Below are 55,929 nucleotides of genomic sequence, written 5' to 3'. Positions count from 1 at the left end.
GTAGATCTCGTCAGCCATGATCCAGAGGTCATGCTTGCGGGCGAGCGCGAGGATGGCTGTCAGATCGTCCCTGGTTGCTGTCCAGCCGGTCGGGTTGGACGGCGTGTTGATGAACAGCCCCTTCGTCCTCGGTGTGATTGCTGCCGCGATACGGTCGAGATCGACCGCCCACCTGCCGCGCTCGAAAGTCAGCTGCACGCCGACCGAACGGGCTCCGGCAATTTCCAGGGCGGCCGCAATGTTCGGCCATGCGGGCGTGAGATAGACCAGTTCGTCACCTGGCGAAGTCAATGCCTGCACGGCGATCTGGATCGCTTGCATGCCGGAACCGGTGACGTAAAAATGCTCGGCCGACAAGGACACGTCGAAATGTCTGGCGTAGTAGTCCGAGAGCGCCTGTCGCAGCTCAGGAATGCCGCGCTGATAGGTATAGAAGGTCTCGCCGCCTGCAAGGGCCTCAATCGCTGCCTTGTTGATAAACTCCGGCGTCGGCAGATCACCCTCACCGACCCAAAGTGGCAGAAGGCCATCGCGGCCACGAGCATAGTTGACGACTTCGACGATCCCGCTTTCGGGCGCCCGGATGGCGCGCGGGCTAAGGCTGCTGACAATCGACATGCATCACTCCGGTTTTCACCTACATAATGCAAATGCGGCGGCAAATCCCATGACAATCGGTGATGCGATATCGATTTTCGTGATGATTGGTCCCGCTGCAATAGCAGGACCAAATTCCTAAACTCCCGCGGGGCGCTTTGCCAACAGGTCGCGGATTTCCGTCAGCAGCGCCACATCGGCCGGCGGCGCAGCAGGCTCTTCCTTGGCCTTGAGCTTCAGCTGCTTGTCCACCTGCTTCTGCAGCGCATTCACGCCCTTGACCATCAGGAAGATAATCCAGGCAAGGATAAGGAAGTTGATCAGGACCGTGATGAAGCTGCCATAGGCAAGAACCGCGCCCTGCTGGCGAGCGGCGCCCAGGGTCTGCGCGTTGACGTTGGAAGACAGACCGATGAAGTAGTTGGAAAAGTCGAAGCCACCAAAGACGGCACCGACAATCGGCATGATGACATCGTCCGTCAGCGACTTCACGATGCCGCCAAAGGCACCGCCGATGATAACGCCGACAGCAAGGTCCATGACATTGCCGCGGGCGATAAATGCTTTAAACTCATTAAGCATCCGATCCGTCTCCCTCTGATGCCGTCGCACTGACAGGTCATTGTTTTCATTAGCTACATCTTCGATGCGATTATTCAATCGCCAATTACAAATTATTGGATGCGGCCCGTGCGTCTTTGACTTAAGACCTATACGCCCCTGATGTTCAAGTGCCTGAAATTCCAGTAACCTCAAATGGTTCGGGAGAACCGGTGCTTGGTTGCATCGGTGGAGGTTCGATGCTGTCAGACTGGGTCATAGTTGCGTCCGCTTTCGGCTACATGCTTCTGCTTTTCGCAGTGGCGAGCCATGGCGACCGCAGGCGTCGGATGTTTGGAACGCCCGCCGGCGGTCGGCCGGCCGTCTATGCACTCAGCCTCGCAATCTACTGCACATCCTGGACGTATTTCGGCAGTGTAGGGTTGGCATCGCAGCGCGGACTGGAATTCCTCGGCATTTATATCGGCCCGATCCTCGTCTTCACGCTGGGCATGCCCGTGCTGCGACGGATTACCGAGCTTGCCAAAGCTGAGAAACTGACGTCGGTCGCCGATTTCATTTCCGCGCGGTACGGCAAGAATCCCGCGGTCGCGACCATTGTGGCGCTGATTTCTCTCGTTGGCGCCATCCCCTATATCGCGCTGCAGCTGAAATCGGTGTCGAGCACCATGACGGCGATGCTCAACCCGTCGGACTATGGCATTGGCAGCGGCAATCTCTACTTTCTTGACTTGCCGCTGCTCGTAACGCTGGTGCTCGCCTGCTTCGCCATCATGTTCGGCACGCGCCACACGGACGCGACCGAACATCAGGACGGACTGATCCTCGCCATTGCCATGGAGTCCGTCGTCAAGCTTTTCGCCTTCCTGACGGCCGGCGTCTGCGTGATCTGGTTCCTGTTCGATGGTCCCTCCGATCTTTGGGAGAAGGCGACTGAAAACCACCTCGTTCTCTCGGCGCTGCACTACCAGACACCGATCAGCCGCTGGATTACGCTGGTATTGCTGTCGGCCTTCGCCATCATCATGCTGCCGCGACAATTCCACGTCACCGTAGTCGAGAACAGAACCGCTCGGGAGCTTCGGCTCGCCGGTTTCCTATTTCCGCTCTATCTCATCGTCATCAATCTCTTCGTGCTTCCGGTGGCGATCGGCGGCCTGCTGACATTCGGCGGCAACGGCAATGCCGACCTCTATGTTCTCTCCCTGCCGCTTGCCGGAAAAATGCCCGTCGTCTCGCTGATCACCTTCATCGGCGGCTTTTCGGCGGCGACCGCCATGGTCATCGTCGCTTCGGTCGCCCTGTCGATCATGGTATCGAACGACATCATCATGCCGATCTTCCTGCACCGGAAGCTGACTGACCGCACCGGACAGCGCAGCGACTTCTCAAAGACGCTGCTCAACGTAAGGCGTAGCGCGATATTCGTAGTCCTGCTGCTCGGCTATCTCTATTACCGCTCGACCGACAGCACGACGGGGCTGGCCTCAATCGGCTTGCTGTCCTTCGCGGCAATCGCGCAGATGGCTCCTGCCCTGTTCGGCGGCCTGATTTGGCGGCGGGCTAACGCGCGGGGCGCCATCCTTGGGCTGACGTCGGGCTTTGTGATCTGGGTTTACCTGTTGTTCCTGCCCTCGCTTGGGGGTCCGGACTATTCAGGCGTTGCAAGTGTGGTTCTCGGCTTCATCTTTCCCGGCACGACGATCTTCACGGGAAACGCTGCCGATCCGCTGGTCAACGCGACGGTGATGAGTCTGCTTGTCAACACGGTCTTCTTCGTCATCGGTTCGGCAACCCGCAATGCCCGGCCGCTCGAACGCGTTCAGGCTGGCATCTTCGTCAAACGGCAATCCCGGTCGCAGTTTGCCACGCGTGGCTGGAAGACCCGCATCAGCGTCGGCGATTTGAAGGCGACGGTCTTCCGCTACCTTGGCGAAGAGCGCATGGAGCGCTCGTTCCAGACCTATCAGCAGAACTCGGGCCGCAAGTTGGAAGACGACCAGCCGGCCGACATGGCGCTCATCCACTTTACCGAGCAGCTGCTGGGCAGCGCCATCGGATCCTCATCTGCCCGGCTCGTGCTGTCGCTAATCCTTCAGAAGGTAGAAGATGCCTCCGCCGATACCGCCTGGCTCCTAGACCAGGCAAGTGAGGCGCTGCAGTATAACCAGGACATGCTGCAGACCGCGCTTTCACAGATGGACCAGGGCATCGCGGTATTCGACAGCGCGAACAATCTGACGATCTGGAACCGCCGCTTCCGGCAATTGCTTGAGCTGCCGGAAAATACCGGACAGGTGGGCTTCCCGCTGGCCGATATTGTCGTGATCCTCAGCCAGCGCGGCGATATCGCGGCCGGCGACGTCAATCAGACCGTCCGGCATTTCCTGACGCTGGACAAACCCTTCGCGCTGGTGCTCGGCGGCGGAGAGCGCATCATCGAAGTGCGCTCCAACGCCATGCCGGACAAGGGCATCGTTGCGACCTTCACCGATATCACGCAACGCGTCGCCGCCGACCGGGCACTCAAGCAGGCCAACGAAACGCTGGAACAGCGCGTCGCTGAGCGCACAGCCGAACTGACCCGCGTCAATCGGGAGCTCGGTGAGGCAAGAGCCGCGGCGGATGAAGCCAATCTCGGCAAGACGCGCTTCTTCGCGGCCGCCGGCCATGACATCCTGCAGCCGCTCAATGCGGCGCGGCTCTATTCCTCGGCGCTAGTCGAGCGCATGGGCCACTCCGAAAGCAGTGCCATCGTTCGCAACATCGATTCCGCACTGGAATCTGTCGAAACCATCCTCGGCGCGGTGCTCGACATTTCGCGGCTCGATACGGGGGCGATGCGGCCGCGCCTCGCCTCGGTGCCGCTTTCCGATCTGCTGGAACGAATCCAGACCGATTTCGCACCGATCGCCCGCGAGAAGAAGTTGAAGCTGGTGGTGATGCCGACCTCGCTACGGGTTCGCTCCGACCCCAACCTGCTTCGCCGCCTCGTGCAAAATCTCGTCTCCAACGCGATCAAATACACGATCGACGGCAAGGTACTTGTCGGCGCGCGCCGGCGCGGACACCAGGTCGTCATTCAGGTTATGGATTCGGGGATAGGCATTCCGCCGTCGAAGTTCCGGACCGTCTTCAAGGAATTCGCGAGGCTCGACGAAGGCGCCAAAACGGCCACCGGACTGGGCCTCGGCCTCTCGATCGTCGATCGTATCGCGCGCGTCCTCAACCATCCGGTGGAACTGCACTCGACACATGGCAAGGGCACGGATTTCCGTATCGTGATGCCGCGCGACGCGTCGAGGCTCCCCGAGCGTGTCGGCGCTGCCCAGCCGGCGGAGCATTCCGCGCAGAGCCTTAAGGGACTAAAGGTCCTCTGCATCGACAACGAGCCACATATATTGGAAGGTATGCAGCTCCTGATCAGCGGATGGGGCTGCGAGGTTCGATGCCTGAGCTCACTGGCCGATATCGCCGCACTCGATGCGCACGTGGCGTCGCCTGACCTTGTCATCGCCGACTATCACCTGGGCGACGGCACCGGCGTGTCCGCGATCCTGACGCTCAGGGAGCGCTTCATGGCGTTCATTCCAGCGCTGATCGTCACCGCTGACCGCACTCCGGAGGTCCGCAGCGAGGTCGAGCGGCACGGCATTGGCCTCCAGCACAAACCGGTCCGGCCGGCAGCGCTAAGGGCTTACGTCACGCAGATCTCCGCTCAGAAGCGTGCTGCGGCGGAGTGACGTTCTCGTCCGGTCATGCCCGGACTTTCAGGTCACCGAACGCAACGGGGCTGCGAGGTCGCCTTAGTCAAAGGTAGCTCGTCACTGCGGGTTCGTTCCACCAATTGTCATGAAGCCCGTCCATATAGCGAACCGGCAGAGAGGCCAGCTCTTCGGGAGATATGCCATCAAGGCAGGCGATGTTGATCGACACATAGTCTCCGCCAATTTCCGGAATATGACCATGGCCATAGGCATGAAGGCCGCATGTCGGACAAAAGCGGTGATGGCCACTCATCGTTGCGAACTGATAGTCAGCGGCGGCCGTCTCCTCGCACAGAAGACGGAAATCCTCAGGCTTCACGACCGCCCCCCAATAGCGCCGCTTGCCGCAGACGGTGCAATTGCAGCGGCCGGTACCGGCCTGGAGATCAGCATCGACCTCGTAGCGGATTTTGCCGCAATGGCAGCTGCCGGTGTAGGTTTTCTTCATGATTCCTCCTCCGCCCTTTGCAACGGTCAATCCCTATGACAATATGTTGTCATGACCGTTGACATACCAACACGACAACATGTTGTCAAACATAATCGCCCGAGGCGAACCGCCGAAGGCGATGCCTTCTCGCTGTTCACCATCACCGCTTTGCGGCTCGCAGGCCGGTTGACCGCCGCCGGCGACGAGTTGGCGAAGGCCGCCGGGCAGACGAGCGCCCGCTGGCAGGTGCTGGCCGGTGCGCGAAGTGGCGCTCATTCCGTCGCACAGATTGCACGCCTGCTCGGGGTCGCCCGACAGGGCGTGCAACGGCTGGCGGATGCACTCGAAGGCGACGGGCTGATCACGTACGTCGACAACCCGCTGCATCAGCGCGCCAAACTGGTAAAATTGACGGAGGAAGGCGAATCCCGCCTCGCCTTGATCGAGACAGCACAGGCGGAGTGGGCCGACAGACTAGGGCAGTCTTTTGCCACCGCCGAGATGGAGGCAGCCCTGGCCGTCATGACCCGTCTGATCGAAACTCTCGATACGGAAATCGACCAGGCATAGGCCCGCTATAGCGGCCAATCGACCTGAAGCAATTGGCTTATGGATATCTGCTAAAAGGACGCGAGCAGTCGTGGGTATCCCAAGTGGGAGGCTTTCATACATAGAGCAACGCAGTATCAGGTCCCCTGGGCGGCCTGCGACCCCTTGGAACTGACATTGGCCGCATGTGCCTCGAGGATCGCAGCGGCTATGACCTTCTGAAGCTCGTAAACCAGCGCACGCGAGCGCTTGCGATCCAGATCCTGCGCCGCCCTCGCAAGATTCAACCCTTCATTCAGGACGATGTGGTGAGCTCGCGTTAGCGCCCAGCTTTCGATATCAAGACTTATCATTCGGAATCTCCGCCAAATCATTCAGCATCAACGACATTCACCGAATCACGATACGCAGAGCACTTACACAGAAAGAAGAATCATAGTTGCAATGTTTTGCAAATAACATTTTCCGAAGAACTCGCGCTTAGTGCGAAATTTCTCCATGAGCTGCGATAACGAACTACATCCAGCTCTGCTGATAGATAATCGGCGAAGCTTGCGCGGAACTGCCCACCGTTGGCGCTTTTTGTTCAATCTCTGATACGCGGAGAGCGCAGGGCGGCGCAATCAGACCTTGGTGGCCGGACCCTTATTACGCTCCAACAGCGCCTTCACCGTGACGTCATTGATCTTGCCGCTCGGTTCCTGCCCGATCGACTTCTGGAAGTTCTTGATCGCCGCAACGGTCTTCGCGCCCATCTCGCCATCCGGCCGGCCGGCGTCGAAGCCGTTGTTGTTGAGAATAGCCTGGATGTTGCGGATCGCCCGTTTCATGTCGACGGTCGAGGTTTTGGTGGCACTGCCGGCCCATTCATCGGGAACGTCGACGCTGTTTGTCTTGCTGTCGAGCGGTGCGGCCTTCCAGAGGTCGGCCTTGGCACGCGCCTTTTCGAGCTGGTCCGGCTTCATCGCGTTGGCAACTTCGTCGCGCTTCTGTGCCGCGTCCTTGTCACCGCCCTTGGCGGCGATCGCGAACCACTTATAGGACTCGGTCAGATCCTGTACGACCCCATTGCCGCGTGCGCAGAGGATCGCGAGATTAAACTGGCTGTCGGTGACGCCGAGGTCGGCCGCCTTGACGAACCAGTTCGCTGCCGCCTTGTAGTCTTGCTGGCCAAGCGCGCCTGATGCGTAGAGCACGGCGAGGTTATGCATCGCACTGGCATTGCCCTGGTTGGCAGCCTGTTCGTAATAGTGCTTCGCCTTGGCGATATCGCGATCGACACCCGTGCCCTTCTCGTAGACGTTGCCAAGACGGTATTCGGCCGGCGCGAAGCCCTTGTTCGCAGCGAGCTGGTACCAATTTGCTGCTTCCTTCGCATCGACTGCGACGCCGGCCCGGCCCTCGCTATAGCGTGCACCAATTTCGAAGAGCGCCAGCGGATCGCCGCTCCTGGCGGCATCGGCGAGCGACTTCGGTTGCACCGTCTCCGGGACGGCAATGCTTGCCGTTTCCGCGGTCGGTGTGGTGGCCACTCCAGCAGCAGCCGGCGCGGCATCCTTGGAAACGAAACCGGAGGCGTCCTGAGGAGCGCCGGAAGGCGCAAGCGGCGCGGCGGCATCACCGTTCAGCGGCGCGGTTGCGGTCAGATGGTCGGATGCTGCAGGCGCCGGTGCGGGATCGTTGCTCGCAAGCGGCGCAACCGTCGGTGCTGCAGCCGGGATCTCCGGAGCGATTGCAGCGACTTGGTCCGGCGTGGTTTCGCTGTCTGACGGTAGCGTATTGCTCGACGAATCCGTCAGCACTGCAACTTCGGCGGACGGTGCCGGCTGGCCGCTCGTCAGTGTGCGGGCCAACGGAAAGGCCATGATCGCCAACAGCACGGCGCCGACAGCGAGCAAGATCGGACGGCGGAAGCGCGAGAAGGCGCTCCCCTTCGTTGCGTCCTCGGCGTTTGCCTTCTTATTAGCTTTGCCGGACTGCGATTTGGGGTCGGGCTCGGTCTCCATGGCCGCCGCCTGCGCGGCGCGACGGGCGGCGGCAATATAATCGGCGCGCTCGTTTTCCGGTACCGGCTTGGCGTTCGTCCGTGCGGCGTTCTGGCTGGCGCGGACACGCTCCAGGATTTTCTTGACATCCGGCGCGCCCGAGCCCGGCTCCAGCGGCTCGTTGGCGGCTTCCGGCGGCATCACATCGACGGGATCGATGGAGGGAGCCGGATCGATAAGTGTGCGTTCAGCGGTAACGGTTTCAGCCTTCGGTCTCTTGCTCGGCAGCAGTCGCTTGCCGAGGCTGGTGAGCAGGCTGCCCTTTAAGGGTGCGGCAGAAGAAGATGCCGGCTTGGTTGCGGCCTCGATGGCAATCGCACTGGTGTCGGTCGCTGCCCTCACAGGTACGGCCGGCGCGTCTTTGGCTGGTTCGGACTGCCGGCTCGCCGGGGCGCGGGTTCCAAACACCGCTGGCTTCTGCGCCTCCTCGGCGCCCGCCTGTATCATCGAGTAGGTATCGACCTCGAAATCGGCAGCGGCGACAGGCATTCTCGGCGCTGGCCTTGCAGCGGCGCGGTCTTCCATTGTGTCCAATCGCTCGGCAATCTGAACCAGCGTATCGTGCAGTGCCTGGAAGGTCTTATGCGTGCGCTCCTCGCTGCTGCGGCTGAGGTCCTCGAGCTGGCGCAGGTCTTCGGCAAGCGCCGTGAGCGCCGACATGTCGGCTGCAGCCGGCGCGCCGCCCTGGAGGGCGCCGCTTCTCGCATAGGCCTCGACCACTGCTTCCGCCGCCTGGCGGGCGGCTTCGATGATATATTCATCGCTGGTCGCCATGTAGTCCTCGATCGCACCCATACGGCGGTCGAAATCCAGCGGCAGCTCTGCCACGGGCCGCGGCTCGCTCATTAGGGCCGAAAGGTTGGCGATCTGGTCTTCGAGGTTCTTTAGCGCATAGGAATCGGCCGCCGGCGCGGCGGTGCTTTCTTCAAGGCGTGCGGCGATATCGCCGAGCCGGCTTTCAATGCGACGGATGGCGCTATCGTCCGAGGGAGCGGCGATCGGCTGAAGCTGCTGGAAATCCAATTCGTCGATGCGGCGTGCCAGATAGTCCAGGCGCTGCGCCAGCGCATCGTTGACCGAGCCGACCTCAAGCGCCTCGATCTTGCGCGAGATGTCGGCGAGTGCGCCGGTAAGTTCCGGCTGCGGCGCGGCCTTATGGCCTCGCTCGAGCAGGTAGGACAGATGCTCCAGGCGTTCGTCGAGGCGCGAGGCGGCCTCAGCGTTGGCAAGTTCCTCGACGCGCAGCGTCAGCGTTTCGAGCCGATCGGTCAGGACGTCGCTCGGGGCTACGCGGCTCGCGACGCTGTGGCCCATCAGATCGATCTGCTCGGCCAATGTATTCAGGCGGCCTTCTAGGCGATGCATCATGGCGGGGTCGCCGCCGGTGGTGGCGCGGCCGGTTGCCGCAATGGCGCGGCTGATTTCGTCGAGCCGACGATCGACCGCCGCAAACTGCTCGGCCATTGCCCGGTCATGCGGCTGGATCATGGTGCCGAACTGCTCCATCGCTGTTGCTATGGAGAGAAGCTTGTCTTCCAGAGCACGCACGGCCGGGCTTTCGCCCATGCCGCCGATATGGCGCTTAATGTCGTCGAGCCGGTATGCAAGCGCCACCAGCTCTTCCTGCAGGCCCGCCGTGTCGAGCGCATGCAGCTGGCTCTCGAAGCCGTCCCAGCGTGTCTCCATATGGCGGATTGAATCTTCGCGCGCCAGCCCATCCATCAGCGAGCGCAGCTCTTCGAACTCGCCTCGCAACCCTTGCACGTCGGCCGCATTTGAGCGGCCGGCAAGCTGGTCGATGCTGCTGGCGAGACGGCCCATATCGGCGCGCATGTCATCGGCGAAGCGGCGGTCTTCGGCACCGACCTTGATGCTGCGGATCTCCTCCCGCAGCGCATTCATCTCGCGCGTCACGCCATCGGAGATGTCGCGCTTCAGGTCCTGGCGAAGACTGACGAGCGCCTGGGCAATCTCGGTCATGGTGTCTTCCGCGCGATGGGCCGGCTGAGCCATGGTTGGTTGTGGTGCGGTCGGACGGGGCGCGCGTTCGGCAACCGGCAGCGGCGTGCGCGACGGAGCCGGCTGCTCGCGCTCCGCCGGGCGCTCCCGGCTTGCTTCCAGAATGCGCTGGCGCTGGCGGATTTCTGCGAAAGGATCGCGCCGGGTTTCAGCGGCGTGAGGTGCGCGAGCGACATAAGGATCGGTATAGACCTCGCGCTCCGGCGCCGCGGCGCGCTGGCGCTGGTCGCGAGCGCTCGCGCCCATCAAACCCTCGATCCTCGCTTCCAGACCTTCGATGGTGCGGTTCAGCGCATCGAGCGACGCCCTGTCGGAATGCCGTGGGGAATTTGATCGCGATCCGTTCATCTTCTTGCTCGCTTCATCTGTCCGAACCCTCGTCAGGGCCGATCATTGGCTTCCGTCAGCGCCGCATCGAGATGCGGACGTGAGCACCGTTCATGAAGAGATAATCAACCAGACTTCCTCAACCTGTGCGGCGTAGCGCATTCCATGAACGCGAGACTAAAAAAGGAACGCAAGTCGCCAATGCTCAGACAGCACCTTTCACGAAACGTGGTAAAGAACCCGTTAATCGGCGTGAGATTTTTTTAACTTTTCAGTATTCTCAGTCGTTTTCCGTGCCGAAACGGGGCCGCAAGCGCTACGCTAGCACCCGGCCATGTTAGGCGAATATCAGAAAGATTCCGTCCACGGCCGCATCTCGATTTCCTGCGACCAAGCGCTCCGGTGTTGCAGGAGCACATTGATATAGGTCCGCGCGATGGCGCCAGGATCCAGCGTCGCATCCGGCTTGGCCGGGTCTTCCCGGCGCATCTGCGAACGGATTCCACCGTCGATGATGAAATGGGCGACGTGAATTCCCTTTGGCCCAAGTTCCCGGGCAGCGCTCTGGGCAAGGCCGCGAAGTGCAAACTTGCCCATAGCGAACGCTGCTGACTCGGCATATCCCTTGATGCTCGCCGTCGCCCCGGTAAACAGGATCGCGCCGCGCCCATGGGCAAGCATGCGCCTTGCGGCCTGCTGGCTGACTAGGAAGCCACCATAGGCGCTTATGGCAATTGCCTGTTCGACGGCGGCTGGATCGAGTTCTGCCAAAGCACCGCGCAAGCGGCCACTGGCGTTATAGATGACGACCTCAGGAGCGCCGATCGCAGCCGCGACGTCGTCAAAGAGTGCAGCGACGGAAGCAGGTTGCGCGGCATCCGCGGCAAAGGTCAAGGCGCCGGTTTCGCCGGCGAGTTTGTTCAGCTTGTCGGTGTTGCGCGCCGCCAAAGCGACCTTGACACCGCATTCCGCCAACTGACGCGCAAGCGAGGCGCTGAGCCCCGGGCCTGCGCCGACGATGAGGGCGGAACTGTAGGGAAACTCTGTCATGGCTGTCCTCCGGTCGCTGCGCCTGGGAGATCTGCGGTTCAAGCATCAAGCTCGCCTGCAGATGTTATACCCGTCGCGCCTTGATCGTACTCATCACGAAGCTGGTCTCAATGGTATCGACGCATTTCAGGCGGGCGATCTTTTCCTTGATGAAGCGCTCGTAGTCTTCGAGACCCGAGCTCATCACCTTCAGTACATAGTCGCGCGAGCCGGTCACCAGATGGCATTCGAGCACTTCGTCCCACTCGCGCACGGCGCTCTCGAACATCTCGATCTCGTCCTCGTGCTGGCGGCTGAGGCGAATGGAGGCCAGCGCCGTCATCGTCCAGCCGTCGACGGCCGGATCGACGAGCGTGGTGTAGCCCGTGATAATTTTCGCATCCTCAAGCCGGCGGAGGCGACGCAGACAGGCCGACGCGGAAAGCCCGACGCGTTCCGCAAGCTCGTTGTTCGGAAGGCGGGCATCGCTCATCAGTTCTTTGAGGATCTTCCGGTCCATGTCGTCAGCAATTTTCTGCGTCACAATCAGCGATTCTCCGCATCAAGTTGCTCAAAAGAACATGGTGACGCGGCAAATAGCAAGAACAGTCCTCGCGTTCTGATATAATTTGCGAGCATCACGGCATCTCTCGAGGAGACGACAATGACCGCACCGCATCCTTCCAAGACTCATATCGGCAACCATGCCCTGCATCCCGAGACGCAGATGCTGAACTATGGTTACGACCCGGAACTGTCGGAAGGGGCGGTGAAGCCGCCGGTATTCCTGACGTCGACTTTCGTCTTCAAATCCGCCGAGGATGGCCGCGACTTCTTTGACTACGTGTCCGGCCGCAAGGAGCCGCCGGCCGGCAAGGGCGCGGGCCTCGTCTATTCGCGTTTCAATCATCCCAATAGCGAGATCGTCGAGGACCGGCTTGCCGTTTACGAGCGGACCGAAAGCTGCGCCCTCTTCTCGTCCGGCATGTCGGCAATCGCCACAACGCTCTTGGCCTTCGTTCGTCCTGGCGACGCGGTGCTCCATTCCCAGCCGCTCTACGGCGGAACGGAGACCCTGCTGGCAAAGACGTTTCTCAATCTTGGCGTCGCGGCCGTGGGTTTCGCCGATGGGGTGAGCGAGGCATCGGTCCAGGTGGCGGCTCAAGACGCGATGGCAAAGGGCCGCGTGTCGATGATCCTCGTCGAGACGCCAGCCAATCCGACGAACAGCCTCGTCGACGTCGCGATGATCCGGCGTGTCGCCGACACGATCGGCCGGAAGCAGGGCCATGTGCCAATTATCGCCTGCGACAACACGCTGCTTGGCCCCGTCTTCCAGCGGCCGATCGAACACGGCGCCGATATCTCGCTCTATTCGCTGACCAAGTATGTCGGCGGCCATTCCGATCTGATCGCCGGCGCTGCGCTCGGCTCGAAGGCGGTCATGAAGCAGGTTAAGGCGCTGCGCGGCGCCATCGGCACGCAACTTGATCCGCACTCCTGCTGGATGCTCGGCCGTTCGCTGGAGACGCTGCAGATCCGCATGGAGCGCGCCGACAGCAACGCCCGCGTGGTCGCCGATTTCCTGCGTGAGCACCCGAGGGTCGAGGGGATTCACTACCTGCCCTATCACGATCTTAATTCGCCGGTCGGGCGGGTCTTCGCGGCGCAGTGCAGCGGCGCCGGCTCGACCTTCTCCTTCGACATCAGGGGTGGCCAGCCTGCATCCTTCAAGTTCCTGAACGCCCTGCAGATCTTCAAGCTGGCAGTTAGCCTCGGCGGTACGGAATCCCTTGCCAGCCATCCGGCAACGATGACGCATTCCGGCGTGCCGGCCGACGTTCGCCAACGGATTGGCGTCCTGGAATCAACCATCCGCCTGTCAATCGGCATCGAGCATCCGGACGATCTCGTCGCCGATCTGCAGCAGGCGCTGGATGCAGCGTGAGCTTTGGCCCTAGCGGCGGCTCAGGCGGCCGCCGTTTCCCTTACATCGTCGAGCAGGAAATGGACGACGACATATTTTGTCGTGTAGTGGCGGCCGCTGTCGGAGACATTATCGACGCTGCCGCCATCGGCGGGATGCCAGCGATGATAATGCGGACTGGTGGTGATCAGCGTGATCGCCTTTCCGGCGAGCTTGCCGTCGAGCCGGTAACGCATCTCGGCGAGCGGCCAGATGCGTTCATAGTCATCCATCGGAATGCGAACTTTCAGTGCCTTGCGGCTGACCGCTTCGCTGCGGGAGCCGTCCTCGTGCTCCACCGCCGGCAGCTGCAGCGTGACTTCCTCGGCTCCGTCGAGAATGGAATTGAACTCCTCCGGCCACATCCGTCTCATAAAATCGCTCCTCCAAAGCTCTTTCATCGGTCTGCACGAGAAGTCTAGCGCGTCTTCGCTCGGACGCAACCCGGTTGCGTGGCGAAGAGGCCGCTGGCTCTGCAGAGCACCTCAGGATGAGAGCGGATGGTTGCGGGATTGCGCCGCGATGGCCGCATTATCTCCTGTCGGCCGCCTCTCACCGATACGCGGCCTCCAGCTTCACGATATCGATCTTCACCATGCCAAGCATGACTTCGGTAACCCGTTTTGCGCGTTCGCGGTCGGGATCGGCAATCATCTCCATCAGCACCCGTGGAACGATTTGCCAACAGAGGCCCCAACGGTCCCGCAACCAACCGCACTGCTCTTCCACACCGCCGTTCTTCAAAAATGCGTTCCAGATCCTGTCGATCTCTGCCCGCGTCTCGCATTGAACCGAGATCGAGAAGGCATGGTTGAAAGGTCGAGCAAACCGGCCTGCATGGCTACGAAATCTTGGCTCCCGAGCCTGAACTCGGTGATAATTACGCTGCCCGGAGGGCCGCTCGGTGTCTTGGCCGGAAGGACGGTCGTGCGGCTCATGGACGAATTCGGAATCGTCGCCACATAGAATTCGACGGCTTCCAGGAGACTTCCTTCTCGAACCAGAGCTTCGAACTGACCTTGAGCATCGGGTTGTCCTCCTCATTGCTGCTCTGACGAAATGTTCGACAGCCCCAGGACGTGCCGGCCCGGCTCTTTCCGACAATGGCGCAAGTTTCACAAATTCGCGCGACACCCACATTTGACGTTTACGCAAACGTCAATATTTTGTAAGAGACTCTCAAATGCCGGTTTCGTCCGGCTTGCCGAATTGGAGGAATTCGAACAATGCCAGTCTACAAGGCCCCGGTTAATGACACGCTCTTCGTGCTGAACGACGTGCTCGGCCTGGAACGCTACAACAATCTCCCGGGGTTTGCCGATGCGACGCCTGACACGATCGAGGCAATTCTCGGCGAGTCTGCAAAGATTGCCGAGGAAGTGCTCTTTCCGCTGAACTACTCCGGCGATCAGGAAGGCTGCTTACGTAACGAAGACGGCTCGGTTTCTGTGCCGAATGGCTTCAAGGAGGGTTACGACGCCTATTGCCAGGGCGGCTGGACCGGACTTGCCGTTCCGGAAGAATTCGGCGGCCAGGGCCTTCCCTATACGCTCCATGCCGCTGTCGGCGAATATACCTCCGCCGCCAACATGTCGCTGATGATGTACCCGGGGCTGACCCAGGGCGCGATCGCGGCAATCCTCGTGCATGGCTCGGACGAGCAGAAGCAGACCTATCTGCCGAAAATGGTCTCCGGCGAATGGTCCGGTACCATGAACCTCACTGAGCCGCATTGCGGCACCGATCTCGGCCTGCTGCGCACCAAGGCGGTGCCGCAGACGGACGGCAGCTACGAGATCTCCGGCCAGAAGATCTTCATTTCGGCCGGCGAGCACGACATGACCGACAACATCGTGCATCTGGTGCTGGCCCGCATCGAGGGTGCACCGGAAGGCACCAAGGGCATTTCGCTGTTCATCGTGCCGAAATATCTCATCAAGGCGGATGGCACCATTGGCGAGCGCAACGAGGTCTCCTGCGGTGCAATCGAGCATAAGATGGGCATTCACGGAAACGCCACCTGCGTCATGAATTATGACGGGGCGACCGGCTTCCTCATCGGCGCGGAAAACAAGGGCCTCAGCGCCATGTTCGTGATGATGAACGAGGCGCGCCTCAGCGTCGGCCTGCAGGGATTGGCAATCTCCGAGGTCGCCTATCAAAACGCGGTCAACTATGCCCGCGAGCGCATTCAGGGCCGCTCGCTCTCCGGCCCCAAGGCGCCCGACAGACAAGCCGATCCGATCATCGTACATCCCGATATTCGCCGTTCGCTGATGACGATCCGTGCCTTCAACGAGGCCGGCCGCGCCTTCCTCCTCTGGACGGCTTTGAAATCCGACATCGCCCACCGTTCGGCGGACGAGAAGGAGCGCCAGACGGCCGACGACATTCTTGGTCTCGTCACCCCGATCCTCAAGGGCGTGATGACCGACAAGGGCTTCGAGCACGCCGTCATGGCCCAGCAGGTCTTCGGCGGGCACGGCTACATCGAAGAACATGGCATGAGCCAGTATGTGCGCGATGCGCGCATCGCCATGATCTACGAAGGCGCCAATGGCATCCAGGCGCTGGACCTCGTCGGCCGCAAGCTTGCACAGAATGGCGGCCGCGCCGTCATGGCGCTGTTCAAGGAGATCGGCGATTTCTGCGAAGAGAACCGCAACGACGAGCAGATGACCTTCTTTACCAAGAACCTGAAGAAGGGGTTGAATGACGTGCAGGCGGCGACCATGTGGTTCATGCAGCACGCCATGGCCAAGCCTGACAATGCCGGCGCCGGCTCGACCGACTACATGCACCTCTTCGGCCTTGTCGTACTCGGCTATATGTGGGCGAAGATGGCGAAGGCTGCGGAGGACGGCCTTGCGGCAGGAGAGGCGGAGCGCGAGGCGTTCCTCCGCAACAAGCTGGTGACCGCCCGCTTCTTCATGGAACGGATCATGCCGGAAACGGCCCTGCGCAAAACCCGCATCGAGACCGGCGCGGAAACGATGATGACCTTGGCCGCCGAGGCCTTTTAAGTTCAACGGCGCCCGCGCCGACAGGGAGATAGAGGAATGACCGAGGTTTTCATTTATGACCACGTGCGTACGCCACGCGGCCGCGGCAAGAAGGACGGTTCGCTGCATGAGGTCCCGTCGGTGCGGCTTGCCGCCAAGACGCTTGAGGCGATCCGCGATCGCAACGGGCTCGACACCGCAACCGTGGACGACATCGTGATGGGCTGCGTCGATCCAGTGATGGAAGCAGGCGCGGTGATCCCGCGCGGTGCCGCCTTCGAGGCGGGCTATTCCACTAAGGCGCCCGGCATGCAGATCTCGCGCTTCTGCGCCTCTGGCCTCGACGCCGTGAACTTCGGCGCGGCGAAGATCGCCCAGGGCGCCGATGACATCGTCATCGCAGGCGGCGTCGAGAGCATGTCGCGCGTCGGCCTCGGCATGTCGGGCGGTGCCTGGTTCATGGACCCATCGGTGAACTTCCCTGCCTATTTCATGCCGCAGGGCGTATCGGCCGATCTCATCGCCACCAAATACGGATTCTCGCGCGATGACGTCGACGCCTATGCGGTCGAGAGCCAGAAGCGCGCGGCCAATGCCTGGGAGAAGGGCTATTTCAAGAACTCCGTCATTCCGGTCAAGGATCAAAACGGCCTGACGATCCTTGCCCGCGACGAACACATGCGTCCTGGGACCGATATGCAGGCTCTGGCGGCACTCAACCCCTCGTTCCAGTTGCCGGGCGAGATGGGTGGCTTCGAAGCCGTCGCGATCCAGGCCCATCCGGAAGTCGAGCGCCTCAACTATGTCCACCATGCCGGCAATTCCTCCGGCATCGTCGACGGCGCTGCTGCCGTTCTTCTGGGTTCGAAAGCCGGCGGCGAAAGCATGGGCGTGAAGCCCCGCGGCCGCATCAAGGCTTTCGCCAATATCGGCTCCGACCCCGCGCTGATGCTGACCGGTCCGGTCGACGTCACCGAGAAGCTTCTGAAGCGCACCGGCATGACGCTTGCCGACATCGATCTCTTCGAACTCAACGAAGCCTTCGCCGCCGTCGTGCTGCGCTACATGCAGGCCTTCGAAATTTCGCACGACAAAATCAACGTCAACGGCGGCGCGATTGCCATGGGCCACCCGCTCGGCGCCACCGGCGCGATGATCCTGGGCACGGTGCTGGACGAACTGGAGCGGCGCGACCTGAACACCGCGCTCGTCACGCTCTGCATCGGCGCCGGCATGGGCACGGCAACGGTAATCGAACGCGTCTGAGGGAGAGAGACATGACCTACAAGAACTTCACCGTCGAAGCAGACGCGGACGGCATCGCCCTTGTCACCTGGGACATGCCCGGCAAATCCATGAACGTCTTCACCGAGGAGGTGATGGACGAGCTGGACGCCATCGTCGATGCTGTGGTTGCCGACAGCGCCGTCCAGGGCGCGGTCATCACCTCGGGTAAGTCGAGTTTTTCCGGCGGCGCAGACCTCTCGATGATCAAGTCGATGTTCTCGCTCTACCAGCAAGAGAAGGCTGCCAATCCAGAGGGCGCCGCGCAGAAGCTGTTCGATCTTGTCGGCCGTATGACTGGCCTGTTCCGCAAGATCGAAACCTCGGGCAAGCCTTGGGTCTCGGCAATCAACGGCACCTGCATGGGCGGCGCTTTCGAAATGTCGCTCGCCTGCCACGGTCGCGTCGCCTCGAATGCCAAGTCTGTGAAGATCGCACTGCCCGAAGTCAAGGTCGGCATCTTTCCCGGTGCCGGCGGCACGCAGCGAGTCTCGCGCCTGGCGGACGCCCAGTCGGCCCTGCAGATGATGACGACGGGCCAGTCGCTGACGGCAGCACGCGCCAAGGCGATGAACCTCGTGCATCAAGTGGTCGAGCCGGATCAGCTCATCCCAACCGCAAAGCAGATGATCAAGGACGGGCTGAAGCCCGTCGCCCCCTGGGACGAGAAGGGCTTCAAGGCGCCTGGTGGCGGCATCTGGACGCCAGCGGCAGCGCAGCTCTGGCCAGCCGCACCCGCAATCCTGCGCCGCGAGACATCAGGCAACTATCCCGCCGCCCTCGCTATCTTGAAATGCGTCTATGAAGGCCTGCAGGTGCCGTTCGACACCGGCCTCAAGATCGAGCAGCGCTACTTCACCGAGATCCTGCAGACCAACGAAGCCTTCTCGATGATCCGTTCGCTCTTCATCTCCATGCAGGAGCTCGGCAAAGGGGCCCGCCGCCCCGCCGGCGTTGCAAAGACGGAGTTGAAGAAGGTGGGTGTCGTCGGCGCCGGTTTCATGGGAGCCTCGATCGCCTATGTGACCGCCGCCGCCGGCATCCCCGTTATCCTGATCGACCGCGACATCGAAGCTGCGACCAAGGGCAAGAGCGTCGGCGAAGGCCTGGTGAAGGACTCGATCGGTAAGGGTCGCCTTACGACAGATGAGGGTGCGGCACTGCTGTCGCGCATCGTCCCCTCCGCGGACTATGCCGACCTGAAGGATGCCGATCTCGTTATCGAAGCCGTTTTCGAGGATCGTGAGGTCAAGAAGGCCGTCATCGAGGCCGTTGAGGCCGTCTTGCCTGAAGGCGCCATCTTCGCCTCGAACACCTCGACGCTGCCGATAACAGGCCTTGCCAAGAACTCCAAGCGCCCGGCTGATTTCATCGGCGTGCATTTCTTCTCGCCGGTTGAGAAGATGATGCTGACGGAGGTCATTCTCGGCAACCAGACCGGCGACAAGGCGCTGGCCGTCGCACTCGATTATGTTGCCGCGATCAAGAAGACGCCGATCGTCGTCAACGACACGCGCGGCTTCTTCGTCAACCGCTGCGTCTTTCGCTACATCCATGAAGCCTATGACATGCTGATCGAGGGCGTCCCGCCGGCGATGATCGAGAATGCCGCCAAGATGGCCGGCATGCCGGTCGGTCCGCTGTCCCTCAATGACGAGGTGGCGATCGATCTGTCGCAAAAGATTCTCAAGGCGACCGTCGCCGATCTCGGCGAGGCCGCCGTCGATCCGAAGCACGTGGCGCTGATCGACAAGATGGTCGACGAGCTCGACCGTCGCGGCCGCAAGAACGGCAAGGGTTTCTACGACTATCCGGCGAAACCGGCCAAGAAGTCGCTTTGGCCGGAGCTGAAGACCTTCTACCCGCAGAAAAAGGCGGAGGAGGTCGACGTCAAAGTGCTGAAGCAGCGTTTCCTCGTCACTATCGCACTCGAAGCGGCGCGGACCATTGAGGAGGGCATCGTTACCGATCCGCGCGAGGCCGATGTCGGCTCCATCCTCGGCTTCGGCTTCGCCCCCTACACCGGCGGCGTGCTCTCCTACATCGATGGCATGGGTGTGGAGACCTTCGTGACGCTCAGCGAGAAGCTTGCGGCAAGCTGCGGCGCGCACTTCAAGCCGACGGCACTGCTGAAGGACATGGCCGCGAAGGGCGAGACCTTCTACAGTCGATTTGATCCTTACGCGAAGGAGAAGGAGGCGGCCTGAAGCCGCCTCCGAACATCATTTCTTTGACGCCCGCCGGTGCTTTCGGCTGGCTTTCGGTCTCGGCTGACTATTTGGTAACCGTCAGGCCAGCTTGCATGCCAGCTTCGTAATGGCCTTTGATATTGCACAACAGCAGATAGGCGCCGGGGGCGAGTTTCGCTTTCAACTCCCCGTCCGCCCCCGGCTTGAGGTCCGAGACTTCGCCGATGCTCTTGAGCTGCTTTTCGTCCACTCGATGCCTGGAAGCAATCACCGGGATCTTCTGGTCGGGAGATTTCAGCTTGACGAGCACCATCTCGTGCTCCTCGGTCATCGCGTCGTTATGAACGGCGAAGATCGTTTCGCCCGCCTTGATCGTGGTCTGATCAAGCGTCAGGGTCATCGGCCCGCCGCCCTCGCCACCTTCGATGACCTTCACAGTCGTTGCCGCCCATGATGGCGAAGCAATTGCGATTGCGGCAGATGCCGCGAGAACGTACCGTACGTACCTGTTCATAATCAGCCTTTCCGTTGCAGCCCGCGCCGCGTGTAGGCAGCACGTCTGACGCTCACCTGAAGGCTGGTCAAACCGTTGCAAGCTCCACAACAAAAAATCGGTGCTGAGATCAGCGGCGGACTGTTCGTCATTTGCCGGCAATCGATGCGGCAATCTTCCTTGCCTCTCGTCCAATTTCCCGGAGGAGGCCGGTTGGCACGGCGGTGAAGCCGCAAAAGTACAGGGCGTCATGGGCCGGCTGTAGCTCGCCACGGCCAGGACCGTCGGCGCCGTCAAATCGATGCGCGAAATCGGGCAGTAGCGCCTCGAGCCCCGGTCGGTAGCCGGTCGCCATTATGATCGCGTCGAACACGTCGGATCGGCCGTCGACGAAATGCACGCGCCGATCCTCGGATTTCGTGATTGCGGAAAACACTTTGATATCCCCCGACCGGATGCGCTCGATCGTTCCGATATTGATCATAGGCGTGCGGCCTCGTTCGATAATACCGGTCAATGGCCCGCCTTTTGCCCGCTCCAGCCCGAACTTTTCGAGATCGCCGAACCGCAGGGCGAGGATCGGGGCGTTCACCGCGTCGACGAGGCGATAGGAAAGGAACTGCTGAGCAATGGCGATGCTGGCGCTCGTCAGTCCGAATAGCTCCAGTGGCACGACGCTGACCGGGCCGCGCACGGACATCGCGACATCAAGGCCGGCCTCGGCGCATTCGAGCGCGATTTCGCCGGCGGAGTTGCCGAAACCGACGACGAGGACCCGCTCGGCTGCCAGCTCCGCAGCGTTCCTGAACTCCGAGGAGTGCAGAAGCTTGCCGGCAAACAGCCCCTGCCCTTCCCATGTCGGCCGTATCGGCGTGTTCGCGAGGCCGGTCGCAATGACAATATTGTTTGCCTCGAACGTTCCGTCGGAACTCTCCACCGTCCACGTCTTGTCCTTGCGTATCGCCGTCGCGCGCACGCCAAATCTGACCTCGATGTCGTTCGAAGAGCTATAGGTTTCGAGATACTCGATGACCTGCAGCCGCGACGGGTACCTTGGAAATCGCCGCGGCATCGGCATTCCCGGCAATGCCGAGTGCATCTTGTGGGTGTGCAGACGAAGACGGTCGTAGTGGTGATGCCAGGACGCTGCCAGAGTGTCGCCCTTCTCGAGCACTAGAAACGAGCGGCCCCGCGCCTGCAGCGCCGCAGCGCAGGCCAATCCCGCCGGTCCGGCGCCGATGATGATCGTCTCTGCATCCGTCATGGAGATCTCGAAGCTGCCAGAGGTCTGCGCGAATTATACTATGGATTAGCCACGCCGCGCTGCTTCGATGGCCGCGACGTCGATCTTCCTCATGGTCATCATCGCATCGAAGGCGCGTTTTGCCTCGTCACCGCCGATCGCCAGGGCTTCGGTCAGCACCCGTGGGGTGATCTGCCAGGACAGGCCCCATCGGTCCTTGCACCAGCCGCACTCGCTTTCCTGACCGCCGTTTTCGACGATCGCGTTCCAATAGCGGTCAGTTTCCTCCTGGTTGTCGGTGGCGATCTGAAACGAGAAGGCTTCGTTATGCTTGAACACGGGCCCTCCGTTCAGACCTATACAGGGAACGCCGGCAACGGTGAATTCGACCACCAGCACATCTCCCTGCTTGCCATCGGGATAATCTCCGGGCGCACGAATGACGGCGCCCACCGTGCTGTCAGGAAAAGTTTCGGCGTAGAACCGGGCTGCAGCCTCGGCGTCCTTGTCGTACCACAGGCAGATCGTGTTCTTGGCCATTTGCGCGAGTCCTTTCGCTCTTCGCTTGCTGTCCCCTTCCTTGACATAAGAGGCAAGCTGCCTTTCTCCACCCCCTGCAGACTAAACAGCGGCGTCTTTGCAGGTGAAACCTCAGCCTCGGGCGACGCAATCCATGCGCGGCTCCTCTCTGGATGTTCCAGCATCCGGTTTGGTTCAGCCGTGCAAGTTCGGCCGGACAGCCCGGGCTTAGCTGAGGCGAGGCGACCAGCTGAGGGATGGAGATATCCCGAAAAACGCCGCAGGCCACGCAAATACGGAGTCACAACAATTACTAAGTGAGGTTTGGCGTTTGCGTGGCATCACGGATGGGATTTGAACACAGCGGCAAAGATGCCGTCGAAGAAACGCGTGGGAAGCAGCCTTTTCCTGAAAAGACTTCTCGCCTGCCGGTCTTCGACTTGCTCGCCGTCGTCTAGGCGATGAACTTTGAACATGGGGGTGGAAAGCGCTCCGGCAGATGTGTGATCGCACCCATCGCTGCCACGCTTCGTGATGGGTTGCCCGTCCCCGCCTGCCGTCGCGCCGGCCTATGCCGGAGGCAAGCTGGCGGCCGAAGAGATCCGACGCCAGATCATTCTTCGGATGGCACTGACGGCTGCTGAAGAAACCGCGGAATACCCTGATCGGAGCACCGCTTGGCCGAGGCGGCAGCAGCCGGCGTCGAACTTCATCCCAGCATATGCTTTGCGCCGAAGCCGGAGACCGGAGGTCGCACCGTTATCTTAGCTCCGCAGGCCGGGCGCCTCATAACCGGTGCGCTCGACATATTCCGTATAACCGCCGCCATACTGGTGGATGCCGTCAGGCGTCAGTTCGAGCACGCGGTTGGAAAGGGCCGCGAGGAAATGCCGGTCGTGCGAGACGAAGAGCATCGTGCCCTCGTATTGAGACAGTGCCTTGATCAGCATCTCCTTGGTATCGAGATCCAGGTGGTTGGTCGGCTCGTCGAGGACGAGCAGGTTCGGCGGATCGAAAAGCATCTTGGCCATGACCAGCCGCGCCTTTTCGCCACCCGACAGCACGCGGCACTTCTTTTCGACGTCGTCGCCGGAGAAGCCGAAGCAGCCGGCAAGTGCGCGCAGAGGCGCCTGCCCCGCCTGCGGAAAGGAATCCTCCAGCCACTCCAAGACTGTCCGCTCCCCGTCGAGCAGATCCATGGCATGCTGCGCGAAATATCCCATCTTGACGCTGGCGCCGAGGGCAACGCTGCCCTGATCCGGTTCTGTCGAACCAGCGACCAGTTTCAACAGGGTTGACTTGCCGGCGCCGTTGATGCCCATGATGCACCAACGCTCCTTACGGCGGACCATGAAGTCCAGGCCTTCGTAAATGGTGCGGCTGCCGTACTTCTTGTGAACATTCTTGAGGTTGATCACGTCTTCGCCGGAACGCGGTGCCGGCAGGAAGTCGAAGGCGACAGTCTGGCGGCGCTTTGGCGGCTCGACGCGGTCGATCTTCTCGAGCTTCTTCACTCGGCTCTGCACCTGCGATGCGTGCGAGGCCCGCGCCTTGAAGCGCTCGATGAACTTGATTTCCTTGGCAAGCATTGCCTGCTGGCGCTCGAACTGTGCCTGCTGCTGCTTCTCGTTCTGCGCCCGCTGCTGTTCGTAGAACACGTAGTCACCGGAGTAGCTGTTCAACGAACCAGCGTCGATCTCGAGGATCTTGCTGACGATGCGGTTCATGAACTCGCGGTCATGCGAGGTCATCAGCAACGCGCCGTCATAGGTCTTCAGGAATTCTTCCAACCAGATCAAGCTTTCCAGATCCAGGTGGTTGCTCGGCTCGTCGAGCAGCATGACATCGGGACGCATGAGGAGAATGCGGGCGAGCGCGACGCGCATCTTCCAGCCGCCCGACAGCGCGCCGACATCGCCGTCCATCATTTCCTGGGTAAAACTCAAGCCAGCGAGCACTTCGCGCGCACGGCCCTCGAGCGCGTAGCCGTCCAGCTCCTCATAGCGCGCCTGTACTTCGCCGTAGCGTTCGATGATCCGGTCCATCTCGCCGAGCTTGTCGGGATCGATCATTTCTGCTTCGAGCTCGCGCAGCTCGGCAGCGACGACGCTAACGGGGCCGGCGCCTTCCATGACCTCGGCCACCGCGCTGCGGCCCTCCATCTCGCCGACATCCTGGTTGAAGTAGCCAATCGTTACGCCCTTTTCGGCGGAGACTTGGCCTTCATCAGGCTGCTCCTGCCCCGTGATCATGCGAAAGAGCGTCGTCTTGCCGGCGCCGTTCGGGCCGACGAGACCCATCTTTTCACCTCTGTTGAGGGCGGCGGAAGCCTCGATAAAGAGGATCCGATGACTGTTTTGCTTGCTGATATTCTCGATGCGAATCATGTTTGCGTGGAGTCCGAATGCGTTGCAATACCCCTCGATCGTGCGGGCCGGGGCGTTTTGCGGCTCTCGCTAGCACGTTCGCCGCGTCGTGGCCAATGCCTGATCATGCAAAGGAGCTTAAGTCAGGAAAATGAAGGGCGTTTGTCGGCTGGACGGAACTGTAATGGCTGGCAGAACTTTGGCACAATGCGCCCGCGCCACTTGATCAGCCGATCAGCGATCATTTATGCGTTGTCGGCACGCCGGGGGCGTTTTGCATATATGTCAGGGATTGTCACGTCATGGAAATCTTCACTTCGGCCGGCTTGCTGGCGCTTCTGCAGGTCGTTCTCATCGACCTCGTGCTTGCTGGCGACAACGCCGTAGTCATCGGCCTTGCCGCGGCCGGCTTGCCGGCCGACCAGCGCAAGAAGGCTATCCTCGTCGGTATTCTTGCCGCCACTGTGCTGCGCATCGCGCTTGCCAGCGTCACCGTTCAGCTTCTCGACATTATCGGCCTGCTGCTTGCCGGTGGTATTCTTCTGCTCTGGGTCTGTTGGAAGATGTGGCGCGATCTGCGCAACGGCAGCAGCGGCGAAGCCGATTATGCCGAAGGTGGCATGGCGGCACCGAAGAAGACCTTCTTCCAGGCCGCCAGCCAGATCGTCATCGCCGACGTGTCGATGTCGCTCGACAACGTGCTTGCCGTCGCAGGGGCCGCCCGCGAGCACCCAACGATCCTTGTCATCGGCCTGATCCTATCGATCGCCATGATGGGTATCGCGGCGAACTTCATCGCACGCCTGCTTAACCGCTACCACTGGATTGCTTATCTTGGTCTGGCCATCATCATCTATGTGGCGCTGAACATGATCTATCGCGGTGCCCTGGAAGTCTTGCCGCACCTGGCTCCGGTCGCCGCTGCCACCTTGGGTTGATCCGGCCTAGGTTCGGGCGGCCTTCAGGGGCCGTTCACCAGCTGCAGGACGAGACGGCGGATATTGCCCCCCTCGCTCATCTCCACCTTGTCGAAATCGCGCCCCTGCTGTCGCTGTCGCGCAGAAAGTTCGCCAAGCCGCTTCGTCAGCTCGACTCGGATCTTGCTGCAGCCAGGGTCATCGTCGGCGGAAAAACCGACGCTCATCGCCTCGATGTCCCTGACCATTTCCTTGATATAGTCGCCGTGCACCCGCTCATGCTTTTCGATACCGGCAATGAAAGTCGCCCAGCTCACCTGAGTAGCCGTGGTGAGCTTTGTAGCAGGCTTCGGCAGTGTGTAGGTGATAATCAGCTTCGGCCGCGCCACGGCAAGTACGCAGGTGTTTCCTCGGCGCTCGTATTTTCTGGTCCAGGTCAGCTTGAACGTCGTATGCGCCACCGCGCGAGCGCCGCCAAGCTCGGGACCGCGCTCGCCGATGGAATCGTAGAGCGCCGCGCCGGAACTGCCTGTCACCGAGTAGGTCTGCACCTGTTCAACCGGCTGCCATTCCGCCCTTGCTTCGAACGGCTGCAAGACCGAAGCAGCCAACAACCAACGAACCAGTCCTGCCTTCACGCGAATCCCCCGGATCATGCCGTGCCAACCCTAGTCGGCAGGTGCGTCACGTTCAACAGCGCCGGATCAAGCATAGCGATGGATCTTGCAAAACTCGCCCTTCTAAAGCTCTGTCAGAAAACCCAAAAAAAGCCTGAATATTCGAGAGTGATCACACGATCGAGCGGATTGCACGTCGCGTATCGAAATCCTCTGGCAACGATTTCACCGTATGATGCGCCATTCGAACGGGATGTAGGAACGCCTGCCTGCGGGGGCAGTTCGTAAATCGGGGTCTGCTGTGACAATCTATCTGCCTATCGCAGAATTGTCGGTGAACATCTTCATCATTCTCGGCATGGGGGCAGCTGTCGGCTTTCTCTCCGGAATGTTCGGTGTCGGCGGCGGCTTCCTGATCACGCCATTGTTGATCTTCTACAACATCCCACCAGTCGTCGCCGTTGCCACCGGCGCCAACCAGGTTGTCGCTTCCTCCATATCGGGTGCCATCACGCATTTTCGGCGCGGAACGCTCGACGTGAAACTCGGAACCGTGCTGCTGGTCGGTGGTCTGACCGGCGCGACGGTCGGCATTTGGATCTTCTCGCTGCTCAGGCAGATCGGCCAGCTCGATCTCATCATCTCGCTGCTCTACGTCATCTTTCTCGGAACGGTTGGCGGGCTGATGCTGCTCGAGAGCATCAATGCCCTGCGCCGGGCGGCGAAGAACGTGCCGCCGACACCGCGGCGCCCTGGCCATCACCATTGGGTGCACAAGCTGCCGCTCAAGATGCGGTTCAAGAAGTCGAAGATCTTCCTGAGCGTGATCCCGGTCGTTGCGCTCGGCTTCGGCATCGGTATTCTGACATCGGTCATGGGCGTTGGCGGCGGCTTCATCATGGTGCCGGCGATGATCTATCTCCTGCGCATCCCGACGAATGTGGTCGTTGGTACGTCGCTGTTCCAGATCATCTTCGTGACCGCCTATACAACGGTCGTGCAGGCCGCAACGAACTTCTCGGTCGATATCGTCCTCGCCTTTATCCTGATGATTGCCGGCGTGGTCGGAGCACAATATGGCGTGCGCGTGGGACAAAAGCTGCGCGGCGAGCAACTGCGTGCGCTGCTCGGGCTGCTCGTGCTCGCCGTTGGTCTTCGCCTTGCCGTGGCGCTAGTCGTAACGCCGGCGGATGTCTACTCCGTGGTCATGGGGGCGAAGTGATGCGCCGCTTCCTAGCCGTTCTGCTGTTTTGCACCGTGGTGCTACCCGATATCGCGGCCGCGCAGATGCTGCTCCCCGGCCAGGCTAGGCAAGCGACCGCCGAAGGGCTTGAGATCGGCACGTCGACCAGCGAAATCGCCATCACCTCGGATTTTCGCGGCGCGGATCTGACGATCTTTGGAGCTGTGACCAACACGGACAGCCTGCTTTTGGCGATCGGCCAGTATGATGTGGTCGTCGTTCTTGAGGGCCCGCGCGAAGACGCGACCGTGCGCCGGAAGGAGCGGGTGTTCGGTGTCTGGGTCAATACGCGCTCGATGACTTTCGAAGCGGTGCCACACTCCTACTCCATGTCAAGTTCGCGCATGCTCGACGACATCACCACGCCGCTCGACCTCACGGACAGGGGGATCGGCATCGATCACATTCCGCTGACACCGGTCGGCTTCGTCGGCAACGCGAGTAATCTCGGCGAGTTCCGGCAGGCTTTTCGCCGCCTGCAGGAAAAAGGTGGGCTCTACGACCGCGACCCGAGTGGCGTGCGTTTCGTCAGTTCGAGCCTCTTCAAAGCAAGCCTGCGACTGCCGGCGAATATTCCGAACGGCGTGCATACCGTGCGCGCCTATCTTTTCAAGAGTGGCAGCTTCGTCACCGAGAAGTCGGTTCCGCTGCGCGTTATTAAGACCGGGATCGAGCAGATGATTACCGACGCGGCGCACGCGCAGCCGATCGCCTACGGCCTGCTCTCTGTTTTTCTGGCGTTGATCACCGGGTGGGGCGCCAGCGTGGTGTTCCGCAAGGATTGATCAGGCCGATTTCGCCTTGCTGGCCACGACATCGAGATAGGCTTCGGTCAGGCGTCCGAGCACGGATGGCGTTCCGGCAGCCAGCTTCTTGCCCAGGTGCTTGGCACGCAATTCGTCCATGAAGGCGTCCCAGAGCTCTGCACCTCCGGTCTCTAGAAGCTCGGCCCGGATGGAAAGCTCCTCGGAAACCGGAAGGTGTCGTCTGCCCCAGGCGCCCATATGCGCCAAGATCGGTACCAGCTGGATCGCCATTTCGGTCAGACTGTAAATTGCCTTCTGCTTGTGGCTTGGATCGTCCTCACGGGTCAGTAATCCTCTGTCGACCAGACGATGCAAGCGATCGGCCAGAATGTTCGAGGCAATCCTCTCCTCCGAATTCTGCAGAAGTTCGCGGAAATGGCGGCGGTTGCCGAACATGATGTCACGGATGACAATCAGGCTCCAGCGATCGCCGAGGACCTCGAGCGTCAGATTGATCGGGCAGCCGGAGCGGTGAGCATCGTCCATGAGTACCTCCAAAACTGCTTGCACTTTGCTATCGGTATATCTAGCTTTCAACAAGATGCAAATTGCAATCAGTTTCAGAGAAGGACGAAGGTATGAGAATACTTGTCGTTGGAATCTGATGACGCTTGACGGCTATTTCTAAGGCACGAAGCCGTGGGATATCGCTTTTCACAGTCTTGTCTGGGGTCCCGAACTGCAACAGTACTCTGAGCATCTTGGTGAAGAGAGCGACCTGCTCGTTTTTGGTCGCAAGACGTATGAAGGCATGTCAAGCTATTGGCCTACGCTCAAGGACAAGAAAGGCGAGAAGATCAAGACCTAAATGAACGGCAATACTGCGGCAATGCCGCAGCCATCAGGCTTGGATCATTCCTTCGGCGACCCGCTCCGCCGCTCCAGCGCCGTCTTGCGGATGGTCTCCGCGATCTCCGGACTACTGCTCGACAGCATCTGGAAATCCACAGCGTAGAGCGACAGCAGTGACACCTCGGTTGCCGCGCTGACCGTCGCCGAGCGTGGTTCGCCACTGATCAGCGCCATCTCGCCGAAAAAGTTTCCGGCACCGAGTTCCACCGGATGGTCGGGTGTCGCTACGGTGACCCGCCCCTCGACGATGAAGAACATCTGATCGCCAACATCGCCCTTGCGGCAGATCACGGCACCTGCGGGGACAATGCGCGGTCGCAACGCCCGAACGATCTCGATCAGTGCCGCGGAACCAAGCTTCTGGAACAGGGGTACGGCAGCGACCAATTGCCAGTTGCGAACAAAGTCTTGGCGGCGAACCTCTTCGTAGAAGCCGGTGGCGAGGATGCCGGCCCAAAGAGCAAAAATTCCGATCCCGCTCATCATCACCAATCCGGCCAGAACTCGACCTGCAAGGCTCTGCGGAATCTCGTCCCCGTAGCCGGTCGTCGACAGCGTCACGACCGCCCACCACATCGCCTGCGGGATGCTGCCGAACTTATCCGGCTGGACGTCTCGCTCGATTACATAACCGGCCAACGCAGCGCCAAAAAGAACTATGCCGAACACCGATGTCACGCCAAGCAGGTTGCGCGATTCGTTAGCGACCACCTTTGCCAGGAGCCTGAAGAAGGTCGAGTCGCGCAGCGGCTTTAGAAGCCAAATGGCGCAGTAGAGGTTTCGATCACGGGACCCGACTACCAAAAATGCAGCAGCCGGAACCAGAACCGCGAGCAAATCGATCACGAGGGCCGGCATCCCGTCCGACAGGCGGTGTCGCCATAAGAACAATGTGCCGCTCAATTGAAGGACATAGGCCAGCCAAATTGCCGAAAGTAGCAGCTCAAAGACAAGCCTCTCCTTTCCAGTAAGGCCCTGCGTGGTCAGAGCGGCAACGACCAAGAGACCGATTGTAGCGAACAGCGCATTGAGCGGCGTCGAAATCTTTGAGAAAGGCACTGCCGACATCACATACTCCCAACCGCCCGGCATTCGTCGACAATAAATACGTTCAGGCCACACGCAAGGGAGACCGGGACCAATGCCCTGTGTTCTCCTCACCAAAGGATTTGGCAACCTGAATCTCGTTACATCATTTCCCCAGGAGTGTGGATCATCCGAACAGCGAAAGGGCTGCTCGTGACGATGCTGACCTTGCGAGTTTAGACGGCAATGCCACGGTGGAGATCTTCCCGCGTGGGGTCCGCGAGGTTGCATCCCGAGACCACGGACCGGCGCAGATCAATGCCTGGGCCAAAGTGGAAGACCGACAGGCTTGGTGGCAGCACCCCGACCGTCAAGGGATCGGTGGGGCGAGTTCACTGTTACAACGGATAGAGGCGGAGGCCACGAAAGGCGGCCTCAAACGCATCTTCGCTGAAGCAAGCCTGACGGTTGGGCCCTTCTTCGAACCGCGAGGCTTCGTCGTGCTGGCACGACAAAGTGTCGAGAAGCGTGGATAGGCGCTGACCAATTTGCGGACGGAGAAGCTGTCCTCATAAGTGGACCGGCCCAGTCGCCATTTTGCCTGTGGAACTCGCATTCGGCTAAGAACCGGTCGTTAATATTTACGAGTTAGTAATCTCTCCGAAACGAGAGGTTCCTTGTAATGCGTATCCGTACCCTCCCCGTGCTCGTGCTTCTGGCACTTGTTGCCGGCTGCGCGACGGCTCCAAAACAAACCCGAAACATTTGCGCCGTTTTCGACCAGCGCGACGGGCTTTTCACGAGCTGGCAGCGGGTGGCGGAAAAGACGGAGCACAAATATGGGGTTCCCGTTCCGATCCTGATGGCGACGATGTACACCGAGTCCGGCTTCCAACCCTATGCGCGACCGCCGCGTACCAAGCTGTTCGGCTTTATTCCCTGGACGCGCCCGTCCACCGCCTACGGCTATTCGCAGGCGCTGGATGGCACCTGGGACCACTATCGATCCGCCACAGGCAGCTGGGCGGCGCGCCGCACCAACTTCGCCGATGCGATCGACTTCATCGGCTGGTATCATTCACAAAACAGCCAGTTGACCGGCATACCGCTGAACGATGCCTATAGCCTCTACCTCGCCTATTATTCCGGCCCGAAAGGCTACATGCGGGGCGACTGGCGCTCGAATGCGGAACTGCAGAAGACGGCGCAGCGGTTCAACAACATGGCAGCGACCTATCAGCGACAATTGCAGGAATGCAACTGAACTGCCCAGAGCAACCGGAAACCTAGTAAAAAACGCATACAATAGCCCAGTACGAAACAAAATCGGGTTGATGAGCGTATGGCAGTAGTATCGTTTGACAATACATTCGCGAACATGGGATTCTTTCTGACGCAGAATCAGGAGAATAGATGGCCGAGCGCTATTTATACGACTACAGCTCACACCGGGCCGTCATGTATGAGGTTGGTGACTATCTCTATGCCCTTTCCGGCAACAAGGCAGAGCACTGGATTTCAGGTGATTACGTCTTCTGTATAAAGACCCAGACAATTTCGTTCTGGATCTTAGGAAATGACGTCTACGGCCATGTCGGTCGCGGCGAACTGACGCGCCAACCTCTCTATTATTTCGGCGATTAGGGCAGATCCAAGCTGCGCAAAAGCACCAAAGAGGGCTTTGAGCTTGCAGAGGACCAATGTCATCCGGCCGATGCGCCGGTGAAAACCGCCAGTTGAGCGTCGAACGCACGTTTGTAAGCCGGTCGCGCTTCGCCACGGGCGACATAGGCGGAAAGGTTCGGATACTCGTCGAGGATGCCCGATCCTTTCAGCCTGAGCAATACCGACACCATCTGCAGGTCACCGGCGCTGAACTCGCCGTCGAGCCAGGCGGCATCGCCAAGTCGGGTGGAAAGCTCGCTCAATCGCTTACGGATTCGTTCGTCGACCATAGACAGGCGTTGCTGGTGCCAGGGCTGGTCGCCTTCCGCATAGAGAGCGATTGCACGATCAATGATCGGTGGCTCCATCGTGCTGAGCGCGGCAAACATCCAGGTGATTGCGCGCGACCGGGCGTTCGCATCGTCAGGCAGCAGGCCGGCATAGCGCTCCGCGATATGGAGCACAATGGCCCCGGACTCGAACAGGGCGAGATCGCCTTCCTCATAGGTCGGAATCTGCCCGAAGGGTTGAATGGCAAGATGAGCGGGTTCTTTCATCGCCTTGAACGAAAGAAGACGCACTTCGTAAGGCTGGCCCACCTCCTCGAGCGCCCAGCGAACGCGCATGTCGCGCGCAAGACCCCTGCCGCGATCCGGCGATCGTTCAAAGGCGGTAATGGTGATCGTCATTGCTGTTCTCCATGGCTTGTCTGCCTTGAAGACGACTGGCTAAACGAGATTCCGACAACCCAGACATTCTTCAGCTCTATCCGTGTCTCGGCAACTGTTACCTTGGTGTCGCTCGCCGCCTGCGAGGTGTTCACCCCACGAGGTTTCCGAACCTGACGGAGTAGATCCGGTCTCGCCCGAGAAGATGGGCAATCAGCGACGTGTTATCGAAAAGCCCCTTCATCGCCTTGTGACGAAGGTCGAGGCCACCGGTCATGACGCCAAAGGCGGGCATCACAAGGCGGGCCCCGTCGGTGGCAAAGCATGGGCGGCGGACCGATTTTTCACGACGGCGCACAGTTGCGGCCGGATGCAGGTGCCCGGCGATCTCACCCTTCTGCAGGCCGCCGTTAGGCTCGTGGCGGAAGGTCAGGCCGCCATAATGCATCTCATCGACGGAAGCGCCCGGCAGATCGACCGTGCCATCGGGATCGTGGTTGCCGTTGATCCAGACCCACTCACGGCCGCGCGCCATTTCCGATATCAGGCTGCGGAACGCCTCGGGAAGGTGCGCCGAGCCAATGCGATCATGGAAATTGTCGCCGAGCGAGACCACCAACTTCGGATCGTAGCGGGTGACGACGGCCGAAAGCAAAGTCAATGTCGCGAGGGTGTCGTAGGGCGGCAGCATCATACCGCGACGGGCGAAGGCCGCGCCTTTCTCGAGGTGCAGGTCGGAAACAACTAGAATTCCGGCGTCGGACATGTAAAGCGCGCCAAGCGGATCGCAAACGGCAGCAACGCCGTGGACGGCGGTCTCGACGCCTGGCAGCGCAGCCACTCCGTTCAGTTCACGCGCAAGCGCCAGGCGGTTTATCAATTGGTCAGTCCTTGGTCTCGGAAGCGGTTCCGCTCTGGCCGCTCCATGTCGTCATCGGGCATTCCCCCCGGATGGTAAGCCGACGCGAACCTATCCGGGACTTATTCTAGGCCAGCGCCTCGGCGATCAGGTCGTCGGCGGCTTCCGCCAGCACTGCGTCATGGGCTTCGCCGTGCACCGGCTCCTTGCCGATTTCCAGCATGACGGGGACCGCCAGCGGCGAGATGTGGTCGAGCGCACGATGCGTGATATGACCCTTGATTCGCCTCAGCATATCGCCAAGCCGGGAAATATCCAAAAGGCCGCTTGCCGCATCCTGCCGTGTCGCCTGCAAGAGAATGTGATCAGGCTCGTGGGTTCTGAGCACATCATAGATCAGATCGGCCGAAACCGTCACCTGTCGCCCGGTCTTTTCCTTGCCCGGGTGACGGCGCTCGATCAAGCCTGCAATCACGGCGCAATTGCGGAAGGTGCGCTTCAAAAGGAATGATTCGTCGAGCCAGCTTTCAAGGTCGTCGCCCAGCATGTCTTCATCGAAGAGATCGGCGAGGTTAAGCCGGCCATTGCGGATCATCAGTCCCATATCCTCGAAGCCCCAGATGCCGAGCGAATAGTCCGTTGCGACGAAGCCGAGAGGTTTGGCACCGGCCCGGTCGAGGCGCCGCGTCAGCAGCATGCCGAGCGTCTGGTGCGCCAGCCGCCCCTCGAAGGGATAGATGACCATATAGCAGCGGCTGCCGCGCGGGAAGGTTTCGATCAGCAGCTCGTCGCGCTTCGGCAGCATCGACTTCTCATTCTGGATCGCCAGCCAGTCGCGCACCTGATCCGGCAGATGGCGCCAGCGGTCGGGGTCCGCGATCATCGAACGCACTTGGTCCGCCAGATAGGTGGAGAGCGGGAACTTGCCACCGGCATAAGAGGGGATCTTCGGGTCCATCGAAAAGGCCTGCGAGACAAGGGCCTCATTCTCCCGGATACCCTCGAAGCGCAGCACCTTGCCCGCGAAGATGAAGGTGTCGCCTGGTGAAAGCTGCTCGAGGAAGTATTCCTCGACCTTGCCGAGCGCCGCGCCGCCGCGACCGATCCGGCCGCCCTCGCCACGCTTAACCATGCGCAGATTGAGCATCGGGCTTTCAACGATGGTGCCGAGGTTCAGCCGGTATTGCTGCGCCACCTGCGGATTGGAAACACGCCAGCGTCCCTCCTTGGTCTTGCGGATGCGGGCGTAACGCTCATAGGTGCGCAACGCATAGCCGCCTGTCGCGACGAAATCGACGACGCGCTCGAAGGTCTCCCAGGGCAGATCGGCATATGGCGAGGCACTTGAAATCTCGTCGTAGAGTTCCAGCATGTCAAATGGTTCAGCGCAGGCCATGCCGAGCACATGCTGCGCCAGTGCATCAAGAGCACCCTTTCCGACCGGCGGCGTATCCTGCGCACCGATATAGTTTGCGTCGAGCGCCGCCTGGCATTCCATCACCTCGAAGCGATTGGCGGGCACGAGGATTGCCTTTGAGGGTTCGTCCATGCGGTGGTTTGCGCGGCCGATACGCTGGGCAAGCCGCGAGGCGCCCTTTGGCGCACCGACATGGACGACGAGATCGACATCGCCCCAGTCGATGCCGAGGTCGAGCGTCGAGGTGGCGACGACGGCGCGCAACCGGTTTGCCGCCATCGCAGCCTCCACCTTGCGCCGCTGCCCAACATCGAGCGAGCCGTGATGCAGCGCGATCGGCAAGTTTTCCTCGTTCACCGTCCAGAGCTCCTGGAACAGCATCTCAGCCTGCGACCGGGTGTTGACGAAGAGCAGCGTCGTGCGATGGTCAAGGAGCTGCTTGTAGACATCGGGGATCGCGTATTTCGCCGAATGGCCCGACCAGGGGATGTGCTCCTCGGTCGACAGGATCGAAATGTCGGGCTTGGCACCGCCTTCGACGATGACAAGCCCTGCGTGGCAATTTTCGCCTTCCCTTTGCGCAACCAGCCATTTTTGCAGATCCATCGGATTGGAGACGGTGGCCGAAAGGCCGATCGTCTGCAGGGCGGGCGCGAGCCGGCGCAGGCGGGCAAGGCCAAGCGAGAGCATGTGGCCACGCTTTGACGTGACCAGCGAATGCAGCTCATCGAAGACGATGTATTTGAGGTCCTTGAAGAAGCGCTCAGCCTCGCGATTGGCGAGCAGCAGGGCCACCTGCTCCGGGGTGGTCAGCAGAATATCGGGCGGGTTCAGCCTCTGGCGCTGGCGCTTGGCAAGAGGTGTGTCGCCAGTGCGGTTCTCAACCGTCACAGGCAGACCCATTTCTTCCACCGGTTTCATCAGGTTCCGCTCGATATCGACGGCGAGCGCCTTCAGCGGCGAGATGTAGAGCGTGTGGATGCCCGTGAAGGCGGAGCCCGGCGGGATCCGGCCGCGGCGGGTCAGGTCGGTCAATGATGGCAGGAAGCCGGCGAGCGTCTTGCCGGCGCCGGTTGGCGCGATCAGCAGCGTGCTGTCGCCCGCCTCGGCGCGGGCCAGTAATTCCAGCTGATGGGCGCGCGGGTGCCACCCCTTGTCCGCGAACCAGCGGGTAAAAGGCGGCGGCAGGACAACGCGGGCTTCGGAATCGATCTGGTCCACGACGCTAAAGGTAGTGCACCGGCAGCCGAAATAGAATGCCAGATCTATCCGCTACAGGAAGCGATGCGGATGGAATGGCTTGGGATCGGCGAAGGGGTCGTTGCCTGCCATCTGCTCCGCCAGCAGCCGGCCGCTTGCCGGGCCGAGCGTCAGTCCGTGATGAGCGTGGCCGAAATTGAACCAGAGGCCGCGATGGCGCGGCGCCGGACCAATTACCGGGCGCATATCAGGCAGGCAGGGACGCAGGCCGAGCCAGGGCGTCGCCTCTATCGGCTCGCCGAGCGGAAAGAGCGTACGAGCATGTTTCTCATCGCGGCGTAGTTGGATGGTATTCGGCGGCGCATCGGGCGCAGCGAATTCGATGCCCGTCGTCAGCCGTATGCCGCGGGCCATCGGCGCCAGCACGTAGCCTGCTTCCTCGTCAACGACGGAATGGCCGAGCGGTTGGCCTTCGCGCTGCGCATAGTGCCGGTGGTAGCCGCGCTTGACTGCCAGCGGCAACCGATAGCCGAGCTTGCGGAAGATCAGGCCGGATTGCGGACCGAGGGCGACGACGATCTCGCCGGCTTCGATAATCTTGCCTTCATTGGTGACGATCGACCAGCCGTTCTTCTCTTCGCGCAGTGCCGAGGCGTCGGCCCGGACGATCGCGCCTCCAGCCGCTGTGAAGAGCTTTGCATAGGCTGCCGTCAGCGCCTGCGGGTCGGTGACAGTCTTTGGGTCGAGCCAGTGCACGCCGCCGGCGATACCGCTGCCGCGCGCGGCAAAGGCGGGCTCCAGCGCCAGAAACTCGCTGGCGTCGAGAACGCGGATCCCCAGACCATGAGCAGAGAGGCCTTCGGCTTCTGCACGCGCAGCGTCGAACCGGCGCGGGTTCTTATAGAACGACACCCAGCCGCGTGCGCGGATGAGATCCGAGGCGCCGGCGCGGCCAATCAGTTTGTCATGTTCCGTCACGCTGGCCTCGATCAACGGCAGTAGCGCGCGTGTCGCCTTTTCTAGATTGGCAGGCGACGAATGCCACCAGTAGCGCGCCAGCCACGCGGCGATGCGCGGCAGGTAGGCCGGATCATAACGGACATCCGATGAGCCGTTCAGCGCATATTTGGCAATGGCGCCGAGCTGCCGCGGAAAGGCGTATGGAACGACGGAGGAGCGCTCGATCAGCCCGGCATTGCCGTAGCTAGTGCCGCCGCCCGGCTCGCCGCGGTCGGCAAGTACGACCAAGCGGCCGCGATCCTGCAAATGAATGGCGGCGCTGACGCCGACAATGCCGGCACCAAGAACGAGAATATCTGTTTTCATGGGATGGACTTGATCAAAGGCGCGGAGGCTTTTGGCCTCCACGCGGTTGGATCGACAGGCGATCAATAAATGTCGAAGGGGAAGTACTTCTTGGTGATCTGCTGATACTTCCCGTTGGCGACGAGCGCATCGATTGCCTTGTTGAAGCGCTCCTTAAGTTCGGTCTCGCCCTGGCGGATGCCGATGCCGGCCTGCGTTTCCGTGCCGGGGACGTCGCCGAGCAGCTTGCAGCAATCCTTGCCGGCCTTGTTCAGCCAGTCGACCACCACGAACTTGTCGGAGATCAGGGCGTCCATGCGGCCGTTCTGCAGGTCGGCGACGGCTTCGTCCTGCGTCGGATACATCTTTGCTTCAGCACCGCCCTTGGCGTAGACGTCGTTGGCGTAGTCGGCTTGCGTAGTCGATGCCTGCGCACCGACGACCTTGCCCTTCATGTCGTCGACCGTGACGCCCTTGAGCGGGCTGTCCTTCGGCACGGCGATCGCCAGCGGCGTCGTGTAGTACTTGTTCGTGAAGTCGATCTGCTTCTTGCGTTCCTCGGTGATGCTCATCGAGGCGATGATGGCATCATACTTCTTGGCTAGAAGCCCGGGGATGATGCCATCCCAGTCCTGCGCAACGATCGTGCACTTGGCCTTCATCTCTTCACAGAGCGCATTGGCCATGTCGACGTCAAGGCCCTTCAGGCTACCGTCGGATTCGACGTAGTTGAAGGGAGGATAGGCGCCCTCAGTTGCGATGCGGATCGTGTCCTCGGCCGAGGCGAGATGCGTCGCCGCAAGCAAGGCTGCGGCAGCCAGGAAAATGGTCTTTCTCATTGCTGTTCCCTTATTGGAATTATTTTTGCCCAACAACTCGACTTTAGCGAATCCTTGCTGCTTCACAACCCCAGACGTGTGCGTCGCCCTTTCTATTCGATCCCTTTCATACGCCGTCTTGACATAGATCATAATCATGGATATTTTTTATCCACGATATGAGGAGATTGTCCGATGAAACTAGGTGATGGCGTCGAGCAGGCGATACACAGCGTCGCGATGCTGGCCGGTCTGTCAGAAGGGGGCGTGCTTTCAGCCGCCGCCCTGGCGGAGTTTCACGGGGTTTCTACGAGCTATCTTTTGAAGCACCTGCAGGCGCTCTCCGGTGCCGGGATCGTAAACCCCGTTCCCGGGCCGAAGGGCGGATACAAATTGGCGAAGCCTACGGAAGACATCAGCCTCCTCGACATCGTGCTCGCGGTCGAAGGACCGGAGCCGGCGTTCCGTTGCAGCGAAATCCGCCAGCGTGGGCCGAACCAGCTGCCGGGGCGCTATTTCACCAAACCCTGCCAGATCAGCGCGGCGATGCTGAAGGCCGAGCGCGTCTATCGCGCAGAACTCGCCAAGACCAGCATCGCCGACATTCTGGCGCAGCTCGCTGCTGATGATGACGGCGGCATCGCCGCCCGCGGCTGCGCCTTCCTTGAAATGAATGAACGCAGAGCGGCTCGCTGAGCGCCAAAAACCAAAAGGAGAATGAACTATGCAAACACGTTTCAACTTCGCCAAGGCATCGCCGGACGCTTACAAGGCCGTTGCCGCCCTCGAGCAATATGTTCAGGGCTCCGGCCTCGAGCGCCGTTTCATCCACCTGATCAAGCTACGCGCCTCGCAGATCAACGGCTGCGCCTATTGCGTCGATATGCACGTGAAGGAAGCCAGGCACGACGGGCTCAGCGAACAGTGGATCAACCTGATGTGCGTCTGGCGGGAATCCCCGGTCTATGACGCCAAGGAGCGCGCCCTGCTCGGTTGGGTCGATGCGGTGACCCGTATCGCTGAAACGGGCGCGCCGGACGCCGATTTCGAAGCCCTGAAGGCCCACTTCTCCGAAGAAGAGATCACCAAGATCACGGTCGCCATCGGCACGATCAATGTCTGGAACCGGCTCGCCGTCGGCTTCCGATCACAGCACCCAATCGACAAGCCGGCACAGGCTGCCTAAAGCGCAATATAGCGATCGGCGCGGTGGTTGATGGCCACGAAGAGGTTCAGCACTACCGCGCCGAGAACCGAATAGATGACCACCGGCGGAGTGGTGACGAAGAAAGCTGCAGCCAGCACGCAAAGGTCGATCGCCATCTGCACGAGGCCGGCACGGATGCCGAAACGCTCCTGCATGTAGATGCCGAGAATGCCGACCCCACCGAGACTGGCGCGATGGCGATAGAGCGCCAGAAGACCGAAGCCCAGCAGCAAGCCGCCGAGAAGTGCTGCCCAGGCCGAATGGATGGCGGAAATGTCCATGACCTTTGGCTGCAGGCTGGTCATCAGGGATGTCAGACCGATCGCGATAAAGGTCTTGATCGTGAAGGCCACGCCCAGTCGCGTCCACGAGAGATAAAAGAATGGCAGGTTGAGCAGGAAGAAGGCGAGACCAAAGTTCACGCCAAGGGCATAGTGGAGCAGGAACGCGATGCCGGCGGTGCTGCCGGTCAGCAGACCGGCGCTTGCCAGAACATAGAGCCCGAGTGCCGCAACGAGGCTGCCCGAGAAAATCCCTTGAACATCTTCGATCGGGGTGTGACGGGTGGCGCTGGTGTTCCAGAACCCGAGAGCGTTGAAGAGCTGTGCCATTATTGTCGATCCCAAAAGGCAGACATGTTCAAATGCGCCCCGGCGAGACCCGAGCGTGACGAAATGTCGGTGATAAATGATGTCAGGCCCCTCAAAATCCTGAGGGCATCCCTACTGAATTCGCCAACATTATCAGTGTTTTTGCAGCGCGATCAAGCAAAATGCGTAAGCAATGCTGACCTATTATCACTTCGCAAGAATCGTTCCGCTAAGCCGCCTTGCGCGTAAGGAACAGAATGCCTGAAACGATGTTTGCGCCATCTTTGCGAATAGGAGTCTTGCTGACCGCGACGATCTCGAGGCCATGGCGGATGCAAAGTGCGCGGACGTAGATTTCCGAATGGGCGTAGCGCAGTGACTGCGCAAGATGGAAGCCATCGCCCTCGCCAGCATCCTCGACCGAAAATGCAAAATCGGCACCTGGCATGACAAGCGCGGAAACAGCCTCGAAGACGCTCTCTAGATTTCCGAGATACATCAGCACGTCGGCTGCGGTTATGAGGTCGGCGCGCTGCACCGCGCCTTCTGCAAAGAGACCCGTCGCCTCCGGAGCCAGCGACAGGTCGGCCTGTGCCAGATGATCGTAGACATTCTTCTCGGCTGCCTTGGCAAGCATGTTCTGTGACAGGTCGAACCCCTCGAGACGCGCAACCCGATCACGGATTTCCGGTCCCAGCAAGCCGGTGCCGCAACCGAGGTCCACGGCCAGCATATAATTCCTGCCGGTTGTCGCAACGAGTGCTGCAAGCTTGGCCGGAACGCTATAATCCAGTTTCTCCACCAGCGACGCCTCGAAGCGATCGGCATAGTCGTCGAACAGTCGCTCGACATAGCTGCTTGGCGGCTGGTCGGGCGTTGCGAGATCCCCGAGCAGCGCGAGCTTGAGCTCGGCACCAAAGATATCGTCCGGGCTGACCTCCAACGTCTGCCGATAGGCCTCGATCGCGCCGTCCTTGTTTCCTGCCTTCTCGCGGTAGCCCGCCAGCCGATACCAGCCGGCCCCCCAGCGCGGCGCCAGCTCCAGCGCCTGTTCCATCAGTTCGGCGGCAGCATTCGGTTCACCGCTTTCGTCGAGCATCTTGGCATAATCGGCGCGGCGGTCGGCGATCACATCGCCTGAAGTGAGCTGGTTGGGCTGCATGGTCAAGACCTGTTGGGATCGGCCCGCATTTGGCTGCGGCCACAAAAAAACTCAAGTCCTATTTCAGAGGCGGAGGCGCCAGACCTGAAAAACGCTTGCGAGCGGCGATTCGCGCCCGTATTTCAGGCATAGACAGGAGATGGTGCATGTCCGATCAGGTGAACAAGTTTCTCGGCGATTCCCTCGGCCGCACGTTGGTCAAGCTTTTGGTCGTATCGTTGATCGTCGGCTTCATCATGGCCGTGTTCGGCTGGGCGCCGCTCGATTTCGTCTACGGCATCCGCAATTTCGTTCTGGAAGTCTGGCATCGCGGCTTTGCCGCTTTGGGACGTGTCGGCGATTACCTGCTGCTTGGCGCAACCGTGGTTATCCCCGTCTTCCTCATCATCCGTCTCTTCAGCTATCGGCGATAACATGACCTCTCTCTTCCTCTCGCGGCGCGGCCTGCTGCACCTGTCCGGTCTCGTTTTGGTCGCGGGCGTTGCAAGCTGCACCACGGCGACCAAGTTCTCTTCCACGCCTTCTGACGGCGAAGACGAAACGGCGGACGCCCTGCCGCTCGTCAACCAGTTGCGCGCCAAGAACGGATTGCCGCCGCTTTCGGCAGATCCCGCGGCCAAGGATGCGGCGATGTTCCAGGCGAAGCGCATGGCATCGGCCGGCAAGATGAAGCACGTGATGGGCATCGGCGACGGTTTCGCGCCGCGCGTCAAGGCAAGCGGAGTACAGATGCCAGCTGCCGAAAACATTGCAGCCGGCCAGCAGTCGGTGCCTGCAGTCGTGACCGCCTGGATCAATTCTCCGCACCACCTGGAGAACATGCTTGGTCGCTATAATGGTCTCGGCGTAGCGGTGGCGCGCAATTCCGCTTCCAGAAACGTCCCCTACTGGTCCATGGTGCTCTCCGGCTGAGGCGATTCCCGCCTCAGATCTCAGAGGCAGACATGGATACTTATGGTCACGATAACAGGCTGGCCTTCGACGTGACGCACCGGCTGGTGTTGTCCATCGCGATTCCGATGACGCTCGGCTTCATCACGACGCCGCTACTCGGTCTCGTCGACACGGGCGTCGTCGGCCACATGGGTCAGCCGGATGCGCTGGCGGGGCTTGCGATCGGCGCCATGCTGTTTGATCTGATCCTAGGCAGCTTCAATTTTCTGCGCGCCTCCACCACGGGATTGACGGCGCAAGCCTTCGGGCGGCGCGACCGGCATGCTCAACAAGGCGTTTTCTGGCGGGCGCTGATCTCGGCGCTCGGTTGCGGGGTTGCACTTTTCTGTCTTCGCCGCTGCTTCTAGCGGCAGGACTGAAGCTGATGGGACCGGAGAGCGCTGTTGCAGCCGCTACCAGCACTTACTTCTCCATCCGCATTCTTTGCGGCCCGGCAGCGCTTGCCAATTACGCGATCCTCGGCTTCGTCCTCGGCCGCGGCCAGGGTAGCATCGGCCTGTTGCTGCAGACGATCATCAACGGCATCAACATCGTTCTGGCGATCCTGCTCGGCCTCTGGCTCGACTGGGGCGTGGCGGGCGTCGCCTGGGGCACTATGGTCGGCGAGACGGCCGGCGCCGTCGTCGGTCTGCTGATCGTCCTCAGCAGCTTCGACCGCGCCAACCGGCCGACACGTGCGGAGATCTTCTCGCGGCACGACTTGGCCGAATTGTTTGCGTTGAATCGCGACATTCTCATCCGGACCTTCGTGCTGCTCGCCGCCTTTACCGTCATGACACGGATCGGCACCAGCTTCGGAGCGGTCACACTTGCCGCTAACGCCGTGTTGATGAACTTCTTCCTGCTCTCCGGATATTATCTCGATGGACTCGCCAACGCGGCAGAGCAGATCACCGGACGGGCGATCGGTGCACGCTACCGGCCGGCGTTCGACCGTGGCCTGAAGCTAACGGCGCTCTGGTCGTTCGGGCTTGCCGGCATGATTTCGGTGTTCTTCCTGCTGGCCGGTCCATGGTTGATTTCAGTCTTGACCACCTCGCCGGAGGTGCAGCAGGCCGCCCAAATCTACCTGCCCTGGGCAGCTGTCACCGGACTTACCGGCGCGCTCGCCTTCCTGATGGACGGCGTATTCATCGGCGCCACCTGGTCGACCGACATGCGCAACCGAATGCTGATGTCGTTTGCCGGCTATCTGATAGCGTTGGCCGTGTTCGTGCCGCTGTTCGGCAACCATGGCCTATGGTTGGCGATGAACGGCTTCCTGCTGTTTCGCGGTGTTTTCCTGGCAATGCTGGTGCGGCCGCGGGCGGATCAGACGTTCCGCGCCGCCCAGTAATCCGTCCGCGTATCCCTAAGATCCCGGATGGATTTCACCTGCTCGCGATCGAGCAGCTTTGAGAGGCCGCGAATGATCGTGCCCGGCAGGCCAGGCCCCTCATAGACCATGCAGGAATAGAGCTGCACGAGATCGGCACCGGCCTTGATTTTTTCGAGCGCCGTTTCAGCCGACGAGACACCGCCGACGCCGACGATCGGCAGGCTCGGGCCGACGCGCTTGCGCATCTTGGCGAGAACGGCGGTCGATTTTTCGAAGAGCGGCTTGCCGGAAAGTCCGCCCGCCTCCTTAGCCTGACGGTGGTCCCTGAGGCCCTCGCGGGAAAGCGTGGTGTTCGAGACGATCAGACCATCCAGAGCATGCGACAGCGCTTCGGCGGCGATATCGTCCAGCCCCCCTTCCGTCAGATCGGGCGCGATCTTCAGGAAGACCGGGATCTTTCTGCCTGCCTTCTCGGCCTCGGCATCGCGGGCCGCAAGCACGGCCGACAAAAGCGCAGCAAGGCTTTTACGCGCTTGCAGATCGCGAAGGCCCGGCGTGTTCGGCGATGAAATGTTGGCGGTAAAATAGCGGGCGACGGAATAGAACCGCCGGATGCCAAGGACGTAGTCGCCGATGCGGTCTTCGCTGTCCTTGTTGGCGCCGATGTTGACGCCAATCATGCCGTTGCCGCGAATGGTCGAAAGCCGCGCCAAGGCGGCGTCGTGGCCTTCGTTGTTGAAGCCGAGGCGATTGATGACGCCTTCATCCTCGACCAGCCGGAAGATACGCGGGCGCGGATTGCCGGGCTGCGGCTTCGGCGTCACGGTGCCGATCTCGGTGAAGCCGAAGCCGATCTTCAGCAACGCCTCGGGAACCTCGGCGTTCTTGTCGTAGCCCGCCGCCATGCCGATCGGGTTGATGAAATCGAGCCCGGCGACATTCTGCCGCAGGCGCGGATCCGGCGCGATCCGGCAGGCCGGCACAGCACCGGCCTTCAGTGCGGCGATCGACATGCCGTGCGCCGTCTCGGGATCGAAGAGGAACAGGCCCTTGCGGGCGGCATGCTTGAAAAGGTCGATCATGGCTGAAGGTCCGGAAAGATAAGCTCGCCGGCGACGTCGAGGGGCAGCGGCGCCTCCCACAACACCGCTGACAGCGGCAGTTCGGAGTAGAGATGCGGAAAGAGAGCGCCGCCGCGCGAAGGCTCGAAAACGAGCTCGTCGCCGAACTTGCTGCTATCGACGGCAACGAGCAGAAGCCCCTCCTGGCCGGCAAAATAGAGTGCTGCCGTCTGCCTGACCTGTGTGACGGTCGAGAAGTGGATGTAACCGTCGGCAAGGTCGATCGGAGCCCCTCTAAAGACGCCGGCTGCCTTCGCCTCCTGCCAGAGCGTTTCCGTCACGATCTTGTAAAGCGTGGGTGTCAGGGTCATGATGGCCTCGTATGGCTGGTCTTTCCGGGGCTTTGCCGCAAAGCGGCGGCGATGTCCACGCCTTGCCGCGAAAAATGCGGCGGCTATCGAGATTTCCGGAGGAAACCATGAGAAATGCCACAATTGCCCTTTTCGCGCTTCTCCTGCCGTTCGGCGTTCCTGCAGCCGAAGCCGATTCGTCGCGCTTCCAGCTGGAGCGCAGCGGCGATCACTTCATACGCCTCGACAAGCAGACCGGCGCCATGTCGCTTTGCGAGGAGAAGGATGGCGCCCTCGTCTGCAGGATGGCAGCCGACGAGCGGGCGGCCTACGAGCAGGAACTCGACCGGCTTTCGGCCCGCGTCACGGCGCTGGAGAACAAAAGCATCGTCAACAAGGCCCTGCCCTCGGACGCCGAAATCGATCGCTCGATCAGCATCATGGAACGCTGGATGCGCAGCTTCATGGGGATAGTCAAGGAATTCCAAAGCGAAGAGGAGCGCAACGCCCTTCCGCAAAAGACATGATTTGGTATAGTCATATCAGAATGGCGGCATGTATCGCGTGGGAGAGCGCGGCATGACGCAGCGATCGAGCTCTTGGGAGGGAGTTATCGATGCAGGAACAGACAATCATCATTGCCGACGACCATCCGCTTTTTCGGGATGCGCTTCGCCAGGCAGTGATCGGCATGGAAGGCCACCCTGCTATCGTCGAGGCCGGCGATTTTGCTGCGGCACGGGTGGCTGCCGGGAAGCACCCTGAAGCGGACCTGATGTTGCTCGATCTTTCGATGCCGGGCGTCAGCGGTTTCTCCGGCCTGATGGCGCTTCGCTCCGAATATGCCGGCCTGCCGATCGTTATTATCTCGGCGACCGATGACGCGACTACGATACGCCGGGCCCTGGAACTCGGCGCCTCCGGCTTCATATCCAAGTCCTCAGGTATCGACGAAATTCGCCGCGGCATACAGACGGTTCTCGCCGGCGATATCGCGACCCCCGAAAGCTATCGTGACGGACAGGAACAGGACCCAGATGTGGCAGACCTGATCCACCGGTTGCACACGCTGACACCGCAGCAAAGCCGTGTCCTGACGATGTTGGCGGAAGGCCTCCTCAACAAGCAGATTGCCTACGAGCTCGGCGTTTCCGAGGCGACGATCAAGGCACATGTCTCGGCGATCCTCCTCAAGCTCAATGTCGACAGCCGCACTCAAGCGGTCATACAGCTCGGCAAGATCAACATGGCCATGGTCGCCTGAAGCAGAGGCAGGATTTTATTCCTTTCTTCTCTTTACTCCCGCAGGGCTTGCGGTTAAAATTTCGTCGTTGAAGGATGGCGCAGGAATCAGGCGACATGCTGTCACACGAGCAGATCTGGGGCGCGATCGACCGGCTTGCCGAACGGCATGCCCTGACGCCATCTGGTCTTGCCCGGCGGGCGGGGCTCGACCCGACCTCCTTCAACAAGTCCAAGCGGCTCTCTGCCGATGGGCGATTGCGGTGGCCGTCGACCGAGTCGATCGCCAAGGTGCTTGATGCGACGGGCGCCAGCATGGAGCAGTTCCTGACCTTCATGCGCCCGAAAAGCAGTTTTTCCAGCCTTCCGGACGGTGCCATCCCGCGGCACGGCAGCTCGATCCCGCTGCTCGGCTTTGCACAGGCTGGAGCCGGCGGTTTCTTTGATGATGGCGGCTTTCCGGCTGGGCAAGGCTGGGACGTGGTGGAGTTTCCCGCGGCGCCCTCGCAGAAAGCGGGCGTCTATGCGCTTGAGGTCCAGGGCGAGAGCATGATGCCACTTTACCGTGACGGCGACGTTTTGATCGTCGAGCCGGGCGCGCAAGTTCGCCGCAACGACCGCGTCGTTGTCAAGACCCGCGAAGGCGAGGTGATGGCCAAGGTGCTGTTGCGCCAGAGCCCCCGATCGATCGAATTGATGTCGCTCAACCCTGAACATCCGAACCGGACGATCGAGCTTTCCGATGTCGATTGGATCGCTCGGATCATCTGGGCCAGCCAGTAGGAAGATATTCCATGCGTCCTGCGGCCCTTCTGACGGCTATTGCAGGAATCGGAGCGGTTGCCGGCCTGATCGCAGCGGGCAGACAAAGGCTTGCCTTGCCCATCGATCCGGTGGAAACGGCAGCCCCGGTAGAAATTAACGTGCCTCCCGCGCCAGTTGCTCAACCGGCGAAAAATTCCGAGGCCAGTATGCGTGCCAGACGCGTCGACGATGCCAGCCAGTTCTACCCTGCCGCTATCAACGGCAAACCCCTCGAGCGCATCGCGGCGGTAGAGCCAGAACAGCCGGTAAAGGCAACCGAAGACAAGGGCGAGTACCTCGTTCGTCCGATCGCCGAAAGCGCGGGGGTGCTTGCGTTTGGCGACCGCCGCCTGCAGCTTGCCGGCATCAATCCCACGCCAGCGGACAAAACATGCACCGACAGCAAGGGGCGGGAATGGCCATGCGGGATGCTCGCAAAAACCAATGTGCGACTGTTTCTTCGCTTGAGGACCGTCCGCTGCGATCTCGACAGCGCCGAATGGACCGGCACGGTGACAACCGCCTGCCGGATCGGCACGCAGGACATTTCGCGGTGGCTGGTTGAAAACGGCTGGGCAGAGGCAGAAAAAGGATCGGCCCTTGCCGAGGCTGGCGAGATGGCAAAACAGGCAGGCAAGGGCATCTATGGTGATGACCCTCGTAGCGTCCCGCAAACCGACGCCCTTGAGAATCTACCTGCCGCTCTGCCGCCTGACGGCTTGTAATGTCGCCGGTCAGTTCCTAGACTCTTGGCTCATGCAAGAGGGGTCATTGAGATATGAACAAGCCGCTTTCCGCCCATGACGCACTGATCTACGTGATGGTAATGGCATCCGCCGTCGACAGCACGATGAACGATCGCGAGATGGAGCGGATCGGCCAATTGATCGGCTTTCTGCCGGTCTTCCGTGATTTCGACGACGAAAAGCTGATTTCTGTTGCGCGCGACTGCGCGGCGCTGCTCGCCGGCCCTGAGGGGCTCGACATCGTGCTTGAAACCGTCAAGGACACACTGCCTTCACGCCTTTACGACACGGCCTATGCGCTCGCTGTCGAAGTTGCCTCGGCCGACCTCTCGGTCAAGGCGGAAGAACTGCGGCTGCTCAGCCTGCTGCGCGACCGCCTCGGCCTCGACAAGCTGACCTGCGCCGCTATCGAACGCAGCGCGATCGCCCGCTTTCGAAAAGGATAGAATCTGTCCTGGTTAAATTGAAACCAGAAGGGCCTAATATAACCCATACGGGAAATACCGCAGATAGATTTCCTGCAGGCGGCCGTTTCGCGACAGCGCCGCAAGGGCGTGATCCAGCGCTGCGGTCAGGACATCGTCCTTCTCACGCAGCATGATTGTCATGCCTTCACCAAGAAACTTCTCGGAAAGATAAGGCCCATCGAACAGCGCGCAGCATTTCGCCGAAGCCTGCGACGAAACCCAGAACGAAAGCTGGAGAGAATCCGCGAAGGCGGCCTCCACCTTGCCATCCTTCAATGCCGCCAAAAGAGTATCCTTGCTATCGAAAGAGACGGCCTTCACTTTTGGGAAATAGGCCGCCAGCATCGCCTCGTGCGCCGTCGCCTTGACGACGCCGACCGAATGGTCGGCGAGAGCGCTTGAATCTTCCCCCTTGATGGGAGCTTTCAGATTTCGAACAAAGCGAGCCGGCAGCATCAGATAGGGACGAGAGAAGGCGAACTGCTGCCGGAGCTCTTCGCTCACGGCAATTCCCGCGATCACCGCGTCGCCTTGCGATGCCGCCAGCGCAACTTTCAGGTCGGCGAACGGCAGCGCCTGAATCTGGCATTTGCTTGCGATCTCAAGTTCGTTGCAGATCTCGCGGGCCAGATCGATGTTGAAGCCCGCAAGCTTTCCGTTCTGGTCCGTAAAGTTGAACGGCGGAAAATCGATCGTCGTCAGAAAACGCAGGCGCACGAGCGACGAAAGATCCGGCTTTGCTAGCCGCTCCCTGGAATCGAATAGCAGTGGCAGGTTTGGCGCCATCTGCTGGGCCGACAACGAGAACGGGCAAGAAAACACAACGAGAGACAACCAAACGCCGCGGAGCCCCTTAAGAATAAGAGATGCTAGTTTTAATTGCACCATTATGATCGACCTCGGGGAAAAGCTGCACGGTCATTCTTGAAACGATGTATCAGAGTCATTCGTATCGGGGAATACGCGCCGACGGGGTCAATACTCCGTGCGCTCTTGGATGATCGTGCAAACCGGCATGCCGCACCGCCACCGATGCAATACCAGAGGCATACTCCGCTCAGGACCAGTGAGAAGTTGCGCCGCACCAGACGCTACTCAGCCCTGGGCAGCAGAACCCAATTTTTTCCCGGGACAGCCGCCAGGCGTTAGGGGCACATTAAGCAATGTTCCTTTCTATTCGGCGGGACGACGCCGGCTCACGGGCCGAATGCATGATGCGCATGTCGAGCCTTCCGGGCATCCCACCATGCCGTATCCTGCGACATGCCCTGCCTCTCAAAAATGCTTCATTAGCCAGCCGGCCATCGGCCGGATCAAGCGACTGGACACATCCATGCTGAAGAACCTCACAATCCGGACAAAGATCATATCTGTCGTCGCGCTTCTCGGGGCGATCGCGCTCAGTGGCCTTGTTTATGTCATCGGCGAATTCCGCGGCGCGGACGCCACCTACAGCGCCTTCATCGATCACGAGGCTTTGGCCGCCATGCTGGCATCGCGCGCCAGCGCATCGGCCAACGCAGGCGTGCTTCAAACGACGTTGATCGCCAGCCTCAAACCAGAGACGCCGGCTTTCGACACGGCGGTCGCAACGCCGAACAAGCTGCCTCAGGCGCGCGAACGTCTGGAAAAGGCAGCAGCCTTGGTTCCGAGCCGCAAGCAGGCGATTGATGACATCCTCGTCGACATTGGTGAAATGGAGGTGCTTTCCCGCAAGATCGTCGATCTCGTCAAGGCAAAGGACAGCGCCGGCGCACAGCTCGCGGCCAGCACCCTCAATGCCAAGCTTGACACAGTCACTCCGAAGATGATCGCCAACAATGATGCGTTGATGGCATTGCTGAACGATGGCGGCGACGCGCTTTCGGCTACCGTCAACGAGCGAATTACTCTTTGTTTCGCACTGATCGGGCTCGCCGTAGTTGGCGCGCTCGGCCTTTCGGTGTGGGTTGCTCAGGCGGGGATCGCGGCTCCGATGGCCAGTTTGCGCGACCGGATGGCACAACTCGCCCAGGGCGATACACAAAGCGCCGTCGACGGCCTTGACCGGCGCGACGAGGTTGGCCAGATGGCCGGCGCCGTTGCCGTCTTCCGCGACAACGCAATTGAACGCATCCGCCTTGAGGGTGAAGCCGAAAAGAGCCGCACTCTCGGCGACAGCGAACGCCGCGAACGCGAAGCGCAACGCGCAACCGAAGCCGCTGACCTTTCGCGTGCTGTCGGCGCGCTTGGCGACGGCTTGCGCCGGCTGGCGGCCGGCGACCTCGCATCACGGATCGACACGGCTTTCGTTGGCGATCTCGACGTCCTGCGACAGGATTTCAACAACTCGATCCAGCGGCTGAACGACACCATGCAGACGGTCGGCGCCAACGCCCGCACGATCTCCGCTGGCGCAAGCGAGATTCGTTCCTCGGCGGACGAGCTTTCGAAGCGGACGGAGCAGCAGGCGGCGTCTATCGAGGAAACGGCCGCAGCTCTCGAGGAAATCACCACTACGGTGAAGGGTGCCGCAAGACGCGCCGAAGAAGCACGAGGGCTGGTGGCGCGCACGCGCGCCGGCGCGGAAAAGTCCGGCCAGGTCGTGCGCAAGGCAGTCAACGCCATGCAGCAGATCGAGCAGTCTTCCGCGGAGATTGGCAACATCATCGGGGTCATCGATGACATTGCCTTCCAGACGAACCTTCTTGCCCTCAACGCCGGCGTCGAAGCCGCCCGCGCCGGCGAAGCAGGGAAGGGCTTTGCTGTCGTTGCCCAGGAAGTGCGCGAACTCGCGCAACGATCCGCCAACGCCGCCAGGGAGATCAAGTCACTGATCATGACATCCAGGGATCATGTGCAGACTGGCGTATCCCTTGTCGCCGAAACCGGCAGGGCGCTGGATGCAATCGTTCATGAGGTCCAGGAAATCAATGAACACGTCGATGCGATCGTGGAAGCCGCCCGCGAGCAATCGACCGGCCTGCACGAGATCAACACGGCCGTGAACACCATGGACCAGGGCACGCAAAAGAATGCGGCTATGGTCGAGGAAAGCACGGCGGCGAGCCACAAGCTCGCGACGGAAGCGGCGACGCTGAACAATCTGCTTGACCAGTTCAAGCTCTCCAGCGCCGCTGGCGTCAGCGCGACCGTTGCCGCCGCGCCGCTGCAGAGCGCTCCGATCCATTCCCCGCCCCGCTCACCCACGCCGCCAATAGCTGGCAGAAAGGCGCCAGTTCGCATCGCCACTCCAGGGGTCACGCGCGCCTCCAACTCGCCGGCTCGAGCACTTGGTCAGAAGCTTGCAAGCGCCTTCGGTGCCGGCAGTGCACCTTCCGTCACACGCGATGACGCCGACTGGACGGAATTCTGACCTCGTGAAAAACGACAGAAGAACGAAGGGCGGCTCGAAGCCGCCCTTTCGATTATGGCACTTCAAACAGCAGCCACGACCTTGCTGCAGGCCCGAAGCGCACCTGGCCAGAATTTAAAAATGAAGCTCAGCTAAACCCGAGTGGAACCTGCTCTACTTTACGGCCACGGCCATAGTCGCGTTCGTAGGACGCACGATCGTCATCACGCCGCGACGCAACGACCATCTCGGGGGCATGGTAGCCGTCCGCGTATGTACCGGTATCGCCATTGTCCCGGATTTCGCGCTTCGCCGTGAAAATCTTCAAAAGCATTCTGCTACTCCTCCTGATCATGCCGACAACGACCAAGAGGTCGTATGCGTTCCCGTAGTATCGGAGAATAGTTAAAAATTAACTATGTTTATTAGACGATTGTCAACTAAAGGGTTTTTGCGGCATCAATTCAGCATGCCACATCAAGGAGGTATGGCGAAAAGCGATAACGGGACTACGGCATCGTTGCATTTGAACGCAAAGAGGATAAATCAGGACCTGAACTAGAAGCGGCTGCCGTCCGCGCAGCATCTATCGTCTTCTCGATTGATCTGAGCGTCGTGGGATGCTGTCGATGAATGCCAGGGTTGTTGTTGTGTTTCCGGTCTACAACGGAGCGGCTACTCTTCGAGAGAGCTTGCAGTCCATTAAGGATCAGGACTTCGGCGATTTCCGCGCCGTAATTCTCAACAACTGCTCGACGGACAAAACATTAGAGGTGGCGCAGCGCTTCTGTGAGGAAGATGCTCGTTTTTCCATCATTTCAAACGAAACCCATCTTACTGCCGAGGACAATTTCGCCAAAGCAATAAAGCTTGGCGCGGAAGCGGCAGAGTATTTTTGCCTCAGGGCAGCAGACGATCTTTCGTCCCGGGATTTCTTGAAAAAGTTGGTCGACGCCCTCGATGCCGATGAAACAAAGCTACTCGCCGCCTGCCCGACAAAGACCTTCAACGCCAACGGCTTCAAGCTCAAGCATCCGGCAGCCAATATATTCAACTTTCAGCAGTCGTATGCACAGGGTCGCGTACCACGCAACCTGACATTTCCATCCGAGTGGATTTACGGCATGTTCAGGTCACGGGCAGTCGATACGCTAATGGCGCGCTGGCGTGAGCTGGGCAATCCCTGGGGCGTCGCTTCCTATGTCCTGTCGGAATTTGTGGTTCGCGACCTGGTGGCCTATGTCTCCGATGCTACTTTTGACTTCAGGGAAGGATCGGGTTCCGAGCAAAAGTATGGGGCAAAAGGATTTCGGGACAAGCTCTCTCAACGATTGATATACACCCTCGGCTGCTATCGGCTGGTCGACAAATTGCCACCGGCGGGTCTTTTGACGAAAGCAAAGTTTTTCAGGATGTGCTGGAACGATGCGCGCCGCAAGACGCGCTATAAGCTGTTTTGGATATTCTAGGAGGCCTTGCGTCCGTCTCATGAACTATCCATTTCCCCCTGGCGCGCCGAACCTTACACGTTCCTTCCTTGATCGTCTGCGGACGGGCTATGACACATTTCGGGTGACCCGCCGCGAGAGGCGCAGTCGGGCTGAGACGATCATCCAGCCTATTCGCGAGATTCGGCCCCTGGCGGCGACGGACGTGCCGCTTATTTTCGTCACACATAACGACATCGCTCTTTTATTTGCTTTCATCCAGCACTATCGCCAGCTGGGAGTGACGCGGTTTATCTGCGTTGACGATGTTTCGACCGACGGCACAAGAGAGGCTCTCTTGAATGAACCAGACGTCGACCTTTGGACCTCGCCGGTGCGATTTGGCGAGGCAAGGCGCGGCCGAAACTGGAGGGAAAGCCTCTTCTCCAGATATGGTCTGGATCGATGGTATCTGAATGTCGATTCCGACGAATTCCTTGTCTACGACGATTGCTTCAACCAGCCATTGTCATCACTTATACGCATGCTTGAAGGTCAAAATCTAAAGCGGATGGCGGCGCCGATGCTGGATATGTACCCCAAGCTGAGTGAATTCGACGCGATGCCTTCTTCCGTCGACAAGCCGTGGCAGTTCTCGCGGTATTTTGATGGCGACAGTTATGTTGCGAGGATAAAGAAGCGAGGCGTCAGCGTCAGAGGCGGTCCGCGGGGCAGAAAATTCGGAGAAAACAACGAGCTTATCAAATACCCTCTGATCTACTGGGACGGAGCATGCCTTTTTGGAAGCAGCCTTCACCAGCCACTGCCCTATGGCCGGAATTTCCCATCAGTCTGGGGTGCGATTTTGCACTTCAAATTCTTTACGAACTACAAGGCGAAGATAAGCGAAGCGGTCGAGGGCAAACAGCACTTTAATTCGTCAGAGCACTATCAGAAAATGATGGATGTCCTTCACCGGGAAGGTGAGATTGATTTCACTTACGCGAAGTCAATCTGCTACGAGGGGCCACAGCAGCTCGTGAGCCGCGGCTACATGACCAAGATCGACTTTCCACAAAGAGGGTAGAAGCCCGGAATAGACTTCCGGGCTCGCTGTCAATCAGTGCCAGGTTTGGCGGTTGTACCAGTCGTCAATATCGCGCCGCGCACGATCGCGCTGGATCCCGTAACGCTCCTGGATTTTGCCCTCCAGCTGATCACGCTTCCCGGCAATCTGATCAAGATCATCATCGGTGAGTTCGCCCCACTGCTCCTTGATCTTGCCTTTCATCTGCTTCCAATTTCCTTCGATTCGGTTCCAATCCATGGATCGTCTCCTCTAATGTTGGACTGGAGGCTAAACGGCCAAGGCATCGGAGTGTTCCGAAGCATGCACGACGACGGACGGATCGACGCCGTTCATTTCCCTGATGTCGGCGCTACAGGATTGCGACAGCTCCCAGAAGCGGCCCAATTGCAGTCTGCACGATGCTCTGCTGTGCAGTTCGCGCCGCTTTAAGGCGAACCGATCGTCGGGGGGTGGGCGTTCTTCAGCCGCAGACAACGGAACGACGGGAACTCTCGGATGTTCCGATCCGTTATGCATAGGGAGGATTTGTCGGCCTCCCGTTAACAGGCGGAGGCGACCACTTGCGAAACACCCTAGTTCTATCCCTTCTTCTCATGTTCCCTGCCTCCGCATTCGCGCAGTCGCGTGAACTCGAGGCAACTTGTCAATCCGTCGCCAGAGGCTTCTTCATGGTGAGCAAACTTGCGATCGGTACTGTTCAGTCCTTCCCGGAACTGAAACCGCCGGGAGTGAGGATGACCTACTCTACTCGCGAGGGCACCACGCCCGCCGAAATGACCGACGCGTTCTCATGCGAGTTCGACAAAGTCGACAAACCTCATCACCTCGTTCGCTTCTGTGTATCAACCACATGCTATTCGCCGAACGAGCCGGACGGCGACCGAAAGCGCCGTTTCGAGGAGGCCCGTATTCTGCTGGAGCGGTCAGAAAAATGACGCTGCGGCTGGCAGGGAGGAATTGCATGACAGCAGGTGGGCGAGAATCGACTAATGAACATGACGACCAGCTAGACCTTCTGCATGCGGCAAAAATCGCAGGCAGGGCGCACGCGGGACAGACCGACAAAGCCGGCGGGCCTTATTTCCTGCATTGCAAGCGCGTCGCTGATGCCGTTGAGGATGAGGACGAACGCGTCGTCGCGTATTTGCATGACGTGGTCGAGAAGGGACCCGGCTGGACGCTGGATCGATTACGGGAAGAGGGCTTCAGCTCCACGATCATCGAGGCTGTCGATGCATTAACCAGACGCCCCGAGGAGAGCGATGACGAATTCATCATGCGGGCCTTGAGCAACCCCCTCGCCCGTCCTGTGAAGGTCGCAGATCTCAGGGACAATCTTGCACAGGCCAAAAGCATTGGATCGGATACAAGCAAATATGAAAAAGGGTTGAAAATAGTCGAGCGGCGACGCGACGCTTAGATAAGTCGCACGAATTCATAGCGATCCAAATCTTTGCCATGGCTGCACAGGGGACAAACCGCACCAGGCTCGTACCAGTGCTCAAGTTGGCCTAGAGGCAGGCTGGGAAACGAAAGGCGCCTATCTTCCATGTCGCTGGAGCGGGTGAAGGGAATCGAACCCTCGTATTCAGCTTGGGAAGCTGCTGCTCTACCATTGAGCTACACCCGCACTAAACGGAGACTTTCTACAGATGATCGCCGCTGTCAAGCAGTCAAACATCAATGGTCGTAGGGAGTACCTCGAATATTTGCAGTAGACGTTTCTCCATCACCGAGATCTTTCCACGGCATCAACGCCTCCCGCTAAAAAGCGGAAGATGTAACCGATGTGTTCGGTACGAAATTTCACCTATCCCTCTGGTTGGGTATTCTCGTCGGTTGAGCGAAGCCGCACTCCAATGCCACCTGGCACCATTTCTCCTTCGTCTTCAAAGACGATCCCCGCAGCTTCGAATGTCAGTCTCAAAAGCCGGAGATTGCTCTCACGCATTTCGCCGCCCTTCTCGAAGCTACGGATCGACACTGCACTTATGGCTGTTCGTCCAGCAAGATCATTCTGGGTCCAGTCCAACAGCGCTCTTGCAGCGCGACATTGAGGTGGTTTGAGCATGAAAACTTTCGTTTTTAGAACGTTGTTTATTGAAAACACAATTTACGTGTGCTAGGACACTCCAACTTATCTTTTGCGAGGCACCGTTGCAATAAAATGGCACGTGCGTCGGAGGCAATCTATGGAACTCCGCCAACTCTCGTATTTCAAAGCCGTGGCCGAGGAACTGCACTTCGGCCGGGCGGCAGCGAGGGTGCGGATTGCCCAGCCGGCGCTCAGCAATCACGTGATGGCACTGGAACGGGAGCTTGGCTGTGCGCTCTTCATCCGCTCGACCAGACGGGTGGAACTGACCAGGGCAGGGGAGACGTTCTATGATCGCTGTGT

54 protein-coding genes, 1 tRNA gene and 3 pseudogenes (1 of these 58 cut by a window edge) are annotated in these 55,929 nt (G+C 60.4%); 29 read left to right on the top strand and 29 right to left on the bottom strand.

Features of this window, described 5'->3' with window-relative positions; translation table 11 throughout:
- Both BN77_RS07015 and mscL read right to left on the bottom strand, forming a co-directional pair.
- Positions 1-618 carry the 5' portion of a pyridoxal phosphate-dependent aminotransferase gene (locus tag BN77_RS07015; protein ID WP_007529928.1) on the bottom strand. 549 nt of this gene lie to the left of the window's left edge, so 618 of the gene's 1,167 nt are visible here — the first part of the coding sequence; the start codon lies at positions 616-618; its stop codon lies off the left edge, out of view.
- A gap of 117 nt (positions 619-735) precedes the next feature.
- Positions 736-1,179, bottom strand: coding sequence for a large conductance mechanosensitive channel protein MscL (gene mscL, locus BN77_RS07010; RefSeq protein ID WP_007529927.1), 444 nt, complete (start codon positions 1,177-1,179; stop codon positions 736-738).
- A gap of 218 nt (positions 1,180-1,397) precedes the next feature.
- On the opposite strand from mscL, the gene BN77_RS07005 reads away from it, so the two are divergent.
- Complete coding sequence (locus BN77_RS07005; RefSeq protein ID WP_007529925.1) at positions 1,398-4,901, top strand: PAS domain-containing hybrid sensor histidine kinase/response regulator; 3,504 nt, start codon at positions 1,398-1,400, stop codon at positions 4,899-4,901.
- Between the two features lie 67 nt (positions 4,902-4,968).
- On the opposite strand, the gene BN77_RS07000 is transcribed toward BN77_RS07005, so the two are convergent.
- Entirely contained in the window at positions 4,969-5,373 is a 405-nt protein-coding gene (locus tag BN77_RS07000; protein WP_007529923.1) for a GFA family protein, read from the bottom strand.
- Positions 5,374-5,424: 51 nt separating this feature from the next.
- Between BN77_RS07000 and BN77_RS06995 the strand changes: the two genes are divergently transcribed.
- Positions 5,425-5,925, top strand: coding sequence for a MarR family winged helix-turn-helix transcriptional regulator (locus BN77_RS06995; protein WP_007529921.1), 501 nt, complete (start codon positions 5,425-5,427; stop codon positions 5,923-5,925).
- A gap of 116 nt (positions 5,926-6,041) precedes the next feature.
- Here the strand turns inward: BN77_RS06995 and BN77_RS06990 are convergent, their stop codons facing one another.
- From BN77_RS06990 to BN77_RS06975, 4 genes are all read right to left on the bottom strand, one after another.
- Entirely contained in the window at positions 6,042-6,257 is a 216-nt protein-coding gene (locus BN77_RS06990; protein ID WP_007529920.1) for a hypothetical protein, read from the bottom strand.
- Positions 6,258-6,527: 270 nt separating this feature from the next.
- A complete protein-coding gene (locus tag BN77_RS06985) occupies positions 6,528-10,316 on the bottom strand; it encodes a peptidoglycan-binding protein (protein ID WP_007529919.1) in 3,789 nt (1,262 codons plus the stop codon).
- Between the two features lie 327 nt (positions 10,317-10,643).
- Positions 10,644-11,345 carry an SDR family NAD(P)-dependent oxidoreductase gene (locus BN77_RS06980; protein WP_007529918.1) on the bottom strand — a complete coding sequence of 234 codons (702 nt, stop codon included), beginning with the start codon at positions 11,343-11,345 and terminating at the stop codon, positions 10,644-10,646.
- A 64-nt stretch (positions 11,346-11,409) separates the two neighbouring features.
- Positions 11,410-11,868: an Lrp/AsnC family transcriptional regulator gene (locus BN77_RS06975; protein WP_007529917.1), complete on the bottom strand. Its 459-nt coding sequence runs from the start codon at positions 11,866-11,868 to the stop codon at positions 11,410-11,412.
- A 120-nt stretch (positions 11,869-11,988) separates the two neighbouring features.
- Here BN77_RS06975 and BN77_RS06970 point away from each other — a divergent pair, with 120 nt between their 5' ends.
- The gene (locus BN77_RS06970) at positions 11,989-13,272 is read left to right on the top strand and encodes a cystathionine gamma-synthase family protein (protein ID WP_007529916.1); all 1,284 of its coding nucleotides are present in this window, start codon (positions 11,989-11,991) and stop codon (positions 13,270-13,272) included.
- Between the two features lie 20 nt (positions 13,273-13,292).
- On the opposite strand, the gene BN77_RS06965 is transcribed toward BN77_RS06970, so the two are convergent.
- Both BN77_RS06965 and BN77_RS34675 read right to left on the bottom strand, forming a co-directional pair.
- Positions 13,293-13,664 carry a hypothetical protein gene (locus tag BN77_RS06965; RefSeq protein WP_007529915.1) on the bottom strand — a complete coding sequence of 124 codons (372 nt, stop codon included), beginning with the start codon at positions 13,662-13,664 and terminating at the stop codon, positions 13,293-13,295.
- A 178-nt stretch (positions 13,665-13,842) separates the two neighbouring features.
- A pseudogene (locus BN77_RS34675) lies at positions 13,843-14,142 on the bottom strand (VOC family protein); the annotation flags it as partial.
- 374 nt (positions 14,143-14,516) lie between these two features.
- On the opposite strand from BN77_RS34675, the gene BN77_RS06955 reads away from it, so the two are divergent.
- From BN77_RS06955 to BN77_RS06945, 3 genes are read left to right on the top strand one after another with little or no spacing between them, the layout of a single operon-like run.
- The gene (locus tag BN77_RS06955) at positions 14,517-16,313 is read left to right on the top strand and encodes an acyl-CoA dehydrogenase C-terminal domain-containing protein (protein ID WP_007529913.1); all 1,797 of its coding nucleotides are present in this window, start codon (positions 14,517-14,519) and stop codon (positions 16,311-16,313) included.
- A 36-nt stretch (positions 16,314-16,349) separates the two neighbouring features.
- Positions 16,350-17,558: an acetyl-CoA C-acetyltransferase gene (locus BN77_RS06950; RefSeq protein WP_007529912.1), complete on the top strand. Its 1,209-nt coding sequence runs from the start codon at positions 16,350-16,352 to the stop codon at positions 17,556-17,558.
- Between the two features lie 11 nt (positions 17,559-17,569).
- Positions 17,570-19,783, top strand: a complete 2,214-nt coding sequence (locus BN77_RS06945) for a 3-hydroxyacyl-CoA dehydrogenase NAD-binding domain-containing protein (RefSeq protein WP_007529910.1) — start codon at positions 17,570-17,572, stop codon at positions 19,781-19,783.
- Between the two features lie 67 nt (positions 19,784-19,850).
- Here the strand turns inward: BN77_RS06945 and BN77_RS06940 are convergent, their stop codons facing one another.
- From BN77_RS06940 to BN77_RS06920, 4 genes are all read right to left on the bottom strand, one after another.
- Positions 19,851-20,279: a plastocyanin/azurin family copper-binding protein gene (locus BN77_RS06940; RefSeq protein WP_007529907.1), complete on the bottom strand. Its 429-nt coding sequence runs from the start codon at positions 20,277-20,279 to the stop codon at positions 19,851-19,853.
- A 127-nt stretch (positions 20,280-20,406) separates the two neighbouring features.
- Complete coding sequence (locus tag BN77_RS06935; RefSeq protein WP_007529905.1) at positions 20,407-21,522, bottom strand: flavin-containing monooxygenase; 1,116 nt, start codon at positions 21,520-21,522, stop codon at positions 20,407-20,409.
- A 45-nt stretch (positions 21,523-21,567) separates the two neighbouring features.
- Positions 21,568-22,041, bottom strand: a complete 474-nt coding sequence (locus BN77_RS06930) for a VOC family protein (RefSeq protein ID WP_007529902.1) — start codon at positions 22,039-22,041, stop codon at positions 21,568-21,570.
- 743 nt (positions 22,042-22,784) lie between these two features.
- The gene (locus BN77_RS06920) at positions 22,785-24,407 is read right to left on the bottom strand and encodes an ABC-F family ATP-binding cassette domain-containing protein (RefSeq protein WP_040676835.1); all 1,623 of its coding nucleotides are present in this window, start codon (positions 24,405-24,407) and stop codon (positions 22,785-22,787) included.
- 281 nt (positions 24,408-24,688) lie between these two features.
- Between BN77_RS06920 and BN77_RS06915 the strand changes: the two genes are divergently transcribed.
- Positions 24,689-25,324, top strand: a complete 636-nt coding sequence (locus tag BN77_RS06915; RefSeq protein WP_007529885.1) for a TerC family protein — start codon at positions 24,689-24,691, stop codon at positions 25,322-25,324.
- A gap of 23 nt (positions 25,325-25,347) precedes the next feature.
- Here BN77_RS06915 and BN77_RS06910 read toward each other — a convergent pair whose 3' ends face one another.
- Entirely contained in the window at positions 25,348-25,959 is a 612-nt protein-coding gene (locus BN77_RS06910; RefSeq protein WP_007529883.1) for a DUF922 domain-containing Zn-dependent protease, read from the bottom strand.
- Between the two features lie 262 nt (positions 25,960-26,221).
- Between BN77_RS06910 and BN77_RS06905 the strand changes: the two genes are divergently transcribed.
- Both BN77_RS06905 and BN77_RS06900 read left to right on the top strand, forming a co-directional pair.
- Complete coding sequence (locus BN77_RS06905) at positions 26,222-27,142, top strand: sulfite exporter TauE/SafE family protein (RefSeq protein ID WP_007529882.1); 921 nt, start codon at positions 26,222-26,224, stop codon at positions 27,140-27,142.
- Positions 27,142-27,948: a TIGR02186 family protein gene (locus BN77_RS06900; protein ID WP_007529880.1), complete on the top strand. Its 807-nt coding sequence runs from the start codon at positions 27,142-27,144 to the stop codon at positions 27,946-27,948. The genes BN77_RS06905 and BN77_RS06900 overlap by 1 nt, the downstream gene beginning before the upstream one ends.
- On the opposite strand, the gene BN77_RS06895 is transcribed toward BN77_RS06900, so the two are convergent.
- The gene (locus BN77_RS06895) at positions 27,949-28,455 is read right to left on the bottom strand and encodes a winged helix-turn-helix transcriptional regulator (protein WP_007529878.1); all 507 of its coding nucleotides are present in this window, start codon (positions 28,453-28,455) and stop codon (positions 27,949-27,951) included.
- A gap of 55 nt (positions 28,456-28,510) precedes the next feature.
- On the opposite strand from BN77_RS06895, the pseudogene BN77_RS34665 reads away from it, so the two are divergent.
- A pseudogene (locus tag BN77_RS34665) lies at positions 28,511-28,741 on the top strand (hypothetical protein); the annotation flags it as partial.
- 80 nt (positions 28,742-28,821) lie between these two features.
- Here the strand turns inward: BN77_RS34665 and BN77_RS06890 are convergent.
- On the bottom strand, positions 28,822-29,889 hold the full coding sequence (locus BN77_RS06890; protein WP_007529868.1) for a cyclic nucleotide-gated ion channel: 1,068 nt from the start codon (positions 29,887-29,889) through the stop codon (positions 28,822-28,824).
- Positions 29,890-30,029: 140 nt separating this feature from the next.
- Between BN77_RS06890 and BN77_RS06885 the strand changes: the two genes are divergently transcribed.
- The 3 genes from BN77_RS06885 (at position 30,030) to BN77_RS06875 (ending at position 31,491) form a co-directional block, all read left to right on the top strand.
- Complete coding sequence (locus BN77_RS06885) at positions 30,030-30,383, top strand: GNAT family protein (RefSeq protein WP_051177098.1); 354 nt, start codon at positions 30,030-30,032, stop codon at positions 30,381-30,383.
- Between the two features lie 146 nt (positions 30,384-30,529).
- Positions 30,530-31,111, top strand: a complete 582-nt coding sequence (locus BN77_RS06880) for a transglycosylase SLT domain-containing protein (protein WP_007529866.1) — start codon at positions 30,530-30,532, stop codon at positions 31,109-31,111.
- Between the two features lie 149 nt (positions 31,112-31,260).
- A complete protein-coding gene (locus BN77_RS06875) occupies positions 31,261-31,491 on the top strand; it encodes a hypothetical protein (protein WP_007529865.1) in 231 nt (76 codons plus the stop codon).
- 59 nt (positions 31,492-31,550) lie between these two features.
- Here BN77_RS06875 and BN77_RS06870 read toward each other — a convergent pair whose 3' ends face one another.
- The 5 genes from BN77_RS06870 to BN77_RS06850 form a co-directional block, all read right to left on the bottom strand.
- Entirely contained in the window at positions 31,551-32,201 is a 651-nt protein-coding gene (locus BN77_RS06870; RefSeq protein ID WP_007529864.1) for a glutathione S-transferase family protein, read from the bottom strand.
- Between the two features lie 130 nt (positions 32,202-32,331).
- The gene (gene pdeM / locus BN77_RS06865; RefSeq protein WP_007529862.1) at positions 32,332-33,060 is read right to left on the bottom strand and encodes a ligase-associated DNA damage response endonuclease PdeM; all 729 of its coding nucleotides are present in this window, start codon (positions 33,058-33,060) and stop codon (positions 32,332-32,334) included.
- Between the two features lie 106 nt (positions 33,061-33,166).
- Positions 33,167-35,677, bottom strand: a complete 2,511-nt coding sequence (locus tag BN77_RS06860) for a ligase-associated DNA damage response DEXH box helicase (protein WP_007529860.1) — start codon at positions 35,675-35,677, stop codon at positions 33,167-33,169.
- Positions 35,678-35,728: 51 nt separating this feature from the next.
- Complete coding sequence (locus BN77_RS06855) at positions 35,729-36,982, bottom strand: NAD(P)/FAD-dependent oxidoreductase (protein ID WP_040677613.1); 1,254 nt, start codon at positions 36,980-36,982, stop codon at positions 35,729-35,731.
- Positions 36,983-37,044: 62 nt separating this feature from the next.
- Complete coding sequence (locus tag BN77_RS06850) at positions 37,045-37,800, bottom strand: ABC transporter substrate-binding protein (protein ID WP_007529856.1); 756 nt, start codon at positions 37,798-37,800, stop codon at positions 37,045-37,047.
- Between the two features lie 174 nt (positions 37,801-37,974).
- Between BN77_RS06850 and BN77_RS06845 the strand changes: the two genes are divergently transcribed.
- Positions 37,975-38,475, top strand: coding sequence for an RrF2 family transcriptional regulator (locus BN77_RS06845; RefSeq protein ID WP_007529854.1), 501 nt, complete (start codon positions 37,975-37,977; stop codon positions 38,473-38,475).
- Between the two features lie 28 nt (positions 38,476-38,503).
- Entirely contained in the window at positions 38,504-38,965 is a 462-nt protein-coding gene (locus BN77_RS06840; protein ID WP_007529852.1) for a carboxymuconolactone decarboxylase family protein, read from the top strand.
- Here BN77_RS06840 and BN77_RS06835 read toward each other — a convergent pair.
- The gene (locus tag BN77_RS06835) at positions 38,962-39,597 is read right to left on the bottom strand and encodes a YitT family protein (RefSeq protein WP_007529850.1); all 636 of its coding nucleotides are present in this window, start codon (positions 39,595-39,597) and stop codon (positions 38,962-38,964) included. The two genes, BN77_RS06840 and BN77_RS06835, sit on opposite strands and share 4 nt — an antisense overlap.
- 208 nt (positions 39,598-39,805) lie before the next feature.
- Entirely contained in the window at positions 39,806-40,738 is a 933-nt protein-coding gene (locus tag BN77_RS06830) for a class I SAM-dependent methyltransferase (RefSeq protein WP_007529848.1), read from the bottom strand.
- Positions 40,739-40,884: 146 nt separating this feature from the next.
- Here BN77_RS06830 and BN77_RS06825 point away from each other — a divergent pair, with 146 nt between their 5' ends.
- From BN77_RS06825 to BN77_RS06815, 3 genes and pseudogenes are all read left to right on the top strand, one after another.
- Positions 40,885-41,151 (top strand): DUF6460 domain-containing protein, encoded by a 267-nt coding sequence (locus BN77_RS06825; protein ID WP_007529846.1) that lies wholly within the window; start codon positions 40,885-40,887, stop codon positions 41,149-41,151.
- Position 41,152: 1 nt separating this feature from the next.
- Positions 41,153-41,650, top strand: coding sequence for a CAP domain-containing protein (locus BN77_RS06820; protein ID WP_007529845.1), 498 nt, complete (start codon positions 41,153-41,155; stop codon positions 41,648-41,650).
- A 32-nt stretch (positions 41,651-41,682) separates the two neighbouring features.
- Positions 41,683-43,028 (top strand): annotated as a pseudogene (locus BN77_RS06815) (MATE family efflux transporter).
- Here BN77_RS06815 and BN77_RS06810 read toward each other — a convergent pair.
- Both BN77_RS06810 and BN77_RS06805 read right to left on the bottom strand, forming a co-directional pair.
- Positions 43,004-44,092 (bottom strand): quinone-dependent dihydroorotate dehydrogenase, encoded by a 1,089-nt coding sequence (locus tag BN77_RS06810; RefSeq protein ID WP_007529844.1) that lies wholly within the window; start codon positions 44,090-44,092, stop codon positions 43,004-43,006. The pseudogene BN77_RS06815 and the gene BN77_RS06810 overlap by 25 nt on opposite strands.
- Positions 44,089-44,442, bottom strand: coding sequence for a DUF952 domain-containing protein (locus BN77_RS06805; protein ID WP_007529843.1), 354 nt, complete (start codon positions 44,440-44,442; stop codon positions 44,089-44,091). Before BN77_RS06805 ends, BN77_RS06810 begins: the two co-directional genes overlap by 4 nt.
- Before the next feature lie 107 nt (positions 44,443-44,549).
- Between BN77_RS06805 and BN77_RS06800 the strand changes: the two genes are divergently transcribed.
- The 5 genes from BN77_RS06800 to BN77_RS06780 all read left to right on the top strand — a co-directional run bounded on the left by BN77_RS06800 (position 44,550) and on the right by BN77_RS06780 (position 47,659).
- Positions 44,550-44,948 (top strand): hypothetical protein, encoded by a 399-nt coding sequence (locus tag BN77_RS06800; RefSeq protein WP_007529842.1) that lies wholly within the window; start codon positions 44,550-44,552, stop codon positions 44,946-44,948.
- Positions 44,949-45,037: 89 nt separating this feature from the next.
- On the top strand, positions 45,038-45,685 hold the full coding sequence (locus BN77_RS06795) for a response regulator (protein WP_007529840.1): 648 nt from the start codon (positions 45,038-45,040) through the stop codon (positions 45,683-45,685).
- A 95-nt stretch (positions 45,686-45,780) separates the two neighbouring features.
- Positions 45,781-46,446, top strand: a complete 666-nt coding sequence (locus BN77_RS06790; RefSeq protein ID WP_040677611.1) for a S24 family peptidase — start codon at positions 45,781-45,783, stop codon at positions 46,444-46,446.
- Between the two features lie 11 nt (positions 46,447-46,457).
- A complete protein-coding gene (locus BN77_RS06785) occupies positions 46,458-47,192 on the top strand; it encodes a thermonuclease family protein (protein WP_007529836.1) in 735 nt (244 codons plus the stop codon).
- 53 nt (positions 47,193-47,245) lie between these two features.
- Positions 47,246-47,659, top strand: coding sequence for a tellurite resistance TerB family protein (locus BN77_RS06780; RefSeq protein WP_007529830.1), 414 nt, complete (start codon positions 47,246-47,248; stop codon positions 47,657-47,659).
- Between the two features lie 33 nt (positions 47,660-47,692).
- Here BN77_RS06780 and BN77_RS06775 read toward each other — a convergent pair whose 3' ends face one another.
- Positions 47,693-48,568 carry a transporter substrate-binding domain-containing protein gene (locus BN77_RS06775; protein ID WP_040676832.1) on the bottom strand — a complete coding sequence of 292 codons (876 nt, stop codon included), beginning with the start codon at positions 48,566-48,568 and terminating at the stop codon, positions 47,693-47,695.
- Between the two features lie 445 nt (positions 48,569-49,013).
- On the opposite strand from BN77_RS06775, the gene BN77_RS06770 reads away from it, so the two are divergent.
- Positions 49,014-51,035, top strand: coding sequence for a methyl-accepting chemotaxis protein (locus BN77_RS06770; protein ID WP_007529828.1), 2,022 nt, complete (start codon positions 49,014-49,016; stop codon positions 51,033-51,035).
- A gap of 127 nt (positions 51,036-51,162) precedes the next feature.
- Here the strand turns inward: BN77_RS06770 and BN77_RS06765 are convergent, their stop codons facing one another.
- Positions 51,163-51,348 (bottom strand): hypothetical protein, encoded by a 186-nt coding sequence (locus BN77_RS06765; RefSeq protein WP_007529827.1) that lies wholly within the window; start codon positions 51,346-51,348, stop codon positions 51,163-51,165.
- A 295-nt stretch (positions 51,349-51,643) separates the two neighbouring features.
- Here BN77_RS06765 and BN77_RS06760 point away from each other — a divergent pair, with 295 nt between their 5' ends.
- Entirely contained in the window at positions 51,644-52,483 is an 840-nt protein-coding gene (locus tag BN77_RS06760; protein WP_007529826.1) for a glycosyltransferase family 2 protein, read from the top strand.
- A gap of 19 nt (positions 52,484-52,502) precedes the next feature.
- The gene (locus BN77_RS06755) at positions 52,503-53,528 is read left to right on the top strand and encodes a glycosyltransferase family 2 protein (RefSeq protein ID WP_007529825.1); all 1,026 of its coding nucleotides are present in this window, start codon (positions 52,503-52,505) and stop codon (positions 53,526-53,528) included.
- A 33-nt stretch (positions 53,529-53,561) separates the two neighbouring features.
- On the opposite strand, the gene BN77_RS06750 is transcribed toward BN77_RS06755, so the two are convergent.
- Positions 53,562-53,768, bottom strand: coding sequence for a CsbD family protein (locus BN77_RS06750; protein WP_040676831.1), 207 nt, complete (start codon positions 53,766-53,768; stop codon positions 53,562-53,564).
- A gap of 356 nt (positions 53,769-54,124) precedes the next feature.
- On the opposite strand from BN77_RS06750, the gene BN77_RS06745 reads away from it, so the two are divergent.
- Together BN77_RS06745 and BN77_RS06740 are read left to right on the top strand one after the other, a co-directional pair.
- Positions 54,125-54,466, top strand: coding sequence for a hypothetical protein (locus BN77_RS06745; RefSeq protein WP_085989833.1), 342 nt, complete (start codon positions 54,125-54,127; stop codon positions 54,464-54,466).
- A 26-nt stretch (positions 54,467-54,492) separates the two neighbouring features.
- Positions 54,493-54,951: an HD domain-containing protein gene (locus tag BN77_RS06740; RefSeq protein WP_007529820.1), complete on the top strand. Its 459-nt coding sequence runs from the start codon at positions 54,493-54,495 to the stop codon at positions 54,949-54,951.
- Positions 54,952-55,087: 136 nt separating this feature from the next.
- Here BN77_RS06740 and BN77_RS06735 read toward each other — a convergent pair.
- Positions 55,088-55,161, bottom strand: a tRNA-Gly gene (locus tag BN77_RS06735).
- A gap of 562 nt (positions 55,162-55,723) precedes the next feature.
- Between BN77_RS06735 and BN77_RS06725 the strand changes: the two genes are divergently transcribed.
- On the top strand, positions 55,724-55,929 hold a 206-nt coding region (locus BN77_RS06725; protein ID WP_040676825.1), incomplete at its 3' end, for a LysR family transcriptional regulator.

The sequence above is a fragment of the Rhizobium mesoamericanum STM3625 genome (assembly GCF_000312665.1).
GTDB lineage: Bacteria > Pseudomonadota > Alphaproteobacteria > Rhizobiales > Rhizobiaceae > Rhizobium > Rhizobium mesoamericanum.
The sequence above is the reverse complement of the archived record's forward strand: the minus strand, read 5'-3'. Positions and strand labels throughout refer to the sequence as shown.

What these genes read in the sequence shown, in the direction of transcription:
- mscL (WP_007529927.1), bottom strand. Translation starts at nt 1,179, where the DNA reads ATGCTTAATGAGTTTAAAGCATTTATCGCCCGCGGCAATGTCATGGAC.
- BN77_RS07005 (WP_007529925.1), top strand. Translation starts at nt 1,398, where the DNA reads ATGCTGTCAGACTGGGTCATAGTTGCGTCCGCTTTCGGCTACATGCTT.
- BN77_RS07000 (WP_007529923.1), bottom strand. Translation starts at nt 5,373, where the DNA reads ATGAAGAAAACCTACACCGGCAGCTGCCATTGCGGCAAAATCCGCTAC.
- BN77_RS06995 (WP_007529921.1), top strand. Translation starts at nt 5,425, where the DNA reads ATGACCGTTGACATACCAACACGACAACATGTTGTCAAACATAATCGC.
- BN77_RS06990 (WP_007529920.1), bottom strand. Translation starts at nt 6,257, where the DNA reads ATGATAAGTCTTGATATCGAAAGCTGGGCGCTAACGCGAGCTCACCAC.
- BN77_RS06985 (WP_007529919.1), bottom strand. Translation starts at nt 10,316, where the DNA reads ATGAACGGATCGCGATCAAATTCCCCACGGCATTCCGACAGGGCGTCG.
- BN77_RS06980 (WP_007529918.1), bottom strand. Translation starts at nt 11,345, where the DNA reads ATGACAGAGTTTCCCTACAGTTCCGCCCTCATCGTCGGCGCAGGCCCG.
- BN77_RS06970 (WP_007529916.1), top strand. Translation starts at nt 11,989, where the DNA reads ATGACCGCACCGCATCCTTCCAAGACTCATATCGGCAACCATGCCCTG.
- BN77_RS06965 (WP_007529915.1), bottom strand. Translation starts at nt 13,664, where the DNA reads ATGAGACGGATGTGGCCGGAGGAGTTCAATTCCATTCTCGACGGAGCC.
- BN77_RS06955 (WP_007529913.1), top strand. Translation starts at nt 14,517, where the DNA reads ATGCCAGTCTACAAGGCCCCGGTTAATGACACGCTCTTCGTGCTGAAC.
- BN77_RS06950 (WP_007529912.1), top strand. Translation starts at nt 16,350, where the DNA reads ATGACCGAGGTTTTCATTTATGACCACGTGCGTACGCCACGCGGCCGC.
- BN77_RS06945 (WP_007529910.1), top strand. Translation starts at nt 17,570, where the DNA reads ATGACCTACAAGAACTTCACCGTCGAAGCAGACGCGGACGGCATCGCC.
- BN77_RS06940 (WP_007529907.1), bottom strand. Translation starts at nt 20,279, where the DNA reads ATGAACAGGTACGTACGGTACGTTCTCGCGGCATCTGCCGCAATCGCA.
- BN77_RS06935 (WP_007529905.1), bottom strand. Translation starts at nt 21,522, where the DNA reads ATGACGGATGCAGAGACGATCATCATCGGCGCCGGACCGGCGGGATTG.
- BN77_RS06930 (WP_007529902.1), bottom strand. Translation starts at nt 22,041, where the DNA reads ATGGCCAAGAACACGATCTGCCTGTGGTACGACAAGGACGCCGAGGCT.
- BN77_RS06920 (WP_040676835.1), bottom strand. Translation starts at nt 24,407, where the DNA reads ATGATTCGCATCGAGAATATCAGCAAGCAAAACAGTCATCGGATCCTC.
- BN77_RS06915 (WP_007529885.1), top strand. Translation starts at nt 24,689, where the DNA reads ATGGAAATCTTCACTTCGGCCGGCTTGCTGGCGCTTCTGCAGGTCGTT.
- BN77_RS06910 (WP_007529883.1), bottom strand. Translation starts at nt 25,959, where the DNA reads ATGATCCGGGGGATTCGCGTGAAGGCAGGACTGGTTCGTTGGTTGTTG.
- BN77_RS06900 (WP_007529880.1), top strand. Translation starts at nt 27,142, where the DNA reads ATGCGCCGCTTCCTAGCCGTTCTGCTGTTTTGCACCGTGGTGCTACCC.
- BN77_RS06895 (WP_007529878.1), bottom strand. Translation starts at nt 28,455, where the DNA reads ATGGACGATGCTCACCGCTCCGGCTGCCCGATCAATCTGACGCTCGAG.
- BN77_RS06890 (WP_007529868.1), bottom strand. Translation starts at nt 29,889, where the DNA reads ATGTCGGCAGTGCCTTTCTCAAAGATTTCGACGCCGCTCAATGCGCTG.
- BN77_RS06880 (WP_007529866.1), top strand. Translation starts at nt 30,530, where the DNA reads ATGCGTATCCGTACCCTCCCCGTGCTCGTGCTTCTGGCACTTGTTGCC.
- BN77_RS06875 (WP_007529865.1), top strand. Translation starts at nt 31,261, where the DNA reads ATGGCCGAGCGCTATTTATACGACTACAGCTCACACCGGGCCGTCATG.
- BN77_RS06870 (WP_007529864.1), bottom strand. Translation starts at nt 32,201, where the DNA reads ATGACGATCACCATTACCGCCTTTGAACGATCGCCGGATCGCGGCAGG.
- BN77_RS06855 (WP_040677613.1), bottom strand. Translation starts at nt 36,982, where the DNA reads ATGAAAACAGATATTCTCGTTCTTGGTGCCGGCATTGTCGGCGTCAGC.
- BN77_RS06850 (WP_007529856.1), bottom strand. Translation starts at nt 37,800, where the DNA reads ATGAGAAAGACCATTTTCCTGGCTGCCGCAGCCTTGCTTGCGGCGACG.
- BN77_RS06845 (WP_007529854.1), top strand. Translation starts at nt 37,975, where the DNA reads ATGAAACTAGGTGATGGCGTCGAGCAGGCGATACACAGCGTCGCGATG.
- BN77_RS06840 (WP_007529852.1), top strand. Translation starts at nt 38,504, where the DNA reads ATGCAAACACGTTTCAACTTCGCCAAGGCATCGCCGGACGCTTACAAG.
- BN77_RS06835 (WP_007529850.1), bottom strand. Translation starts at nt 39,597, where the DNA reads ATGGCACAGCTCTTCAACGCTCTCGGGTTCTGGAACACCAGCGCCACC.
- BN77_RS06830 (WP_007529848.1), bottom strand. Translation starts at nt 40,738, where the DNA reads ATGCAGCCCAACCAGCTCACTTCAGGCGATGTGATCGCCGACCGCCGC.
- BN77_RS06825 (WP_007529846.1), top strand. Translation starts at nt 40,885, where the DNA reads ATGTCCGATCAGGTGAACAAGTTTCTCGGCGATTCCCTCGGCCGCACG.
- BN77_RS06820 (WP_007529845.1), top strand. Translation starts at nt 41,153, where the DNA reads ATGACCTCTCTCTTCCTCTCGCGGCGCGGCCTGCTGCACCTGTCCGGT.
- BN77_RS06810 (WP_007529844.1), bottom strand. Translation starts at nt 44,092, where the DNA reads ATGATCGACCTTTTCAAGCATGCCGCCCGCAAGGGCCTGTTCCTCTTC.
- BN77_RS06805 (WP_007529843.1), bottom strand. Translation starts at nt 44,442, where the DNA reads ATGACCCTGACACCCACGCTTTACAAGATCGTGACGGAAACGCTCTGG.
- BN77_RS06800 (WP_007529842.1), top strand. Translation starts at nt 44,550, where the DNA reads ATGAGAAATGCCACAATTGCCCTTTTCGCGCTTCTCCTGCCGTTCGGC.
- BN77_RS06795 (WP_007529840.1), top strand. Translation starts at nt 45,038, where the DNA reads ATGCAGGAACAGACAATCATCATTGCCGACGACCATCCGCTTTTTCGG.
- BN77_RS06790 (WP_040677611.1), top strand. Translation starts at nt 45,781, where the DNA reads ATGCTGTCACACGAGCAGATCTGGGGCGCGATCGACCGGCTTGCCGAA.
- BN77_RS06785 (WP_007529836.1), top strand. Translation starts at nt 46,458, where the DNA reads ATGCGTCCTGCGGCCCTTCTGACGGCTATTGCAGGAATCGGAGCGGTT.
- BN77_RS06780 (WP_007529830.1), top strand. Translation starts at nt 47,246, where the DNA reads ATGAACAAGCCGCTTTCCGCCCATGACGCACTGATCTACGTGATGGTA.
- BN77_RS06775 (WP_040676832.1), bottom strand. Translation starts at nt 48,568, where the DNA reads ATGGTGCAATTAAAACTAGCATCTCTTATTCTTAAGGGGCTCCGCGGC.
- BN77_RS06770 (WP_007529828.1), top strand. Translation starts at nt 49,014, where the DNA reads ATGCTGAAGAACCTCACAATCCGGACAAAGATCATATCTGTCGTCGCG.
- BN77_RS06765 (WP_007529827.1), bottom strand. Translation starts at nt 51,348, where the DNA reads ATGCTTTTGAAGATTTTCACGGCGAAGCGCGAAATCCGGGACAATGGC.
- BN77_RS06760 (WP_007529826.1), top strand. Translation starts at nt 51,644, where the DNA reads ATGAATGCCAGGGTTGTTGTTGTGTTTCCGGTCTACAACGGAGCGGCT.
- BN77_RS06755 (WP_007529825.1), top strand. Translation starts at nt 52,503, where the DNA reads ATGAACTATCCATTTCCCCCTGGCGCGCCGAACCTTACACGTTCCTTC.
- BN77_RS06750 (WP_040676831.1), bottom strand. Translation starts at nt 53,768, where the DNA reads ATGGATTGGAACCGAATCGAAGGAAATTGGAAGCAGATGAAAGGCAAG.
- BN77_RS06745 (WP_085989833.1), top strand. Translation starts at nt 54,125, where the DNA reads ATGTTCCCTGCCTCCGCATTCGCGCAGTCGCGTGAACTCGAGGCAACT.
- BN77_RS06740 (WP_007529820.1), top strand. Translation starts at nt 54,493, where the DNA reads ATGACAGCAGGTGGGCGAGAATCGACTAATGAACATGACGACCAGCTA.